The 56969-nt window shown below is 74.8% G+C and carries 54 protein-coding genes and 1 tRNA gene (1 of these 55 cut by a window edge); 19 read left to right on the forward strand and 36 right to left on the reverse strand.

Annotated elements, in window-relative coordinates:
- Nucleotides 1-198 precede the first annotated feature (198 nt).
- From QMF98_RS15045 to QMF98_RS15070, 6 genes are all read right to left on the reverse strand, one after another.
- Nucleotides 199-441 carry a hypothetical protein gene (locus tag QMF98_RS15045; protein WP_337973734.1) on the reverse strand — a complete coding sequence of 81 codons (243 nt, stop codon included), beginning with the start codon at nucleotides 439-441 and terminating at the stop codon, nucleotides 199-201.
- The gene (gene feoB / locus QMF98_RS15050; RefSeq protein ID WP_337973735.1) at nucleotides 441-2594 is read right to left on the reverse strand and encodes a ferrous iron transport protein B; all 2154 of its coding nucleotides are present in this window, start codon (nucleotides 2592-2594) and stop codon (nucleotides 441-443) included. Before feoB ends, QMF98_RS15045 begins: the two co-directional genes overlap by 1 nt.
- Entirely contained in the window at nucleotides 2591-2881 is a 291-nt protein-coding gene (locus QMF98_RS15055) for a FeoA family protein (RefSeq protein WP_337973736.1), read from the reverse strand. The genes feoB and QMF98_RS15055 overlap by 4 nt, the downstream gene beginning before the upstream one ends.
- 202 nt (nucleotides 2882-3083) lie before the next feature.
- Complete coding sequence (locus QMF98_RS15060) at nucleotides 3084-3521, reverse strand: OsmC family peroxiredoxin (RefSeq protein WP_263732388.1); 438 nt, start codon at nucleotides 3519-3521, stop codon at nucleotides 3084-3086.
- A 70-nt stretch (nucleotides 3522-3591) separates the two neighbouring features.
- Nucleotides 3592-4740 carry an ATP-binding protein gene (locus QMF98_RS15065; RefSeq protein WP_337973737.1) on the reverse strand — a complete coding sequence of 383 codons (1149 nt, stop codon included), beginning with the start codon at nucleotides 4738-4740 and terminating at the stop codon, nucleotides 3592-3594.
- Between the two features lie 23 nt (nucleotides 4741-4763).
- Complete coding sequence (locus QMF98_RS15070) at nucleotides 4764-6287, reverse strand: D-alanyl-D-alanine carboxypeptidase family protein (RefSeq protein WP_337973738.1); 1524 nt, start codon at nucleotides 6285-6287, stop codon at nucleotides 4764-4766.
- A gap of 128 nt (nucleotides 6288-6415) precedes the next feature.
- On the opposite strand from QMF98_RS15070, the gene QMF98_RS15075 reads away from it, so the two are divergent.
- The 4 genes from QMF98_RS15075 to QMF98_RS15090 all read left to right on the forward strand — a co-directional run bounded on the left by QMF98_RS15075 (nucleotide 6416) and on the right by QMF98_RS15090 (nucleotide 8743).
- Entirely contained in the window at nucleotides 6416-6814 is a 399-nt protein-coding gene (locus tag QMF98_RS15075; RefSeq protein ID WP_337973739.1) for a hypothetical protein, read from the forward strand.
- Nucleotides 6815-6830: 16 nt separating this feature from the next.
- Nucleotides 6831-7511 (forward strand): protein-L-isoaspartate O-methyltransferase family protein, encoded by a 681-nt coding sequence (locus QMF98_RS15080; protein ID WP_337973740.1) that lies wholly within the window; start codon nucleotides 6831-6833, stop codon nucleotides 7509-7511.
- A gap of 7 nt (nucleotides 7512-7518) precedes the next feature.
- Nucleotides 7519-8148 (forward strand): DUF3806 domain-containing protein, encoded by a 630-nt coding sequence (locus tag QMF98_RS15085; RefSeq protein WP_337973741.1) that lies wholly within the window; start codon nucleotides 7519-7521, stop codon nucleotides 8146-8148.
- A 64-nt stretch (nucleotides 8149-8212) separates the two neighbouring features.
- The gene (locus tag QMF98_RS15090) at nucleotides 8213-8743 is read left to right on the forward strand and encodes a hypothetical protein (protein WP_337973742.1); all 531 of its coding nucleotides are present in this window, start codon (nucleotides 8213-8215) and stop codon (nucleotides 8741-8743) included.
- A gap of 39 nt (nucleotides 8744-8782) precedes the next feature.
- Here the strand turns inward: QMF98_RS15090 and QMF98_RS15095 are convergent, their stop codons facing one another.
- The 7 genes from QMF98_RS15095 to QMF98_RS15125 all read right to left on the reverse strand — a co-directional run bounded on the left by QMF98_RS15095 (nucleotide 8783) and on the right by QMF98_RS15125 (nucleotide 15026).
- Nucleotides 8783-9736 carry a 5'-3' exonuclease gene (locus tag QMF98_RS15095; protein ID WP_337973743.1) on the reverse strand — a complete coding sequence of 318 codons (954 nt, stop codon included), beginning with the start codon at nucleotides 9734-9736 and terminating at the stop codon, nucleotides 8783-8785.
- Entirely contained in the window at nucleotides 9733-9939 is a 207-nt protein-coding gene (locus QMF98_RS15100; RefSeq protein WP_337973744.1) for a hypothetical protein, read from the reverse strand. Before QMF98_RS15100 ends, QMF98_RS15095 begins: the two co-directional genes overlap by 4 nt.
- A 49-nt stretch (nucleotides 9940-9988) precedes the next feature.
- Nucleotides 9989-11767: a hypothetical protein gene (locus QMF98_RS15105; protein ID WP_337973745.1), complete on the reverse strand. Its 1779-nt coding sequence runs from the start codon at nucleotides 11765-11767 to the stop codon at nucleotides 9989-9991.
- 142 nt (nucleotides 11768-11909) lie between these two features.
- Nucleotides 11910-12431, reverse strand: a complete 522-nt coding sequence (locus QMF98_RS15110; protein ID WP_337973746.1) for an RNA polymerase sigma factor — start codon at nucleotides 12429-12431, stop codon at nucleotides 11910-11912.
- Nucleotides 12432-12573: 142 nt separating this feature from the next.
- Nucleotides 12574-14034, reverse strand: coding sequence for a MinD/ParA family ATP-binding protein (locus tag QMF98_RS15115; protein ID WP_337973747.1), 1461 nt, complete (start codon nucleotides 14032-14034; stop codon nucleotides 12574-12576).
- Nucleotides 14035-14224: 190 nt separating this feature from the next.
- On the reverse strand, nucleotides 14225-14668 hold the full coding sequence (locus tag QMF98_RS15120) for an ATP-binding protein (protein WP_337973748.1): 444 nt from the start codon (nucleotides 14666-14668) through the stop codon (nucleotides 14225-14227).
- Nucleotides 14669-14780: 112 nt separating this feature from the next.
- Entirely contained in the window at nucleotides 14781-15026 is a 246-nt protein-coding gene (locus QMF98_RS15125) for a PspC domain-containing protein (protein ID WP_263731290.1), read from the reverse strand.
- A gap of 372 nt (nucleotides 15027-15398) precedes the next feature.
- On the opposite strand from QMF98_RS15125, the gene QMF98_RS15130 reads away from it, so the two are divergent.
- From QMF98_RS15130 to ligD, 3 genes are read left to right on the forward strand one after another with little or no spacing between them, the layout of a single operon-like run.
- Nucleotides 15399-15647, forward strand: a complete 249-nt coding sequence (locus QMF98_RS15130; protein ID WP_337973749.1) for a hypothetical protein — start codon at nucleotides 15399-15401, stop codon at nucleotides 15645-15647.
- The gene (locus QMF98_RS15135) at nucleotides 15629-18547 is read left to right on the forward strand and encodes a helix-turn-helix transcriptional regulator (RefSeq protein ID WP_337973750.1); all 2919 of its coding nucleotides are present in this window, start codon (nucleotides 15629-15631) and stop codon (nucleotides 18545-18547) included. Before QMF98_RS15130 ends, QMF98_RS15135 begins: the two co-directional genes overlap by 19 nt.
- 57 nt (nucleotides 18548-18604) lie before the next feature.
- A complete protein-coding gene (ligD, locus tag QMF98_RS15140) occupies nucleotides 18605-19675 on the forward strand; it encodes a non-homologous end-joining DNA ligase (protein ID WP_337973751.1) in 1071 nt (356 codons plus the stop codon).
- Between the two features lie 32 nt (nucleotides 19676-19707).
- Here the strand turns inward: ligD and QMF98_RS15145 are convergent, their stop codons facing one another.
- Both QMF98_RS15145 and QMF98_RS15150 read right to left on the reverse strand, forming a co-directional pair.
- Nucleotides 19708-20172, reverse strand: a complete 465-nt coding sequence (locus tag QMF98_RS15145) for a nucleotidyltransferase domain-containing protein (protein ID WP_337973752.1) — start codon at nucleotides 20170-20172, stop codon at nucleotides 19708-19710.
- A gap of 36 nt (nucleotides 20173-20208) precedes the next feature.
- Nucleotides 20209-21069, reverse strand: coding sequence for a M15 family metallopeptidase (locus QMF98_RS15150; protein WP_337973753.1), 861 nt, complete (start codon nucleotides 21067-21069; stop codon nucleotides 20209-20211).
- Nucleotides 21070-21430: 361 nt separating this feature from the next.
- Here QMF98_RS15150 and QMF98_RS15155 point away from each other — a divergent pair, with 361 nt between their 5' ends.
- Nucleotides 21431-22696, forward strand: a complete 1266-nt coding sequence (locus QMF98_RS15155; RefSeq protein WP_337973754.1) for a hypothetical protein — start codon at nucleotides 21431-21433, stop codon at nucleotides 22694-22696.
- A 171-nt stretch (nucleotides 22697-22867) separates the two neighbouring features.
- Here QMF98_RS15155 and QMF98_RS15160 read toward each other — a convergent pair whose 3' ends face one another.
- The 6 genes from QMF98_RS15160 to QMF98_RS15185 form a co-directional block, all read right to left on the reverse strand.
- Entirely contained in the window at nucleotides 22868-23020 is a 153-nt protein-coding gene (locus tag QMF98_RS15160) for a hypothetical protein (RefSeq protein WP_337973755.1), read from the reverse strand.
- A 273-nt stretch (nucleotides 23021-23293) separates the two neighbouring features.
- Nucleotides 23294-23596, reverse strand: coding sequence for a hypothetical protein (locus QMF98_RS15165; RefSeq protein ID WP_337973756.1), 303 nt, complete (start codon nucleotides 23594-23596; stop codon nucleotides 23294-23296).
- Between the two features lie 159 nt (nucleotides 23597-23755).
- Complete coding sequence (locus QMF98_RS15170; protein ID WP_337973757.1) at nucleotides 23756-24508, reverse strand: dienelactone hydrolase family protein; 753 nt, start codon at nucleotides 24506-24508, stop codon at nucleotides 23756-23758.
- A 208-nt stretch (nucleotides 24509-24716) separates the two neighbouring features.
- A complete protein-coding gene (locus QMF98_RS15175) occupies nucleotides 24717-25727 on the reverse strand; it encodes a LacI family DNA-binding transcriptional regulator (protein WP_337973758.1) in 1011 nt (336 codons plus the stop codon).
- Nucleotides 25728-25842: 115 nt separating this feature from the next.
- Nucleotides 25843-25915 (reverse strand) — tRNA-Thr (locus QMF98_RS15180).
- Nucleotides 25916-26031: 116 nt separating this feature from the next.
- Nucleotides 26032-27624, reverse strand: coding sequence for an alpha/beta hydrolase (locus tag QMF98_RS15185; RefSeq protein WP_337973759.1), 1593 nt, complete (start codon nucleotides 27622-27624; stop codon nucleotides 26032-26034).
- A gap of 131 nt (nucleotides 27625-27755) precedes the next feature.
- Here QMF98_RS15185 and QMF98_RS15190 point away from each other — a divergent pair, with 131 nt between their 5' ends.
- The 4 genes from QMF98_RS15190 (at nucleotide 27756) to QMF98_RS15205 (ending at nucleotide 30657) form a co-directional block, all read left to right on the forward strand.
- A complete protein-coding gene (locus QMF98_RS15190) occupies nucleotides 27756-28226 on the forward strand; it encodes a hypothetical protein (protein ID WP_337973760.1) in 471 nt (156 codons plus the stop codon).
- Nucleotides 28223-28573, forward strand: a complete 351-nt coding sequence (locus QMF98_RS15195) for a hypothetical protein (protein ID WP_337973761.1) — start codon at nucleotides 28223-28225, stop codon at nucleotides 28571-28573. Before QMF98_RS15190 ends, QMF98_RS15195 begins: the two co-directional genes overlap by 4 nt.
- A gap of 45 nt (nucleotides 28574-28618) precedes the next feature.
- Entirely contained in the window at nucleotides 28619-29380 is a 762-nt protein-coding gene (locus QMF98_RS15200) for a response regulator transcription factor (RefSeq protein WP_337973762.1), read from the forward strand.
- A 122-nt stretch (nucleotides 29381-29502) separates the two neighbouring features.
- Nucleotides 29503-30657, forward strand: coding sequence for a HAMP domain-containing sensor histidine kinase (locus tag QMF98_RS15205; RefSeq protein ID WP_337973763.1), 1155 nt, complete (start codon nucleotides 29503-29505; stop codon nucleotides 30655-30657).
- On the opposite strand, the gene QMF98_RS15210 is transcribed toward QMF98_RS15205, so the two are convergent.
- The 15 genes from QMF98_RS15210 to QMF98_RS15280 all read right to left on the reverse strand — a co-directional run bounded on the left by QMF98_RS15210 (nucleotide 30647) and on the right by QMF98_RS15280 (nucleotide 49949).
- The gene (locus QMF98_RS15210; RefSeq protein WP_337973764.1) at nucleotides 30647-31306 is read right to left on the reverse strand and encodes a TetR/AcrR family transcriptional regulator; all 660 of its coding nucleotides are present in this window, start codon (nucleotides 31304-31306) and stop codon (nucleotides 30647-30649) included. The two genes, QMF98_RS15205 and QMF98_RS15210, sit on opposite strands and share 11 nt — an antisense overlap.
- Nucleotides 31307-31363: 57 nt before the next feature.
- A complete protein-coding gene (locus tag QMF98_RS15215; RefSeq protein ID WP_337973765.1) occupies nucleotides 31364-32815 on the reverse strand; it encodes an HNH endonuclease signature motif containing protein in 1452 nt (483 codons plus the stop codon).
- A gap of 189 nt (nucleotides 32816-33004) precedes the next feature.
- Nucleotides 33005-34141, reverse strand: coding sequence for a DNA polymerase III subunit delta' (locus tag QMF98_RS15220; protein ID WP_337973766.1), 1137 nt, complete (start codon nucleotides 34139-34141; stop codon nucleotides 33005-33007).
- On the reverse strand, nucleotides 34138-34800 hold the full coding sequence (gene tmk, locus QMF98_RS15225; RefSeq protein WP_348773377.1) for a dTMP kinase: 663 nt from the start codon (nucleotides 34798-34800) through the stop codon (nucleotides 34138-34140). The genes QMF98_RS15220 and tmk overlap by 4 nt, the downstream gene beginning before the upstream one ends.
- Nucleotides 34801-34895: 95 nt before the next feature.
- Nucleotides 34896-35909 carry a Gfo/Idh/MocA family protein gene (locus tag QMF98_RS15230; RefSeq protein WP_337973768.1) on the reverse strand — a complete coding sequence of 338 codons (1014 nt, stop codon included), beginning with the start codon at nucleotides 35907-35909 and terminating at the stop codon, nucleotides 34896-34898.
- Nucleotides 35910-36029: 120 nt separating this feature from the next.
- The gene (gene topA / locus QMF98_RS15235; protein WP_337973769.1) at nucleotides 36030-38759 is read right to left on the reverse strand and encodes a type I DNA topoisomerase; all 2730 of its coding nucleotides are present in this window, start codon (nucleotides 38757-38759) and stop codon (nucleotides 36030-36032) included.
- Nucleotides 38760-38816: 57 nt separating this feature from the next.
- On the reverse strand, nucleotides 38817-39701 hold the full coding sequence (locus QMF98_RS15240) for a phosphatase PAP2 family protein (RefSeq protein WP_337973770.1): 885 nt from the start codon (nucleotides 39699-39701) through the stop codon (nucleotides 38817-38819).
- 58 nt (nucleotides 39702-39759) lie between these two features.
- On the reverse strand, nucleotides 39760-40116 hold the full coding sequence (locus QMF98_RS15245) for a hypothetical protein (RefSeq protein WP_337973771.1): 357 nt from the start codon (nucleotides 40114-40116) through the stop codon (nucleotides 39760-39762).
- A 111-nt stretch (nucleotides 40117-40227) separates the two neighbouring features.
- Nucleotides 40228-41262, reverse strand: coding sequence for an alkaline phosphatase family protein (locus QMF98_RS15250; RefSeq protein ID WP_337973772.1), 1035 nt, complete (start codon nucleotides 41260-41262; stop codon nucleotides 40228-40230).
- Between the two features lie 108 nt (nucleotides 41263-41370).
- Nucleotides 41371-42468 carry an ABC transporter ATP-binding protein gene (locus QMF98_RS15255; protein WP_337973773.1) on the reverse strand — a complete coding sequence of 366 codons (1098 nt, stop codon included), beginning with the start codon at nucleotides 42466-42468 and terminating at the stop codon, nucleotides 41371-41373.
- Nucleotides 42469-42470: 2 nt separating this feature from the next.
- Nucleotides 42471-43463, reverse strand: coding sequence for an ABC transporter permease (locus QMF98_RS15260; protein ID WP_337973774.1), 993 nt, complete (start codon nucleotides 43461-43463; stop codon nucleotides 42471-42473).
- A 1-nt stretch (nucleotide 43464) separates the two neighbouring features.
- Nucleotides 43465-44445, reverse strand: a complete 981-nt coding sequence (locus QMF98_RS15265) for an ABC transporter permease (RefSeq protein ID WP_337973775.1) — start codon at nucleotides 44443-44445, stop codon at nucleotides 43465-43467.
- On the reverse strand, nucleotides 44442-45572 hold the full coding sequence (locus tag QMF98_RS15270) for an ABC transporter ATP-binding protein (protein ID WP_337973776.1): 1131 nt from the start codon (nucleotides 45570-45572) through the stop codon (nucleotides 44442-44444). The genes QMF98_RS15265 and QMF98_RS15270 overlap by 4 nt, the downstream gene beginning before the upstream one ends.
- A 92-nt stretch (nucleotides 45573-45664) precedes the next feature.
- On the reverse strand, nucleotides 45665-47350 hold the full coding sequence (locus QMF98_RS15275; RefSeq protein ID WP_337973777.1) for an ABC transporter substrate-binding protein: 1686 nt from the start codon (nucleotides 47348-47350) through the stop codon (nucleotides 45665-45667).
- A gap of 55 nt (nucleotides 47351-47405) precedes the next feature.
- Nucleotides 47406-49949, reverse strand: coding sequence for a beta-d-glucosidase (locus QMF98_RS15280; RefSeq protein ID WP_337973778.1), 2544 nt, complete (start codon nucleotides 49947-49949; stop codon nucleotides 47406-47408).
- 107 nt (nucleotides 49950-50056) lie between these two features.
- Between QMF98_RS15280 and QMF98_RS15285 the strand changes: the two genes are divergently transcribed.
- The 7 genes from QMF98_RS15285 to QMF98_RS15315 all read left to right on the forward strand — a co-directional run.
- On the forward strand, nucleotides 50057-50800 hold the full coding sequence (locus tag QMF98_RS15285; RefSeq protein WP_337973779.1) for a TetR/AcrR family transcriptional regulator: 744 nt from the start codon (nucleotides 50057-50059) through the stop codon (nucleotides 50798-50800).
- 128 nt (nucleotides 50801-50928) lie between these two features.
- Nucleotides 50929-51366, forward strand: a complete 438-nt coding sequence (locus tag QMF98_RS15290; RefSeq protein ID WP_337973780.1) for a hypothetical protein — start codon at nucleotides 50929-50931, stop codon at nucleotides 51364-51366.
- 47 nt (nucleotides 51367-51413) lie between these two features.
- Nucleotides 51414-51737 carry a DUF2277 domain-containing protein gene (locus QMF98_RS15295; RefSeq protein ID WP_337973781.1) on the forward strand — a complete coding sequence of 108 codons (324 nt, stop codon included), beginning with the start codon at nucleotides 51414-51416 and terminating at the stop codon, nucleotides 51735-51737.
- Between the two features lie 68 nt (nucleotides 51738-51805).
- On the forward strand, nucleotides 51806-52543 hold the full coding sequence (locus tag QMF98_RS15300; RefSeq protein WP_337973782.1) for a response regulator transcription factor: 738 nt from the start codon (nucleotides 51806-51808) through the stop codon (nucleotides 52541-52543).
- Nucleotides 52540-54255, forward strand: a complete 1716-nt coding sequence (locus tag QMF98_RS15305) for a sensor histidine kinase (protein ID WP_337973783.1) — start codon at nucleotides 52540-52542, stop codon at nucleotides 54253-54255. The genes QMF98_RS15300 and QMF98_RS15305 overlap by 4 nt, the downstream gene beginning before the upstream one ends.
- A 22-nt stretch (nucleotides 54256-54277) precedes the next feature.
- The gene (locus QMF98_RS15310) at nucleotides 54278-55702 is read left to right on the forward strand and encodes a bifunctional glycosyltransferase family 2/GtrA family protein (protein ID WP_337973784.1); all 1425 of its coding nucleotides are present in this window, start codon (nucleotides 54278-54280) and stop codon (nucleotides 55700-55702) included.
- Nucleotides 55699-56969: the 5' portion of a glycosyltransferase family 39 protein gene (locus tag QMF98_RS15315; RefSeq protein ID WP_337973785.1), read on the forward strand. Its footprint extends 964 nt past the window's final position; only the first 1271 of its 2235 coding nucleotides appear in the window; the start codon lies at nucleotides 55699-55701; the stop codon falls past the right edge of the window. The genes QMF98_RS15310 and QMF98_RS15315 overlap by 4 nt, the downstream gene beginning before the upstream one ends.

The raw sequence follows: 56969 nt of genomic DNA on the forward strand, positions 1-56969 counted from the left end.
CGGTTCTGTGGACCACGCTCCGGCGAGACGGCGGACGCGCCACCACGAGCTGAGCACTCTGCATCCGGACGAGCAGTTCGCACTGCTCACGTGGGTGCGAAGTGCTCTTCTCGGCTCGACGGCCGGGCCGAGGACACCGCCGGCCGAGGACACGGTGGACCGAGGACCGGGGTGGCCGAGGACCCGGGTGGCCGGGCGTCAGCGGGCGAACGGGCAGCCGGCGCAGGCCAACGGGTTGACGGTGGCGGTGCGGCAGCCGGTGCCGCAAGGCGCGGCAGTCCGCCCCGACGACTCTCCCCCGGCGCGCAGCACCAGGCCGATCCGCTCCGCATGGTCGAGGGCGGCGTGCACCAGCCCCTCGTCCACACCGAGCACCGCCGCGACCCGCTGCGGCGGCAGGCCGCGGCCGGTCTCGCGCAGCACCTGCGTCAGCACGCTCATCAGGCGCCCACCAACCGGGAGCCGAGCTGGAAGGCCGCCACCGCCAGCAGCCAGGCGATCACCAGCGAGCTGCCGACGGACACGGCCGTCCAGCGCGCCCCGAACAGCCGGCGCTGCTCGGCGACCGTCGCCAGGCACGGCGTGTACGCCAGCACGAAGACCATGAAGGCGAACGCGGCGGACTGCGGTGCACCCCCCGACGTCCGGTCGAACGTGGCGCGCAGCTGGGCGCCGAGGTCACCGCCCGACGTCGCCGAGTTGCCGCCGGACGACGAGGCGCCCGACGACGACGTACCCGACGACGAGATGCCGGACGAGGCCGTCGTCGACGCGCCGCCCCCGGTCGGGTCCTGGACGGCGTACGTCTGCGCCATCGAGCCGACCACCACCTCCTTGGCGACGAAGCCGGTCATCAGCGCCGAGGAGGCGTGCCAGTCGTCGAACCCGGCCGGGGCGAACACCGGCGCGATGCCGGCCGCCACCCGCCCGTACACGCTGTCCGCCACCGGCACCTGGGCCACGGAGTACCCGGACGTCGCCGGGATCGCCATCAGCACCCACACGGCGGACAGGGTGATGACGATGATGGTCCCGGCCTTGGTGACGAAGGCCCGGACCCGGACCCAGGCGGACGTGCCGATCGCCCGCAGGCGGGGCCGCTGGTAGGCAGGCAGCGCCAGCACGAACGGCTCCCGGCGCAGGTCGCGGAACGCCGTCCGGCGCAGCAGCAAGCCGATGCCGATCACCAGCAGGGCCGAGAGCAGGTACATCGCCAGCACGGCCAGCCCGGCGTGGCCGGGGAAGAACGCCCCGGCGAGCATCAGGTACACGGTCAGCCGCGCGGTGCAGCTGGTGAACGGGATCAGCAGGCCGGACAGCAGCCGCTGGCGGGCGTGCGGCAGGGTACGGGTGGCCGAGAGGGCGGCGACGTTGCAGCCGAAGCCGACGACGAGCGGCAGCACGGCACGGCCGTCGAGCCCCAGGGCCCGCATCGCCCGGTCGGCGACGAACGCGGCACGGGCCAGGTAGCCGGAGTCCTCCAGCAGCGCGACGGCGACGAACATCAGTGCCATCAGCGGTGCGAACGACAGGACCGTGGCGACCCCGGCGAGCAGACCGTCGACGACGAACCCGCCGACCCACGGCGGTGCGCCGCCGAGCCAGCCGTGCAGCAGCCCGCCGAACCAGCCGACGACGAGGGTGTTCACGCCGTCCATCAGCGGGGCGGCCGCCGTGGTGGCGAGCTGGAACAGGCCCCACATCACCGCGAGCAGCACCGGCACGCCGACCCAGGGCCGCAGCAGCCAGGCGTCCACCCGGTCCGACCACGTGCGCACGGCACCGGCCGCCGCGCCCGACCGTGCGCCGTCGGCAGCGGCTGCCGAACCGTCCGACGGCGCGAGCCGAGCGAGCACCTGCTCGACCCACTCGAACAGCTCGGCCGCCTCGGCCAGCCGCGGGTCGAGGTCGTCGGGGTCGAGGTCGTTCGCCAGGTCCTCGTCGAGCACGAGGTCGTCCGGCGCGAGGTCGTCGGGCCCCGCCGCGCGCGACGCACCAGGGCGCACGACGAGCCGGACGGGCGGCCCGTCGAGCGCCGACCGCACCGCGCCGACCAGGGCGTCCACACCCGCACCCGTACGCGGGTCGAGCCCGACCACCGGCACACCGAGCGCCGTCGCGAGCGCCTCCGGGTCGACGTCCACGCCGCGGGCGGCCGCCACGTCCCGCATGGTCAGCCCCACCAGCACGGGCATCCCGGCACGGGCCACCTGGCCGACGAGGTACAGGGACCGAGCCAGCGCCGAGGCGTCGGCCAGCACCACCACCAGGTCGAGGGTGCCGAGCGGCCCGGAGCCGGCGACGGCGTCGGCCGTCACCTGCTCGTCCGGCGTGCGCGCCAGCAGGCTGTACGCACCCGGCAGGTCGACGAGCAGCGCACCGGCCGCCCGCCACGGCCCGGTGGCCAGCTCGACGGTGGTGCCGGGAGCGTTGACCACCTGTTGGCGGGAGCCGGTGACCGCGTTGAACAGGGTCGACTTGCCGACGTTGGGGCTGCCGACCAGGGCGACGGCCGCCTGCCGGGTGCCGGGCCCGGTGTCCCCACCGCGGCGTGCCGCCAGCGTGGCGACGTCGGACGGCTCGTGGCAGCTCATCGGGCGGCCACCGCGGTGGCGTATCCCGAGCCGGTCGGTGCGGGGGCGGGCACGGGCGCGCCGGCCGTCACCGGCTCGACGGTGATCCGTGCGCACGTCGCCGAGTCGAGCGCGAACCGGTCGGCGCCGACGGCGACCACCCGGCCCTGTGCCCCGACGTCGTGCGTGACCTGCACCAACGCCCCGGTGCGCAGGCCGAGCTCACCGAAGCGGAGGCGTGCGGCGGGGTCGACGTCCACCCGCACGATCCGCGCGACCGTCCCCGCCCGGCAGGCTCCCAGCTCCATACCCTCACGCTAACTAAGGGTTGCCTTGCCTCATAGGACAGTGGTCCCGAGCCCTGAGACGAGGCGGTGAGGTGAGCCACAGCGCGGTGCAGCGCGGTGAGCCGAGCCGCGAGGGAAGGGCACACGGAGCCGCGCACGACGACGGCGCCGGCCCGCGGGTCTGCACCTGCCGGTCGGCGCCGTCGTCCCGGCGTCCGGGTGATCAGATCAGCGCCGCGTCCAGCGACACGGTGGTGCCGGTCAGTGCCTTGCTGACCGGGCAGCTCGCCTTCGCGTCCTCGGCCACCGCCTGGAACCCGTCGGCGTCCATCCCGTCCACCTCACCGCGCACGGTGAGCGTGATCCCGCTGATCCGGAAGCCGCCGGCCGGGTCCGGGCTGAGCCGCACGTCGGCCAGCACGTCGAGGCTCCTCGGCGTGCCGCCCGCCTGCGCGATCAGGGCGGACAGCTGCATGGCGTAGCAGGACGAGTGCGCGGCGGCGATCAGCTCCTCGGGGCTCGTCGTGCCCTGCGCGTCGTCGGAGGTGCGCCGCGGGAACGAGACGTCGTACCGCCCCGCCTTGGAGCTGAGCAGCTCGACGTGGCCGCCCCCGTCCTCGAGGCCTCCGGTCCAGTCGGTGCGTGCGCTGCGCGTGGCCATCGCAGATCTCCTTCGTGATGGGAGTCCGGGCGCGGGTCGGCGCCCGGCTCCCACGCTAGGAGTCAGCGGGTCAGCGCGCGCGCTCGAGGTGGCCGGTGATCACGTGCGACGGTGCCCCGGCCGCCTCGAGGGCCCAGGCGGCGCGCGCGTGCAGGGCCCGGCGCTGCTCAGCGGGCAGGTCGTCGTACAGGGCGGTGCGCACCACGTCGTGCCGGAACGCCAGCCGGTCGCCGCGAGCCGCGACCAGCCCCGCCGCGAGCGCGTACCGCAGCGTGCGCCAGCAGGTGGTGACGTCCAGCGCCGCGAGGGCGGCCAGGTCTGGCACGACGAACGAGGTGCCGAGCACGCTCGCCTGCGTCAGCAGAGTCCGCACCGACGCGTCGACGTAGGCGACGTGCCGACGCACCCGCGCGTCCAGCTCCGACTGCCAGCCGGAGCCGGTCAGCTCTGCCGTGCCGTCCGACGTGGTCAGGGACCCGGTGGCCGCCGCGGCGGCCAGCACGTCGCCGACCAGCCGCGGGTTGCCGCCCGTGGTGGCCAGCACGCCGCGCAGCACCGGGCCAGGGGTTCCCCCGACGGTCCGCTCCACGAGGGTCTGCACCGCCGGCGTGGACAGGGGCCGCAGCTCGACGTTGCGGGCGCCGGCCCGCACCCAGGCGGCGACCAGGTCCTGCACCTCCCGCCGGTGCGGTACCGGCCGCAGGGTGAGCACCACCAGCACGCCGGGCAGCGGCGCCTCGTGGGCGAGGCGCGTCAGCACGTCCAGGGTGGCCGCGTCGGCCAGGTGCGCGTCGTCGAGCAGCAGGGCCCACGGGTGCTGCGCGCCGCGGCGCAGCGCCACGGTGGCGACCAGCTCGGCGATGCGGCGTGGCGCCGGCGGCTCGTCGGACGCCGCCAGCAGCGCCGCGAGCTCCGCATCCTCCGGTCCCGCCGGCCACACGTCCGCACGCGGCGCGACCAGCTGACGGAGCGTTCCGTACGGGGCCGTCGCGGCGTCGACCCGCACGAGCACGGGCTCGACCGCGACCAGCCGTGCGCCCGGGACCAGGGCGGCCAGGAGGGCCGACCGGCCGATGCCGGCCTCGCCCTCCAGCAGCGCGGCGGCTCCTGCACCGCCAGCCACCGAGGTCAGCAGCCCGTCGATGTCGTCCAGCTCACCGGCTCGACCGACCAGCGCACCCGGACCGGGCCCCGGCCCCGCTGGATCCCCCTGGTCCACGGGCCGATGCTAAGCGCGCCTCGTCAGCCGGTGTACTCCCAGTGCCACGGCTCCGGCTTGCTGCCGTCGGGCTGGGCCCACGCCGGGTGCTCGAACTGGAAGGCCGCGGCATTCTTCACCATCCACGCGTGCTGCGCGGAACCCGGCTGCTCGATGCCGCCGCCGAGGTCCACCGCGATGCCCAGACCGTGGTGCGACGTGCCCGGCGTGGCGCACAGCCAGCCGCGGGTGGACAGGCAGGCGACCTGCGCGGCGTAGGACCTGTAGGAGTCGTTGATCGTCAGGTGGACGCCGAACGCCTGGAAGTAGGCGGCGTCGAGGCTGTCGAGGGCCTCCGCGGCGTCGCACCGCAGCAGGGCACCGCCGTCGAACGTCGGCGCGCACAACGCCGAGGCGGGGATCTTCCCGTTCGGGTAGCCCTGCAGCGACGTCTTCCAGGCGGCCCGCTGCGCGTCGGCGGCGGCCTGGGCGGCGGCGGCCTCGGCAGCGGAGGCGGCTGCCTGGGTGGCGGCGTCGGCCGCGGCCTTGGCGGCGGTGCGGTTGGCGTCGGCGGCGGCGCTGACGGCCGCCGTGCTGCGGGCCAGGGCGATCACCGCGTCGCGCAGCTGGGCGGCGTCGGGGTCGTCCGCACCGAGCACCTGCGGGATGGCGGCAGCCACCTGGTCGGGCGTCTCGACGGCGGTGGCCGACGGCGTCGCGGAGGTGGCGGCGGAGGGCGTGGCGCTCGCGGACGGGGTGGCGCCGGCCGACGGGGCGTCCGACGGCGGCGTGGCCGCTTCCGTCGAGGCGGAGCCGGTCGAGGCGGAGCCGGTCGGGGCAGGAGCGGTCGAGGCGGAAGCGGTCGGGGCGGGGCCGGCGCCTGCGGCCGGGGCGTCGGTGGACGCGCTCGGCGACGGGGCCGCGAGGGCGGCCGCGGTGGACGTCGGGTCCGCACCGGCGGCTGTCGCACCGGGCGTCGGCGAGGTCGACGCCGTCGACGAGGGGCTCGCGGTGGGGGCCGACGGGTCGGGGGCGCCGCCGCGCTCGGCAGCCGCGCCGCCACGCGAGGTGACTCCCGCCCGGTCGGTGCGCGCCGCCGCGTTCTCCTGCTGCACCTTGGTCACCAGGGTGGCCACCTGGGCACGGAGCGAGTCGAGCTGGGCGAGCTGGTCCGCGGACACCTGGGCCTGCGCACCGTCGGCACGCACGGCGACGGCGCGCGCGGTCACGGCGTCGGCCACCTGGGCGACCTTCTCCCGCGTGGAGCGCGCAGCCTGGTCGGCCTGCGCGGCGGCGGTGTCGGCACCGGTCTCGCTCGTCGAGGAGGAGGCCGTGGCGCCCTCGCCGGTGGCGGGGTTGACCAGCACGACGCCGAGCGCGACGGCCAGCGCCACCACGACACCGCCCTGGGCGATGCGGGGGGCGAGCGGACGCGGCGTGCGCGGACGGTGGTCCTGCGGGGCGCGGTGGGCGCCGGCCTGACGGCTGCGGCGCGTGGCGGCGGCCGGCACGGTGGCGACATGCCTGCCGCCTCCGGACCGACGCCGGGGCGGCAATCTGTCACTCACGCGAAACACGTTAAGTGCATCGGACGGTCGTCCAGACCGCTTGAGCCCTTTGCGTGGCGAAGATCTTGTGATGATCTCGTCACGGTGTCGTCACAAGACTGACCCCGGCTTGCCGCTACGCTGCCGCCGTGCCAGACGCCCAGCAGCCCCCGTCGGACCACCTCGCGACGGCCCCGCGGGGACTGGACGATCTCTACGACATCGCGCGACTGGCCGACCGGCTCGGCGTCGAGCACGCCACCATCCGGGTGTGGTTGTCCCGCAAGGTCCCCTGGCTGCCCGCCCCTGACGGGCGGCTCAACGGCGGCGCCGTCTGGCGCGCCACCACTCTCGAGGGCCTCGAGGACCGCCGTCGGCCGGGCCGCCCCGGCCCCAAGCCGCGCTACCGCTCGGCACCGGCCGCTGCCGCCGTCGCCCGCACGGGCCCGCTCCCGATCGTCTCCCAGGACCTGATCCGCACCGGCCCCATCCCGGTCGTCCCGGAAGCCGGACGTCCGGACGGCCCCTGGGGTTCGTCCGGACGGTGACGGACGTGGGCCCGCGGTGAACGGGACGGGTGGCGCCGGCGGCGCCGACCGTGCGGACTCCGACCGGTCGGCGGACGTCGTCGCCGCGATGCGGGCGCTCGACCGCGCCCGCTTCCTCCCGCCCGACCAGGTGGTCCACGCCCACGAGGACCGGGCCCTCCCCCTGTTCCACGGCCAGACCGGCTCGCAGCCGTCGACCGTCGCCGCCATGCTCCGGCTGCTGCAGGTGCCGGTCGGCGGCCGCGTGCTCGACGTCGGCTCCGGCTCGGGCTGGAGCACGGCCCTGCTGGCACGGCTGGTCGGACCGACCGGTGAGGTGCTGGGCCTGGAGCTCGACGCCGAGCTGTGCGCGTTCGGTGCCGCCAACCTCGCCCCCTGGGACATGCCCTGGGCCCGCATCGAGCAGGCGGACCCGGCCCGGCTGGGCCGGCCCGTGCCCGGCGGCTGGGACCGGATCCTCGTCTCGGCGTCGCCGCGGGTGCTGCCCCAGGAGCTGGTGGACCAGCTGGCGGTCGGCGGCCGGATGGTGGTGCCGGTGCAGACGACCATGACCCTGGTGGTCCGCCGTGCCGACGGGCCGCCGGAGATCAGCCGGCACGGCCAGTACGAGTTCGTCCCGCTCCGTACCGGTTCCGCGGGTGAGGCTCCGTGGGCGACCGGCCGGCACGATCAAGGGTGGCCGCGCGGGCGCCGATGAGAACCGCATGCCGCTGTTCCGCCGCACGCCGCGCCCGTCGGGCGGGACGTTGATCCCGACCCCCTTCGGGTCCGTGGAGGACGAGGTGTCCGGCCCCACCCCGCCGGACATCACGCCGGGTGTGGTCGAGGAGCTGAACGACGCAGAGCGGGTGTGGACGGCTCAGCAGCGGGAGCTGCTGCTCGAGCTGTGCGACGCGGTGGTGGACGCCCCGACCGTCGGTCGGCTGTTCGACCGGGTGCACACCGCGTGGCGCGCGACGGTCCGACCCGCCGACCCCGACCTGCTGGTCAACGTGTTCGGGGTGGCGCTCGGCGACCTGATCGCCCAGCGGGTGCCCGGCCTGTCATGGGCCGTCTACCGCGACGACGTGGGCACCGAGCTGGTGCTCGCGCACGCGTCGCACCCGTTGGTGGTCTTCCCGGTGGCTGCCGTCGCCGAGCGGTGGGGGACCGCGGAGCCCGGGTGGTTCGCCGGTTATGTCGCGGAGGCGGCGCGGCTGTCGTCGGCTGTGCTCGATCCGGCGGGTGACGCCGTACCGTGGAACGAGCAGGGGCCGGACCAGGAAGGGCGGGATCACCACGGACAGGGTGACGAACCGCAGGACGGGACGCCGGACGACGAGCGACGCCGCTGAGCCCTCGACGGGCTCGGTGGCCGTCGTGCCTCAGGTCCAGGCGTCCGACAGCCGATGGACCGGTATGTCCGCCTTCACCGAGTCGGGGCCGACCGACGAGCTGCTCTCGGGGTTCGGCGCTCAGGAGACCGAGCCCACACCGCGGCAGCACCGCCGCGCCGGCATCACGCTGGTGGTCGCGTCCGCCCTGGTGGTGGCCGGTGGCGGGATCGGCTGGTGGCTGCTCGCGCCCGGCTCCTCGTCGGGACCCGCGGCGCACGTCGCCGCCTTCGACAGCCCGCAGCAGGGCGGCGACAAGCTCGATGCGGACGACGCGGACCAGCTGCAGGTGGACCCCGCCTCGACCCGGCTGGTGGTGCGCACCCCGGCCGCCGCGACCTACGTAGGACGGTCGGTGTCCGGCCGGCTGTGCATCATGCAGCTGCCGACCGGCGACGTCTCCACCGAGACGTGCGGCCCGGACCGCAAGGGTGTGGTGCTGACCGTGGGCACCCCCCGTGGGGGGCAGGTGCGGCTGGTGGCCGACGGGGGTCCGACGCCCGCAGCGGCGGAAGGCTGGAAGCCGGCCGGTGCCAACGTGTGGACGCACGCCTGACCCGTCGTCGGGTCTGACCCGTCCTGGGGTGCGCCGCGCTCAGACGGCCGCGAGCGCATCCACCAGGCGCCGGACGCTCGACGTCAGGCCCCAGCGCTGCGCCAGCTCGACCACCCGGTCGGCGTCGGCGACCACGCGCGGCAGCTCGTCCGGCACCTGCTCGACCGGGGCGTCGCGGGCCACGCGCACCACGGCGGGCGCCACCGCGAGGTAGTCGGCGGCGTCGGTCAGCCGTCGTCGGGCCGCCGGCGCCAGCGCGGGGTCGGACCGGTCCCGCGCCGCGAGCACCCCCGGCAGGTCACCGAACCGGGCGACCAGCTGGGCGGCCGTCTTCTCGCCGATGCCGGGGACGCCGGGCAGCCCGTCGCTCGGGTCGCCGCGCAGCACGGCGAGGTCGGCGTAGGCGGCGCCCGACGAGACGCCGTACCGCTCGGCGAGGACGCTCTGGTCCACCACCAGCAGGTCCTTGACGCCCTTCGACGGGTACAGCACCCGGACGCGTGCCTCGTCGTCCACCAGCTGGAACAGGTCCCGGTCGCCCGTCACGACGTCCACGGCCGCGCGCTCGGCCGCCGGCCGGGCCACCTCCTGGGTGACCAGGGTGCCGATCACGTCGTCGGCCTCGAAGCCCGGGGCTCCGATGCGGGCGATGCCGATCGCGGCGAGCACCTCGACGATCACCGGGATCTGCGCCGTCAGCGCCGCGGGGACCTCCTCGACCCAGCGGTCGCCGTCCTGGCCGGCCACCCGGTGCGCCTTGTAGGTGGGGATCGCGGCAACCCGGAAGGCCGGCCGCCAGTCGTCGTCCCACGCCGCGACCAGCCGGGCGGGCCGGTGGTCGGTCACCAGGCGGGCGATCATGTCCAGCAGCCCGCGCACGGCGTTCACCGGCGTGCCGTCCGGCGCCTTGACGCTGTCCGGCACCCCGAAGAACGCCCGGAAGTACAGCGACGCGGTGTCCAGGAGCATCAGCCGGTCGGCGCGGTCCGTCATGGCGTGGAGTCTGGCACCCGGGTCCCACGTCGGGCCCGGCGCCTGCGCACCAGCTCGGCGCTGAACGCGACGACAGCGAAGACCGCGGTGAAGACCACGTCCCGTGCACCGTCGAAGTCACACATCACGGCTTGGACCCCGACGAAGACCGTCGCCATGAGCGCGCCGTGCCCCAGGGCGTGCAGGACGTCGGACCGGAGCATCCGGCCATCGTGGCGTGCGGGACGGCCGGGCGGGGCCGGTTCGGCAGGCTCAGCCGGCGGCGGTGAGGTCGAGCTGGGCGTCGACGACCGCGATCACCGACCACGTGCCACCGTCGGCGTCGGTCAGCTGGTAGGTCGGCACCAGCACGGCGGCGCCGGACGGCAGCGTGGTGACGGCGAGCCCGAGGCGGGCTGACGTGATGGTCACGTGGCGGACCGGCCAGGCGATCGCGCTGCCCGCGGACGGCGTGGTCGGCGCCACGGGCGGGGCGGTGGACGACGGGGCTGCGGTCGGCTCGGCGCCGGGCGTGACGGCCGGTGCGGGGGCGATGACACCCGGACCGGCGGTCGCTGCGCCGGACGTCGCGGAGCCGGACGAGCCGGATCCCGCCGTGCGGGACGGCGCTGTGCCGGACGACGCAGTGCCGGACGATGCAGCGGCGGAGGGCGCCGTGACGGACGGCTGCACCTGCGACGGGACGGCCCCCGAGGTCGCCGACCCCGTGCTCGCACCATCCGGCGGCGGGACCGCCCCCGACGTCGCAGAGCCGACCGCCGGTTCCGCCGCACCGCTGTCCACCTGCACGCCGCCCGCGACCATCGGCATGGGTCCGCCGCCGTACGCGCCGAACCGCGGGTCGTTGAGCCGTTCCACCGCCGCGGCCGGGCTGACCACCTGGTAGCGACCCAGGTCCACCAGCGGCGCCAGCGGTCCCCACAGCGACTGGACGCCCGAGCCGACCAGGGTGGCCGACCACGTCACGCCGGTCAGCTGACCGTCCACCACCTGCGAGAACATCACCGTCTCGCGGCCGGCCGTCGGGACCGTCGCACCGGCGGCGTCCCGCACGGGCTTCTGGAGGCCACCCACCTGGACCGTCGCGCCCGTCAGGTCCACGCCGAGCGCGTGGAACAGCGCCCGCACCTTCGCCACGGCCGCATCGCCGGTCGGCGCCGCCGCCGCGTTCGGCCCGCACACCGAGGCGTTGGCCGCGGCCTTCTCGCCGGTGCACGTCCACGGGTCCCAGGCGGGGTCGGAGTACGAGAGCGTCGCCATCCCGTCCCCGGAGAGGGTGAGCACGGCACCCTTCCCGTCCAGCGTGCCGACGGTCCAGGTGCCCCACTGCGCGCGCGGCTCCCCCGCCACGCCGAGCACCTTGGCCGCTCGACGGACGGTGTCGGCGCTGACCACGGACGCGGCGTCGAACGCCCTCGCGGTCCCGGTGCCGCCGGCGGTGGACAGGCCGGACGCGGTGAAGACGGTCCGTGAGCCCCACCAGCGGCCCGGTGCGGGCACGGCGATGGACGACGACGAGGCGCTGCCCGATGCCGCACCGTTCGCCGGTGCCGCCATGTCAGCCCCCGCGCGCTGCGGACCACCGACCTGCGGACCACCGAGCGCGATCGCGGGCAGCGGTGTCGCGCCGGCCGTCGAGCTGCCGCCCGTGCGGCCGCCCAGCGCATATGCCCCGCCGCCGACCACCGCGAGCGCTGCCACCGCCGCCGCAATCTGAAGCCACCGCGGAGCAGCCGCCGGCCGCCACCGACGTCGCGCCACCTCGGCGGCCGGGCCGGAGCCCGTCGCCCCGTCCGTGCGTCCGACGTCGACACCCGTCGCGGCGCGCAGCGTCGCTGCCAGGCGATCCGCGTCCGGCGCCGCGCCGGCGGCGGGGTCGGCGGCGCGCAGCCGGTCGAACGCCGGGTCGTCATGGAGCGCCGGGTCGCCCTCGAGCGCCGGGTCGTCACCGACCGTCGGCTCGGGCGCCGACGGCGCCTCCGGGGGGACCGACCCGTCGGACGGCGTCCAGCCCGGCAGCTTCTCGCTCATGACGACCTCCGTCGACCTCCGTCGGGGCCGCCCGTGCGGCCCGTCATCCGTCCTGTGTCCGCACCGCCGCGGACCTTGCACGCCGTGCCGACGGCGATCGCCCCGGCGCTGAACCGCCCGGCAACGGACGGCCGGCCCCTCCTCAGTCCTCGTCGGCCGTCCACGCCGCCGCCAGCCGCGCCCGCGCACGGCTCAGCGCCGCATCGGCACCGCCCCGACCGATCCCCAGCACCGCGGCCAGCTCGGCACCGCCCAACCCCTCCCAGGCGGCGAGCAGCAGGATCTGCCGGTCGCGGGGCGCCAGGCCGGCGAGCACCCGGCGCACCCGGTCGTCCCCGACGGCACGGAGCGAGGGGTCGTCGTCGGCCTCCGGCGGCTCGGGCAGCTGGTCCATCACCAGGGGACGCACCTTGCGGCGGTGGTTCGCCAGCACGTACGCCGCCGTCCGGTACAGCCACGGCAGCTCGGCGCCGTCCGGCACGTCGTCGCGCCGCCGCCAGGCGACCACCAGCACGTCGGCCGTCAGGTCGTCCGCGTCCCCGGTGCCGTCACGGCGCACCAGGTACCGGTGCACGGCGGTGGCGTGCTGACGGACGAGGGTGGTGAACCACGCCTCGTCGTGCGCCGGCACGGTGGTCGGCTCGAGCGAGGTCCTCGCTGACACGGTGGCTCCTGGAGGCGCGGACGCACGGACACCCCTGTGGTGTGCCCAGCGTGCCGGATCTTGCACGGCGCACGGTGCGGAACCGCCGAACGCCGCGCCGGGCCCGCTCGCACCGTCGGCGCGGGGGCCCGACGACGGGTCCTCAGAGCCCCTCGGCCACCGCCGCCGTCGCCCGCAGCCACGCCCGCCGGGTGGCCGGCCGCAGCTTGTCGTAGTCGATCGGCCCACCGGACACCAGCGCCCGCTCGTAGGGCACCTCGACGACCGTCCTGGTCAGGGCACCGAAGTGGTTGCGCAGCCGCTTCTGCAGGGCCTTGTCCACCTTCGGGTCCGGGGCCGAGAGCACGGTCACCGCCTTGCGGACGGCCTCCTCGTGGCCCATCGCCCGCAGCGCGTCGAGCGCCCACGCGGCCGACTGCGCGGTGTCCTCGCGGACCGTGGTCACCACCACCAGCTGGTCGGCGGAGTCGACCGCCGCCCGCCAGTTCGAGGCGCGCATGTTGTTGCCCGTGTCCACCACCAGCACCCGGTAGAACTGCGACAGCAGCCGGTGCAGACGCTGGAAGCTCTCCGCGTCGACGGAGGCGACCGAGGCGGCGTTCTCGTCCGAGGCGAGCACGTCGAACTGCTCGGTCGGCTGGGTGCGCATGTACCCGTCGAGGTCGCCGATCCGCACGGCGCCGTGCGAGGTCAGCGTCGGCAGCGAGCGCAGCAGGTCGACGGCGGTGCGGGTGTGGTCCGACGGCGCCGACCGCCAGCCCAGGGTGCCGTGCGTCTCGTTGTTGTCCCAGGCGAGGGTGTAGCCGCCGCGCTGCAGCCCGAACGTCGAGGCGAGCAGCATGGTGGCCGTCGTCTTGTGGGCGCCGCCCTTGGGGTTGATCACCACGACGGTGCGGGGCCCGTCGAGGGACCGGCGCACGGCGGCGATGTCGGCACGCAGCCGGCGCTCGGCGCGGCCCGGGCCGGGCTTGACCGCGCCGAACGTCAGCGTGCGCACACCGCGCTGCCAGCCCTGGCGGGCAGGGCCGTTCCGGTCCGAGCGGCGGACGGACACCAGGTCCTCGAGCGTGGGGAGCACCTCGCCGTCGCGGCGCCGGCCGGCGGCGGCGTCCGCGGCGCTCCGGGTGTCGGTGGCGCGGGGCTCGGCGGTGCGCGCGTCCGCGGTGCGGGCGTCCGACGACGAGGCCGCAGCCGTCGCACCGGCCGGCGTCGCCCCGGCGGTCGACGCCGGGGCGCCGATCGGCGCGGAGGCTCCCGGCACCGGTGCGCCGGAGGTCAGCGGCGCGGCCGGCACCGGCGGCGCCGCGAGCTCGTCGGCCTCGTCGGGCTCCGGCGGCGCCTCGTCCACGCGTCCGTCCGGGTGGATCAGCAGCGACCACACCCCGTCCGGGTCGCGCACCTGCACCGGCAGCGGCCGGCCGAGCTCCGCGGCCAGCGCCGCGACCTGCGACGTCACCTCGGCGCCGGCCTGCGCCAGGTCCTCGCGGGCCACCGGGCGGCGGTCGCCGTCCACCACCAGCTCGCCGGTGCCGTCGTCGCGCACCTCGGCCGTGATGGTGGGGACACGCCCCGTGCTGGTCGTCAGGCTGCTGCCGTCGGTCATCCCCGAGAGCTCCTTCGTCGTCCACCGCTGTGCCCGGATCTGCGCAGCTCCGTCGCGCGGACAACCCACGCATGCGCGACGAAACTACGCCGTAGGGTCTCAGGTCGCACCGGGAGAGCGACGAACGCCCAGGCCAGCAGGGTCGGCACGACTCCCCGAACCGCCGCCGGGACGGCCGACGAGGTCGGCTCTAGTCCTCCAGCTCGACGTCGAACCACACCGTCTTGCCGCCGTCGGGATGGGTCGCGGTGCCCCAGGCGGAGGACAGCGCCTCGACGAGAGCCAGGCCGCGGCCGCTCGGCGCGGTCGGCTCGGGGTGCCGCACCCGCGGCCGGCCCTGACCGGTGTCCCGCACGCTCACCCGGACGGTGCGCCGGTCGACCCGCAGGCCCACCAGCACCTCGCCGTCGGCGGGTCCGTGCACCACCGCGTTGGAGACCAGCTCCCCGGTCAGCAGCTCGATCACCTGGTTGTTCGAGCCGACCACACCCTCGGCGGCGATGGCCCGCATCACCCAGTGGCGGGCCAGCCGAGGTGCGTGCCGCTCGGCGCGCAGCGTCAGCTCGTCGTCGACCGGGCGCCAGCCACTCCGGCGCGCACTCGGTGCGCTGGAGAGGTCTCGGACGTCGCCCACGGGACCAGCGTGCCCGATGGTCGTCGGCAGCGCCCTCCGAGGCGCGCGCACCGATGGGTGATCCGCGGCTCGGGACGGGGTCGTCCCGGCTCTCCCCGTGTGCCGGACGGGGTCAGCGGCGCACCGGCGGGGCGGGCCGCCACACCGGCGACTCGATCGGCATGAGGATCCACAGCGCGATGTAGACGATGAGGAAGCTGCCGGGGATCACCAGGTTGGCCAGCAGGAACAGCAGCCGCGTCACCCACGGGCCCAGACCGATGCGCCGGCCGATGCCGGCGCACACACCGGCGACCACCCGCCCCTCGTAGACCCGGATCAGGCCGGTCCGGCCCAGCGGCTCCTGGATGGTGCTCATCTCGTCCTCCCGTCACCGGACGTCCGGGTCGGGTGTCCGCCCCTCGGTCGTCCGGCGCTCTCCGGCGCCGTGCGCGCCGCCTCGTCGTGGTGCCGACCCCCGTGCGGGCCGGTGTGCTCCCAGCCTGGCGCCGGGGCCCGTCGCGGCCCATCGGGGACAGCCCTGATCCGTCCCGGGTTCGTCCCTGAGCCCCTCAGGCCGCTGCCTCAGCGCCACGGGCGGGCCACCTCAGGGGCCGCCGGGGCCACCTCAGACGCCGTCGGCCGCACCGCACCGGCAGGACTGGGCGATCGACCGATCCGCCGACCCGGGCCTCACGACGACCTTGGGGTCATCACACGGAGCAGGACGAAGGACGGGGAGCGCACCACCATGATCGAGATCACGAGGACGTGGCAGGCACCGGCGGTCGACGCCGAGCTGGCCTACCGTCGCGAGCACCTGCTGGACGAGCTGGGCCAGGCACGCCGGGCGGCGTACCTCAGCCGTGCGGCCCGCGCCGAGCGCGCCGCACGCCGCGACGCCGCCGGCCGGCAGCGGTCAGGCGGCCCGGGATCGATAAGCAGGTGGCTGCGTGGGTGGCCCCTGCGAGGATCGGGGGCATGGCACGCAGCCCGATGAGCACGCCGTTCGTCGCCCGTGCGGCACAGGTCGAGCGCCTCTGGGAGGCGTTCGAGGGCGCGAGCGCGGGCGAGCCGTCGCTGGTGGTCGTCGCCGGTGACGCCGGCGTCGGCAAGACGCGGCTGGTGCGCCACGTGAGGAGCCTGGCCAAGCAGGCCGGCGCCCGGACGGTCGTGTCGGCGTGCGTCGACCTCGGTGAGATCGGCCTGCCGTACCTGCCGTTCGCGGCGGCGCTCGCGACGCTGCAGGGCCTGGAGCCGGACGTGGTCGACGCGGTGGTGGCGGACCGTCCGGCGCTCGGCCGGCTGCTGCCCGGCGGGACGGACCGACCGGCCCGGGCCGACGAGGCGCAGGACCGGTTCGAGCTCTTCGAGGGCGTGGCCGACGTGCTGGCTCGCATGGGCACGGCCGAGCGGCCGCTGCTGGTGGTGCTCGAGGACCTGCACTGGGCGGACGCCTCGTCGCGGGACCTGCTGCGTTTCCTGGTCAGCCGCCTGGCCATGCAGCACCTGCTGCTGGTCGCCACGTACCGCACGGACGACCTGCACCGGCGCCACGCCCTGCGCCCGCTGATCGCCGAGCTGGTGCGGCACCCGCGCGTGCAGCGGCTGGAGCTGCTGCCGTTCGACGAGCCGGAGCTGCGGGAGTTCACCACGGCGGTGCTCGGTGCTCCCTTGGACGACGACACCTTCGGCCGGGTGGTCGCCCGCTCGGAGGGCAACGCGTACTTCGCCGAGGAGCTGCTGGCGGCCGGTCCCGAGACGGACGAGCTGCCGTGGTCCCTGGTCGACGTGCTGCGCGTGCGGCTCGAGGCGCTGCAGCCCGCGTCCCAGCGCCTGGCCGAGCTGGTCGCCGCCGCCGGACGCAGCGTCCCGGAGACGCTGCTGCGCGCCGCAGCCGCGGCCGACGACTCCGCGGTGCTGAGCGGGCCGGGCGCCGTGGACCTCGCCCTGCGGGACGCCGTCGCCCAGCACGTGCTGGCCGCCGAGGACGGCGGCCGCATCGCGTTCCGGCACGCCCTGCTGGCCGAGGCGGTGTACGGGGACCTGCTGCCCGGCGAGAAGTCGGGCCTCCACCGCGCCTACCTCCGCGCGATGCAGGCCGACCCGACCGTCGCCTCGTCGGCCCGTCTGGCCAGCCACGCGCTGCGCGCCCCGGACCTCGACGTGGCGCTCACCGCCTCCTACGCCGCGGCGAGCGAGGCGCAGGCCGTGCTGGCGCCCGAGGAGCAGCTGCAGCACCTCGAGGTGGTGCTCCGGCTGTGGGACGCGGCCCCTCGTGCAGCCGCCGGGCTGCCGGAGGACCACGTGGCGCTCCTGGGCCTCGCGGCGGGCGCGGCGTCGGAGGCCGGGCGGGCGGACCACGCGCTGCAGCTGGCTCGCGCCGCGGTCGACGAGACCGGCCACGACCCACGCCGCCAGGCGGGCTGCCGCACGGCGCTCGCCCGGTTCCTGCTCGATGCCGACCGGGTGCACGAGGCCCGGACCGAGGCGTCCCGCGCCGTGGCCGTGCTCGACGAGCCGTCCGCCGACCGCGCGTGGGCGCTCGCCACCTACGCGCGCGCCGCGATGAACATGGACCTCGACGAGGAGGCCGAGGTGGTGGCGACCCAGGCGCTCGAGGTGGCGCGGGCCGTCGGCGCCACCGACGCCGAGTCGGACGCGCTGACCACGCGGGCGCTGCTGGTCAGGGAGTCCCCGGAACGGTCCGAGGAGCTGCTCGAGGCGGCGCTGGTGCGCGCCGAGGAGTCCGGGGACCTGGCGACGGAGCTGCGGACCCGGTTCAACCTGGTGTCCGGCCGCTACTACGCGGGTGACCTCGCCGGGGCCGCCGCGCTCGCGGCGAGCAGCGTGGCGCGCGCCGAGCGGCTCGGCGCCGGCCGCGGGGCGTACACGCTGGAGCTGCGCTGGATGGCGGAGCTGATCCGGTACCAGTCGGGCGACCTCACCCCCGGGTCGGCGGCGCGCGCCCCGGTCGACCAGTGGGACGAGCACACGTCGTGGCTGGCCGTGGCGTGCACGTACGCCGCCGTCGCGCGGGGTGACGAGGACGCCGTCGAGCGCGGACGGGCCCTGGTGGCGCACCGGGACCGGGACCCGCAGATCCTGCTGATCGCGGGCGGCACCACGGTCGACGCGCTGACGTGGCGGGGCGAGCCCGACGCCGCCGTCGAGCTGGCGGCGGACGTGATGACCGGGGTGGCCGCCTCCTGGGGCGAGTACGTGCTCGGCGGCATCTGGGTGTGCGCGCTCGCGCTGGCGGCGCACGCCGATGCGACGGAGGAGGAGCGGCTCGCCGGCCGGGACGTCACGCAGCGGCTCGAGGCCGGCGAACGGCTGCTGTCGCACGCCGAGGACACCGCGGTGAAGGGTCGTCCGCGCGGCGGCCGGCTGGGGCCGGAGGGTCGCGGCTGGGCCGCACGGGCCCGCGCCGAGCACGCGCGGCTGAACGGCCGACCGGAGCCGGAGCTGTGGGCGGCGGCGGTGGCGGAGTTCGGCAACGGGTTCCGCTACGAGGTGGCCCGCACGCGGTGGCGGTGGGCCGAGGCGCTGCTGGCCGCCGGCGACCGCAGCGGTGCCCAGGGGCAGGCGTTGACCGCGCTGGCGGAGGCCGAGGCGATGGGGGCGCGGCCGCTGGCCACCGCGGTGCGGGCGCTGGCGCGCCGGGGCCGGCTCGAGCTGCCCGGCACCCGGGCCGAGACGGCGGACGTGCTGACGGCCCGCGAGGCGGAGGTGCTGCGCCTGGTGGCCCAGGGGCTGTCCAACCGGCAGATCGGCGAGCGGCTGTTCATCTCCGCCAAGACCGTGTCCGTGCACATCTCCAACCTGCTGGCCAAGCTCGGCGTGTCCGGTCGCGCGGAGGCCGTCGCGGTGGCCCACCACCGAGGGCTGCTGAGCTGAGCCGGCAGGCCGGCGGCAGGGGGTGCCGGTGTCGGTGCGCGGCTCTAGCGTGAGCCCATGCCGAGCGCCAGCACGCCCGCCGTCGAGCTCGAGGTGCGCGGCCGCACCGTGCGCGTGTCCAACCCGGACCGGGTCTACTTCGCCGAGCGGGGACTGAGCAAGCTCGACGTGGTGGAGTACTTCGTCGCGGTGGGTGACGGGATCCTCGGCGCGCTGCTGGACCGCCCGACGACGCTGGAACGCTGGCCCCGCGGCTGGTTCGCCGACGCGAAGCGGGCCACCCGCGCCGACTCGTCAGGCGACGCGTTCTACCAGAAGCGGGTGCCGCAGGGCGCCCCCGACTACGTCCAGACCAGCCGGATCGGCTTCCCGAGCGGTCGCACGGCCGACGAGGTGGCACCGACCGAGCTGGCCGTCGTCGCCTGGGCGGCCAACCTCGGCACGCTGACCTTCCACCCCTGGCCGGTGGTGCGCGACGACGTCGACCGGCCTGACCAGCTGCGCATCGACCTGGACCCGCAGCCGGGCACCGACTTCACCGATGCCGCCCGGGTCGCGCCGCACGTCCGCGAGCTGCTGACCGAGCACGGTCTGACGGGGTTCCCCAAGACGTCCGGTGGCCGCGGCATCCACGTCTTCGTGCCGATCGAGCCGCGCTGGACCTTCACGGAGGCCCGGCGCGCCACCATCGCGTTCGGCCGGGAGCTGACCCGCCGGCTGCCGGAGCAGGTGACGGTGAAGTGGTGGAAGGAGGAGCGCGGCTCGAAGATCTTCGTCGACTACAACCAGATGGCCCGCGACCGCACCATCGCCTCGGCCTACTCCGTGCGGGCCAACGCCCGTGCCACCGTGTCCGCTCCCCTGCGCTGGGACGAGATCGCCGACGTGGCACCCGACGACTTCGACGTCACGACGATGCCGGCGCGGTTCGCCGAGGTCGGCGACCTCTTCGCCCCGCTGGTCGCCCACCGTGAGCCGCGCTACTCGATCGAGTCGCTGCTGGAGCTGGCCGAGCGGCAGGAGCGCGACGAGGGCGAGGGTGACCTGCCCTATCCGCCCGAGTACCCGAAGATGCCGGGCGAGCCCAAGCGCGTGCAGCCCAGCAAGGACGCCGACCGCCCCCGCTGACCGGCGCCCGCGTCAGCCGGTCCGACCCTTCGTCAGCCGTCGCCCCCGACGCCGAGCGCGGTGAGCAGCCGGCTCAGGACGCCCACCGGGTCGTGCAGCACGCGGAACCCGTCGCGCACCACCCGGGCGGTGCCGTCGTCCACCGGCTCGGTCGCCCATTCGCGCGGCACGATCCCCAGCTCGACCTCCAGGCCGCTCGCCAGCCGCACCCGTCGCTCCGTCAGCACTCCCCAGGCCTGGGTGCGCACCGGCATCACGTCCTGGCCGACCGCAGCCGGGATCCAGTCGTCCGCCCGGATCCAGCGCTCGGGCACGTAGGTCAGCAGGACGAGGTCCACGTCGGAGTCCGCACGCGCCGCCCCACGTGCCCACGACCCCGCCAGCCCCACCGCGACGACGTCGGGACGGGCCGCCGCCCACGCCGCCACGGAGCGGCACACGGCCAGGACCTCGTCCCGCCGGCTCGGCTCGGACGGCATGCTCGGTCCCTCGGTCATCGGTGGTCCGTCAGGGCGCGCTGCGCGGGCGACCCGTCAGCCCGTGTACTCGTAGTGCCAGTACTCCGGCCCCGACCCGTTCTGCAGCGCCCATGTCGGCTGCACCCAGCCGAACGACGGACCGTGCGCCAGCAGCCACGCACGCTGCGCGCTGTTCCAGCCGTACTCGCACGGCAGCTCCGGCACGTCGATCGCCTTGCCGAAGCCGTGCGGCGACGTCCCCGGCACCGCGGCGACGGTGCCGAGCGCGGCGCGCATCGCCACCTGCGTCGCGTAGTCCCGGTACGCCAGGTCGATGTCCAGGTCGTGCCCGAACGCCGCCCGGAACGCGACGTTCAGCCGTTCGAGCGCCTGCGCCGCCGAGGTGAGCAGGTAGAAGCGGGTGCCGTGCGAGTCGGTGGTCCACGACAGCGCCGTCATGGACGAGGCCGGCAGGTTCCCGTTCGAGCCGTCGCCGGTCGCGGTGGGCACCGACGTCCAGAACGGCGGCCCGGTGTAGGTGGTGCGGCAGGGGTCGACGGACGACGTCGGCGCGGGGCTCGCTGCGGCACGGGCCCTCGCCGCTGCCTGGGCCGCTGCCTGCGCCGCCCGGGCGGCCTGCCAGGCCTGCTGCGCCTGGTCCGCCTGCGCCGCGGCGGTGGAGACGGAGGCGGTGAGCGTCGCGGCGCGGGCGGGCGCGACGGTCCCGGCGAGCGCCTGGTCGGCCTCGGCGAGCGCCGACGCCAGGGCCGTGCGCACCGCGTCGTCGGACACCTGCCCGGCGCTGCCGTCGAGCACGGCACGTGCTGCGGCGACCGCCTGCTGCAGCTCGGCACGGGACTGGTCGGTCAGGCCCTGGGCCGCCGCCTGCGCAGCCTGGGCCGTCAGGCCGGACACCTGCGACGCGTCGTCGCTCACGGCCGCGGCCGCCCGAGCCGACGTCAGCTCGTCCGCCGCAGCGGCCGGCCGCCGTCCGTCCTGCCAGGCCCAGGCCCCCGTGCCACCCGCACCCAGCACCAGGGCGGCGGCGAGCGCGACAGCGGCGGGACGACGGATGGCGTACCTCCCCGATCGGTGCGACGGGGTCCGCAGCAGCGCAGTGCGACGGACGAGCCAGGCTAACCCGGTCCCCCGCGCGGCGCCCAGCCCCGGACGCGGCCGGAGCCCGTGCCCCGAGGCGGCAGACGACTGGGACCGACGACCCCCGGGACCACCCGCGGGAGCGATCTCACTCTTCGGGTTCCTCAAGACCGGCGCGGCGCTGGTCGATCCCCAGACCATGACCGAGTTGACTGCGATGGTGCAGACGCTCACGCCCGACCCCACCCTCGTCGGCCCGCGTGACCTCACCTCGCACGAGCACGCCGACCTCGACCGGCTGCGGGCGCCGCTCGCCGGCAGCGTCGACCGCACGGACTCCCGCGCGCTGAGCTGGTTCTGGGACCGGGTGGTCCCGCAGCCCGGCACGCCGGCACCGGCGGGACTCGTGGAGTGGGTCGGGGTCGCGCTCGGCGACCTGCTGGTCACCCATGTCGCCGGTTCGCGCTGGGTGGTGTGCCCGGGACCGTCCGGACCGACGCTCGGCATCGTCGGCGATGCGCACCCCCTGGCACCGGTGGTGCCGATCCCCGACGCGCAGGACCGGTGGGACGCCGGCGCCCACGGCTGGATCGGCGGCTACCTCGGCGCCGCAGCCGCGCACCTGGCGGGCGTCACGATGCCGCAGCCGCGCGTGTCGGTCGAGAACGTGACCTCTTCGGAGCGCACCACGGGGCCGGCACCCGCGCCCGTGGACGACGAGCCCTCCGCCCCTGCCGACTCCCTCGCCGACTCGCTCGCCGCCACCGGCGGCGAGCAGGACGCCGCACCGGTCGCGCCCGAGGCGAAGGAGTGGACCCCCGTCGTCGTGCCGGCGCCGGGAACACCCCTGCCCAGCCGTCACCACGCCGCGGCGGACCCGACCGACGTCGCGACCATCGATGCCGGACCGGCTGCGGATGCGGGCGCGGCCACCGACACAGGGCCGGCCACCGCCGAGCCGGCTGCGGTCGAGCCCAGCGCCGTCGAGCCCAGCGCCGTCGCGCCGGACACGGTCGAGCCGGTCACCGCCGCGCCAGCCACCCCCCAGCGGCCGACCAACCTGCCGCACCCCCCGTCGACCGCCGCGCAGGAGCTGGCGCTGCGCGCCCTCGAGCACGCGCTGGTGGTGCTGCGCCGCGGACCGTTCGACCGCGAGGCCTTCGTCATGCTGGTCGACGACTCGGGCACCCGCACCCTCGCCTGCACCGGTGAGCCGTCGCAGGCCCTGCGACAGGCGCGGGACACCGCACGCACCTCCGGCGCCCGCGCCGTGGCGATCGGATGGATCGACCGGCACCCGGCCGGCGTCCCGGACCCGCGTCAGGGGTTCCCGGCGGTGCTGATCGAGGCGTCGGAGGCCGGAGCGCCGGGGCTGAAGGTGGCGCACCGGTTCGTCGAGGACGCGCTCGGCACCGGCCCGCTCGGCGACCCCGTGCTGGTGGGCGAGGTCCCGCCGCTGCTCTAGCTGCGGCTGGCGCTCGGCTCGGGCTGGCGCCCGGCTCCGGCTGGGCTGATGGTCCGGGTTGCGTCGACCTCCGGACACAGGAATCGCCCGGCGACGTCGTCGTCGGGCGACTCGGTTTGACCGGCCTCGCGTGAGACCTGCGGGCGCGACGCTGCGTCCGCGTGGTGCGTCTCAGGCGATGCGGCGCTTGGCGCGGAACTCGTCGGCGATCTGCTGGGCCTGCAGGCTGATCAGGGCCCGGTAGTACTCGAAGAGGATGGCCACCCGCTCGGCGGGCACCTCGTCGTCGCCGTCGCGCGCCGCCAGCCACTCGTACTTCGCCACGCGGATCTCCGCGTCCGATATGTACAGCTGCCAGTCCGCTGTCGTCGGGAGCTCGTTGTTCGGTTCCATGCCGTGAGTCTGGACCGGCCGGAGTGCGCCTGGGACGAACGTCCCGTGTTTTCGCCCCCCGTGACAACGTGTCGCGACACCGTGTCACATAACCCGCCCGGGTGAGCGACCCACCACCAGCACCGGTCCTGACCTGCGAGGACACACCCGCTCAGATTTTGGACGATTGTCATGGTCAAGCGTCCAGTTCACCCTTTACTGCCACTAGGCGAGACGGCTCCGGGGGCTCTCCGGGGCGTCGACCGAGCCGTCGGCACCGTCCTCGTCCAGCTGCCGGTGCAGCCCGTCGAGCTCCGTCCGGAGCTCCGCAGCCGTCTGCGCCCACCGGCGCGCGTCCTCGTCCCGGCCCCACACCTCCGCGTAGCCGCGGGCGCGGAACATCGCCAGGCTCAGGCGAACGGTGGTGTCGCGGACGCGTGCCCGCAGGAACGCCTCCTGCAGCCCCGCCAGCCCGGGGTCGCCGGGCTGCCCGACGAGCGGGTCGCGTCGGTCGACGGAGGCGGTCATGCCCTACCGATCGGCCGGTGAGGGCCGATCAGTGAGTCATCCGGCACGACTACGCGGGAGATCACACGGCGGCAGGGCCGAACCGGTCAGGTACCGCTCCCCGTCGGGCACCCCTCGTCAGGCACCCCCCGTCAGGCACCCCTCGTCAGGCACCCCTCGTCAGGCACCACTCCCCGTCAGGTACCACTCGAGGAACCGCTCCGACTGCTCGACCTCGACCCACGGCACCTGGCGGTGGTCGCCGACGTGGGCCCGCAGCGTCTTGTGCGGAGAGCCGAAGGCGTCGAACAGCGCCAGCCCGGAAGGGCGGTCCAGCTCGGGGTCGTCCCAGGAGAGGATCACCTCGACCGGGACGGTCACCTGCCGGGCGAGGGCGAGCACGGGCTCGGTGCCGAAGTACCCGCCCAGCACCGCCGCGCGGATGCGGGCGTCGGCCAGGATCAGCGGGATCCCGATGCCGGTGGCCAGTGTCAGGCCGGTGTACCCGATCGGCGCCTGAGCACCGACCTGCGGGAGCGCCTGCAGCGCGTCGACCGTCGCGCGCCACTCCGGCACGGCCCGCTCGGCGATCGAGGCGTTGAGCTCGACGACGATCGGCGCGAGGGGCTGACCGGCCGCGCGGGCGGCCAGCATCGCGTCGACCAGGCGCTGGTCCGCGGCGCTGCGCGGACGGTCGCCGTGCCCGGGCGCGTCGATGGCCGCGACGGCGTACCCGTACGTGCCGACCAGGTGACGGGCCCGCGCCACGAGGCCCGGCGCGCGCTTGTGCAGCCCGCCGCCGTGACCCATCAGCACCAGGGCGGGGGGTGGCTCGACGGCACCGCTGGGGGTCCACAGGACCCCGGGGACGTCGTCGACGGTGAAGTCGTGCTCGTCGACGCCGTCGGCGGACGAGGAGGTGTGCAGGTGCATGGCGGACGCCTTCCGATCAGCTGACGGAGGGCTCCCGGCGTCGAACGAGCAGGCCGGTCAGTGACGACGTGGGGAGCACCCGTGGGACACAGCGTTCATCGGTGCTCACCCCCTCCGGTCGTCGGCCTCGCGCACAGGGTCCCGTGGGTCGGCGCGGCTGTCGACGGCATTTCCGTGCTGCGGGAGGCCTGAGCGACCTCTGGCGCGCTCAGCGCCGCGGCGCGGCGGTGCTGCCCCGTACGACGAGGCTGGTCGGGATCAGCTCGCTCCCGGGTGGGGTACCGCCGGCGATCGTCTCGAGCAGCACCTGCAGGCAGCGCTCCCCCAGCCGGCCGAAGTCCTGGCGGACGGTGGTCAGCGGCGGGACGAAGTGCGCGGACCCGTCGACGTCGTCGAACCCCACCACCGACACGTCGTCCGGCACCCGCAGGCCGGCCTCCCAGAACGCCCGCAGCAGGCCGAGCGCCAGCTGGTCGTTGGCGGCGAACACCGCCGTCGGCGGCCCACCCGCCACCAGCTCCCGCCCGACGGCGTAACCGCGGTCGGCGCTCCAGTCGCCCGTGCTCGGCTCGACCGCCTCGATGCCGGCGGCCGCCAGCTCGTCGTGCCAGCCCTCGATGCGGCGGCGTGCGTCCAGCCAGTCGGTCGGGCCGGCCAGGTGCAGCACGTCCCGGTGCCCGAGGTCCAGCAGGTGCCGCACCGCCTGGCGCGCGCCGGCGTAGTGGTCCACCGCGACCGACCGCAACGGCGCAGGCAGGGCCATCGGCCCCACCATCACCACCGGCACCGGGGAGGCGAAGGAGCGCACCGCCTCGACCGCGTCGTCGTGCGCCGCGAGCACCACGACCCCGTCGACACCCTCCGTCATGAAGTGCTCGAGCACGGACGCGACGTCGTCCGAGCTCCACGCCGGCAGCGTGGCCAGGGACACGAACAGCCCGAGCTCCCGGGCCGCGTTCTCGATCGCGATCAGCGTGCTGGTCGGCCCGAACAGCGCGGAGCCGGACGAGAGGACGCCGATGGTGCCGCTGCGACGGGTCACCAACGCCCGCGCGGCGAGGTTGGGGCGATACCCCAGTGCGGCGACCGCGTCGAGCACCCGCCGTCGGGTGGCCGGACGCACGCTGGGATGGTCGTTGAGGACCCGGGAGACGGTCTGGTGGGACACCCCGGCGAGCGCGGCGACGTCGCTCATCACGGGTGGGCGTGTGCTGGACATCGGTCCGAATCCTCCACCCGTCGAGGCGCCCGAGGTGGCCGGACACTCCACCGACCCGCGAGACACGAAGGCCCCGCGCCGGCATTGGTGCTGGTCGCGGGGCCTTTCGGTGCTGAGCCGCCTGAGAGAATCGAACTCTCGACCTTCTCATTACGAGTGAGACGCTCTGCCGACTGAGCTAAGGCGGCGTCGTCGTGGGGTGACGCGGAGCGACCCCCGGCACGGCGAGCGGGCCCACTGTACCCGGAGCCCGGTCCGGCCTCCAAAGCGGGCCCGCGGTCGGTCGCGCCGGTCGGCGCGGGTGTCAGCAGCGCGTGCCGGCCTTGGGGGCCGTGCCGTCGAGGAAGTAGTCGTCCACGGCGTTCTGCACGCAGGAGTTGGACAGGCCGTACGCGCCGTGCCCCTCCCCGACGTGGGTGAGCAGGACGCCCGACGAGAGGGTCGAGGCCATCTTCTGCGCCCAGACGTAGGGCGTCGCCGGGTCGTTGGTGGTGCCGATGACGACGATCGGCGGCGCGCCCTTCGCCGAGTAGTCGGTCAGGTCCGTCGCCTGCGGCACCGGCCAGCTCGCGCAGGTGGTGCCGGAGTACGCGAAGAAGTCCCCGACGGTGGGCGCCGCCTGCTTGATGGCGGCGGCCTGCGTGCGCATGGTCGCCAGGTCCGACGAGCCGCGCGAGTCCAGGCAGTCGATGGCGGTGAACGCCTCGGTGGTGTTGGTGGTGTACCGGCCGTCGGACGCGCGGTCGTAGTACGCGTCGGCCAGCTGCAGCAGCCCGGAGCCGTCGCCCTTCACCGCGGCGGTCAGCGCCTGGGTCAGCATCGGCCAGGCCTTCTGCGAGTACAGCGGGTAGGCGATGCCGGTGAAGGCCAGCGGCGCCGTCAGCCGGCGGGAGGTGCCGGTCGGTAACGGCGTGGTGTGCGTGTGGGTCAGCAGGCCGGCGATCTCCTTCATCGCGGTGTCCACGTCGCCCGTCAGCGGACAGCCCTTCCCGCCCAGGCAGTCGGTGACGTACGCCCGCAGGGCGCTCTCGAAGCCGGCTGCCTGGCCGGCCGCGACGGCGTCGGCGTCGAGCGTCGGGTCGAGCGCCGAGTCGAGCACCATGCGGCCGACCGTCTTGGGGAACAGCGCCGCGTAGGTGGCGCCGAGCTTGGTGCCGTACGAGTAGCCGAGGTAGTCGAGCGTCACGTCGCCGACCGCGGCCCGCACCACGTCCATGTCCTTCGCGGAGCTGATGGTGTCCACGTGCCCCAGCACGGCGCCCGTGTTCTGGGCGCACGCGGCACCGAAGTCGGCCCACGCCTTCTCCTGGGCCTGCACGCCGGCGTCGGTCGACAGGTCGAAGTCGGCGGCCACCAGCTTGTCCATCTGCGGGCCGTCGTAGCACTTCACCGGCGCCGACCGCTGCACGCCGCGGGGGTCGAAGGCCACCAGGTCGTACTCGTCGCGCACCTCGGCGCTCACCACGGTGCCGGCCGTCTCGAGGAAGTCGACGGCCGAGGCGCCCGGTCCACCCGGGTTGACCAGGATCGACCCGACGGTGTCCGACCCCTTGGCCTTCAGCCGTGCCACGGCCAGGTCGATGGTCGGGCCGGCCGGCTGGGCCCAGTCGAGCGGGACCGTGACGGTGCCGCACTGGGCGGTCTCGCCCTGCGGCGCCGCGACGCCGGAGCAGCCCTTCCACTGCACGGTCTGCGAGTAGAACCGGGTCAGGTCCGCCGGGACCGGGGTCGCGGGCGCCGACACGCTCCGCGAGGCGTTTCCCGTGGGGCTGGTCCGGTGCTTGGCGGGGGCCGGCGTGCAGCCGGCGAGCACGAGTCCGACGACGAGCAGGGCCGATGCCGCACCGAGGCGGGTGGACCGGCGCAGGCCGGTGGACGGCCGGGCGGCGATGGGCATGGCGCCCACCGTAACGGTCGGTGCTGAACAGTCTTGACGGAACCCGAACACAGGGCGGACACACCCCGAACCGAGGTCGTCGACAGTCCTCCTCGTCGGCGGGAGCGGCCCGCCCTGGTGAAGGAGTCGTCATGACGCTGCCCCTCGCACGCATCGTCGGGACCGTCGCGCTGACCGGTGCGCTCGCGCTCGGTGCCGCCGTGCCCGCCCTCGCCGACGGGACGTCCACCCCCGTCGCGACCCCGACGGCGAGCTCGTCGCCCAGCCCGTCGACGCACGTGACGGTGGACGGGAGCACGGTCACCATCACCACCGACCTGGCGACCGTCCAGGCATGGTGCACCCGCGACCACAAGGCGCAGGCCCGCCTGACGGCGCTGCAGCAGCGGATCCAGGCCGGGGCCGACACCAAGGGCTCCGTCGCCTGGCTGCGCGCCAAGGCCGCCGCGGCGGCGACCGCCGGGCACCCCGAGCAGGCGAAGCGGCTCAACGAGCGCGCCGACCGGCGCCAGGACCGGCTGCCGCAGATCGCCAACGCGCTGACCCGGCTGAAGAACGCGGACACCACGGTGTGCTCCGCCCTGCCCGGCGCGGGCGCATGAGCCTGCGCCTGCGCGCGGACGCGCGCCGACGTGGCGTCGCGCTGCTGCTCACCGCGGGGCTCGTGGCCGGCCTGGCCGGCTGCGGCCTCGCGGGGCACGGCAGCGTGGGGGCCGGTGGCGGGACGACGAACGGCGCGGCCAGCGGGACGGTGGGCGGGAGCGCGGCCCGTGGCGGGTCGGCGGCCGGCAGCGCGTCCGGCGGGACGGGTGCTGCTGCCGGAGGCTCGTCCGGCGCGTCGTCGTCGCCTGCCGCGACGGACGTCGACGGGCTGCAGCAGGCTGTCGACCAGGCCGGCAGCCTCGCCGACCAGGTGGACCAGGACATGGCGGGCGACGCCTCGTCCTGACCCCGTCGCCCGGCACGACGGGCGCGGCAGCCGACAGGAGGATCGATGGCGCAGGGCAGCGGGCTGGTGGTGCTCGCCGAGGACGACCCGGCGGTGACCGAGCTGGTGCGCCTGTACCTGACCCGCGACGGGTTCACGGTGCAGGCCTACGCCGACGGCTCGCAGGCGCTGCAGGCCGTGCTGACCCATCGGCCCGTCGCCGTCGTGCTCGACATCGGCCTGCCCGGCCTGGACGGCATCGAGGTGTGCCGACGGCTGCGCGCTCGCGGGGACCGCACGCCGGTGCTGTTCGTCACCGCGCGGGACGACGAGGTGGACCGGGTGCTCGGCCTCGAGCTCGGTGCCGACGACTACGTCACCAAGCCGTTCAGCCCCCGCGAGCTCGTCGCCCGCGTGCACGCGGTGCTGCGCCGGACGCAGCCGGTGGACGCCGAGCGGCTGACGTTGGGGCCCGTGACCGTCGACGTGCCGGGCCGGCGGGTGTGGGTCTCCGACCGGCCGGTGCACCTGACCGCGACGGAGTTCGACCTGCTCACGCACCTGCTGCGCACGCCGGGGCGGGTGTGGCAGCGCGAGGAGCTGCTCGCGGCGGTCTGGGGGTACGCCGATGCCGGCAGCCGCACGGTCGACGTCCACGTCGCCCAGCTCCGCGCCAAGCTGGGCGCGGACGCGCCGCTGCGCACCGTCCGCGGGGTCGGCTACGCCGCCGACGAGGCCGCGATGGGCGCGGAGCAGGGCGGCGGCCGTGGAGGCGCTGACCCCGACGGACATGGACGCTCCGACCAGCCTGGGCGAGGCCGGCTGTGACCGGCACGCCGGCCGATCACCGGTCTCCCGCCACCTCTCCGATGCCCCTCGCGAGCCCTGCCGACGTACCTCGCCGCGACGCCCCCCGTCGGTGGTCCGGCCACCTGAGTCTCAGCGTCCAGATGACGCTGGTGTGCGTCGCGGTGGCCCTGGTCGCGGCCGCTCTCTCCGGGGTGGCCGCCGCCCGGGCCGTCGTCCAGGAGGACCGCATCGCGGCCGCCGCGGCGGCGGCGCCCGAACCGGTCGCCACCACTCCGGCGGAGCGGGCTCGGGAGCGGGCGCGTGAACGGGCACTGGCTCGCGCCGAGGCCCGGCCGCTGCAGCGCGTGGAGCGGGCGGTGGCCATCGCCCTCGCCGTGGGGCTCGGCGTCGGCCTCCTCGCCGGCGGGGGTGCCGCCCGGTTGCTGACCCGCCCGCTGCGCCGCACCGCCGTCGCGGCCACCGCCCTGCAGCACGGGCGACGCGACGTGAGGGTGCCGGCCGAGGGTCCCCCCGAGATCGCCGAGGTGGCCGACTCGCTCAACGCCCTGGCGGCGGCGCTGGCGACGTCCGAGGCTCGGCAGCGTCGGTTCCTGCTGTCCGTCTCGCACGAGCTGCGCACGCCGCTGACGGCCGTGCAGGGGTTCGGCGAGTCGATCGCCGACGGTGTGGTCGAGGGCGAGCAGGCCAGGGAGGCCGGACGCGTGGTGGTCGCGGAGTCGCAACGGCTGGCACGCCTGGTGGAGGACCTGCTGGCGCTGGCCCGGATGGGCGCCGACGACTTCCGGCTCGAACCCGCCACGGTGGACGTCGGTGCACTGGTGGACGACGCGGGCCGCACCTGGTCGGCGCGGGCGGTGGCGTCCGGTGCCGTGCTCCGGGTGGAGCTGCCCGCGGTTCCGCTGGTGATCCGCACGGATCCCGGCCGGTTGCGGCAGGTGCTCGACGGCCTGGCAGCCAACGCTGTGCGGATGACCCCCGCGGGGCACCCCGTGGTGCTCGCCGCCCGTCCGCCGGTGCTGACGGACCCGCCCGGGACTGCCGCCGTGCTGCAGGTGCGCGACGGCGGACCGGGGCTGACGGAGGCCGACCGTGCCGTCGCGTTCGAGCCGGGTGCGCTCGGGGCCCGCTACCGGGACGAGCGGCCCGTGGGCGTCGGCATCGGACTGTCCCTGGTGCACGGCCTGGTGCAGCGGCTCGGCGGCGCCATCGCCGTCGACGTCGCACCGGAGGGGGGAGCGGCGTTCACGGTCGCTCTGCCCGTGGCGGCACCGACCGGTGCGCCGTCTACGCCGTGACGGGCTGCGTCCCGCCGGTGAGCAGCGGGGCGACGACCTCGTCGACGATCGACGTCACCGCCTGGGCCGACGGCGCCCGCAGGGTCGTCGTCACCTCCTGACGCAGCAGGTCGGCGGCGAGCCGCAAGGTGCGCGGCGTCACCCGGCTCGGGTCCACCTCACCCCTGCGCTCGGCGCGGCGGACCACCTCCACGACCGCGGCACCGCCACCGCCCAGCCAGTGCTCGCGCAGCGCGTACGGGGCGATGCCCGTCTCCCGGTAGAACTCCCCCATCTGGACACCGAGCAGCACCATCACGTCCGCCCGCCGGGTCATCGCGTGCAGGATCTCGAGCAGGTCGCCGCGCAGGCTGCCCGTGTCCGGTGCCGGTGCGGGGTCTCCGGCGGTGCGGTGCCGCAGAGCCGCCAGCGCCAGGTCACGTCGGGTGGACCAGCGGCGGTAGACGACGCTGCGCGACGTGCCGGCCCGCGTGGCGACGGCATCGAAGGTCAGATCGGCATAGCCCCGCTCCACCAGCTCGGCCCACGCCGCCTCGAGCAGCGCCGCATCCAGCTGAGCGCCCCGCCGACGCCGCCGAGGCCCAGAACCGGCGTCGCGCCCGGCGTCGCGGCCGGGATCACGCCTGGAACCGGGAGCCGGACTCTCCACGTCAAGGTCCACTCGTGCATCTTATTGCCCTCCGGTCCTAAGAGTCGCTGACGTCTCTTAGCGCGGTCCGCCGCTGCTCATTGCCTGCACCCGTCCCGGCGCCGGTGCAGGCGCGCCGGAGCGACCCGGGACGGGGACGAGCGGTAGGCCGTGCCGGCTGCTGAACGACCAACCGCCGGTCCCGGAAGACCGGATACGCACGTGGTGCCGATGGACAACGTCGTGGTGGTGCCAGCACAGCAGCACGCCCGTGTTGACGTCGGTCTCCCCGCCGTCCCGCACCCACTCGGCGACATGATGGATCTCGCCCAGCGCCGGCGGCGCCGTGCACCCCGGATATCGGCACGTGCCGTCGCGGGCGACCACCGCCCTCCGGCGGGGTCCGGCGTAGGTGCGCTCGGCCCGGCCGACGTTGATCACCTGCGAGTCCGGGCCGAACACGAGTCGCGAGACGGCGGAGTCGCAGGCCAGCCGCGCGAGGACCGTCTGCGGCACGGGGCCGGCACCGACCAGCTCCGCCACCGCGAACCGCTCGACGTCGGCGACGGCCGGCAGTCGGAACGGCCGCTCAGCTCCCCTGCCCGCGCCGCTCTCCCCCACTCGACGCCCCGCCACTGGACGCTCCACCGCTCCACCGACGGCACGCAGGTGCGGGGCGCCGGCCTCCACAGCGCGCCGCAACGTCTCGAAGTCGACGACGACGTCGAGGTGCGGCCGGACCACTGCACCGGTGCCGACCAGCCCGTGGTCGAGAACGAGCCGCGCCACGTCGGCCAGCCCCTGCGCACGACGCTGCTGCGTGGTCCGTCGGTCGTCCGGCGCCGGGGCCGTCATCACGGTGTCCAGCGCGGCGTTGACCGCCGCACCGTGCTCGGTCGTCAGGAAGCCGGAGAGGTGATACCCGCCCTTCGTGGCGGCAAGCCCGACAAACTCCCGGTCGCACGCCTCGCGGTACCCGCGCTCGTCCGCGTCGGGATCGGCCGCGGCGGCCCAGCGCCGAGCCAGCCGGCGGAACCCGTCGGCTCCGTCCTGAGCGGCGTGCTCGACGAGGAACTCCTCACCGCACTCCTCCGCCGAGGCGGCCAGAGCATCGCACCGCGGTTCGCTCGTCGCGACGACCGTCACCATCGTCCGCACCTGGTCGCGGCCCACGAGCCCGGCCAGCGCCGCGGCGCTCGTGGCGGGCAGGTGGTCGCGCAGCACCCGGCCGGTGCTGACGAGCTCGCGTGCCCTGACGAACGACATCCCGGTGCGTGCGGCCAACCAGTGCGCGAACGAGCGGGAACCGTCGGCCGCCCACATCCCGTCCTCGGCCGCCGAGACCGACAACCATGCGGCCGCGGCACTCAGTCGGTCCAGCTGCTCGACGAGGCTCAGCAGCACGTCGAGCGGTTCGCCGCCGACAGCACCGCCGACCGACGGAGGCTGCTGCACACCCTGCACGACGGCGTCGACCGCGACGGTGAGCGCGTCGACAGCTCCGTCCGCCGCCGACCCGTGCACCGCCACCACCGCCCACCCCTGAGACCCGTCCGACCAGCACCAACGATATCGCCTCTGGCTCTATTCGAACGTGTGTTCGTCTCTCTGTGTGTTCGCTGTGAGCGATATGGCCACTGCGGCGGCGCCAACGCCCGTGGCGTCTCCCCGAGAACCTGCTGTCGAGATACGCGGATGACTCTTATCCCGCGCCGCACGTCAGCCCTGCGGCCGGAGCGCCACCGCCATCGCCTCGACCGCCAGCAGCGGCGCCACGTTCCCGGCCAGCCGCGTCCGTGCGACGCCCACGGCATCCATCCGCCGCAGGGTCTGCTCCGCGGTGCTGTCCGCCGCCAGCCCCCGCACCAGGGCCTCGTGCTCGCTGTTCACCAGCTCGACGCCCGCCCCGAGCTGCACCACCAGCACGTCCCGGTAGAGCGACAGCAGGTCCACCATCGCGCGGTCCAGCACGTCGCGCTGCGAGCGGGTCGCCCGGCGCTTCTGCTCCTCCTCGAGCTGGCGCACCTGCGCCCGCACCGTCGGTGGCAGCGTCGCGGCGTTCTCCGCGCCGAGCGTGTGCAGCAGCGCCGCACGCTCGGCCGCGTCCTTCTCGTCCGTCCGCGCACGGGCCTCCGCCTGCGACGTCTCGACCAGCTCCCCCGCGGCCAGCACCGCGTCGCCGACGCCACGGATGCCGCCGGCCAGCTCGAGGACCCGGTTGCGACGGGCCCGCGCGTCCGCGTCCCGCGCGAGCCGGCGGGCGATGCCGACGTGGCTCTGCGCGGCACGGGCCGCCACGAGGGCTGTGGTCGGGTCGATACCGTCCCGACGCGCCAGCAGCTGCGCGACGGCCTCGACGGGCGGGACGCGCAGCGGCACCGAACGACAGCGCGAGCGCAGCGTGATCAGCACGTCCTGGGCGCTCGGCGCGCACAGCACCCAGACGGTCCGCGCCGCCGGCTCCTCGATCGCCTTGAGCAGCACGTTGCCCGAGGAGTCGTTCAGCCGGTCCGCGTCCTCGACGACCACCACCCGCCACCGGCCCTGCGACGGCGCCCGCGCCGCCAGCTCCACCAGCGGGCGCGCGGTGTCGACGCGGATGAACACGCCCTCGGTGGCCACCAGCGTCACGTCCGGATGGGTGCCCGCGAGCGCCGTCGTGCACTCGTGGCACACCCCGCAGCCGCCGCGCGGGCACTGCAGTGCCGCGGCGAAGGCGCGCGCCGCGTTGGACCTGCCCGATCCCGGCGGTCCGGTCAGCAACCAGGCGTGGGTCATCGCCGTCGGGTCCGCCACCGCGTGCGAGAGCACGGCGACGGCCGGCTCCTGCCCGACGACGTCGTCCCAGACGGTCACGACGAGGCCCGCCCCGGATGCCCGACGGCCCCCGCGGCACCCACCGGCACGCCGCTGAGCAGCGGCTCCACACGTACCCGGATCGCGGCTGCCAGCTCGTCGGCCGGCCGCGTCCCGTCCAGCACCAGCCACCGCCCCGGGTCCGCCGCCGCCCGGTCGAGGAACGCCTGCCGCGTCCGCCGGTGGAACTCGTCCCCTGCGCGCTCGAGCCGGTCCGGCTCCCCGGTCAGCCGCGCCTTGCCCGCCACCGGGTCGATGTCGAGCAGCACCGTCAGCGCCGGGAGCAGCCCCTCGGTCGCCCACAGCGACAGCTGCTCCACGGCGTCCGCACCCAGGTCCCGGCCCACCCCCTGGTACGCCACCGACGAGTCGAGGTACCGGTCCGTCACCACCACCTCGCCGCGGTCCAGCGCGGGGCGCACGACGGTGGTGACGTGGTGCGCACGGTCGGCGGCGTAGAGCAGCGCCTCGGTGCGAGCGTCGACGTGGTCGCCGTGCATCACCGCGTTGCGGAGCACCCGGCCCAGCTCGGTGTCGCCGGGCTCGAAGGTGAGCAGCACCGTGCGGCCGGTGTCCTCGAGCCAGTCACGCAGCGCACGGGCCTGCGTCGACTTCCCGGCCCCGTCACCGCCCTCGAAGGACACGAACAGCCCGTTCACGTGCGCCAGGGTAGCCGCCGGCACCGACACCGCCCGGCACGGCGAGGGGGACCGGCCGCCTCGACCGATCCCCCTCCGCCACCATCGGGCGCGGCTCAGCCCCGCGGCTCGCCCGGGTACACCACGCCGACCTGCCGGCGCACCTCGTCCATCGTCCGGAGCACGGCCAGCGTGCCCTCCCACGTCATCCGCGGGCTCTCCGGCTCCCCGGCCGCCACGCGGCGCGCCACCTCCGCCGCCTCGTACTGCAGCCCGTTCTCGGCCGGCTGGGTGAACGTCCACACCCGCCCGTCCCGACGGGTCACCTGGAACGACGTCGGCCGGTAGAACTCGCCGGCGACCCGGATGTGGCCCTCGGTGCCCGAGATGGACGACGTGGTGGGCGTCTTGGCCCACAGCGTGGTGTTCAGCTGCGCCAGCGCGCGGTCGCCGTAGCGCAGCACCGCGGACACCTGCCCGTCCACACCGGTCTCCGTCAGCACGCCGACGGCGTGCACCTCGTCGGGAACGCCCAGGAAGTCGTGCGCCCAGGCGGCGGTGTAGACGCCGAGGTCGAGCAGGGCGCCGCCCGCCAGCTCGGGTGCGTACACGCGGCTGCGGGGGTCGAAGGCGAACCACTGACCGTGGTCGGCACGCAGGTTGACGATCTCGCCGATCTCACCGGCGTCGATCACCTGGTGCAGCGCGGCGACGTGCGGCAGGAACCGCGTCCACATCGCCTCCATGACGAAGACGCCGGCCTGCCGGGCGGCGGAGAAGATCTCCTCCGCCTCGGCGACGTTGCGCGTGAACGCCTTCTCGACGAGCACGTGCTTGCCGGCCTTGATCGCCTGCAGGGCGTTGTCCCGGTGCTCGGAGTGCGGGGTGGCGATGTAGACGGCGTCGACCTGCGGGTCCTCGACCAGCTGCCGGTAGCCGACGTGCGTCGTCGGGATGCCGTGGGCCGTGGCGAACCGCTCGGCACGGTCGCGGTTGCGGGAGCCGACGGCCACCAGCTGGGCCCGCGTGTGCTGCGCCACCGCGTGGGCGAACACGGAGGCGATGCCGCCGGCGCCGAGGATGCCCCAGCGGATCGGAGGTGCGGTACGGGGGTCCTCGGTGCGTGGCATGGCGCCAACGTAGCGCTGACGCGACCGCCTCGTCGCGCGCGCCCGAACGCGTCACGACGAGCCTCGCGGCCGGCTCACGACGAGCGTCGGGCCCCGTCCCGACGCGAGCCCCGGAACCGCTCAGGAGCGCGAGCTCGACCGGCTCTTCCCGGCCCCGGCACGGGCCCGCGGAGCCGCCTTGCGCTTGGTCGGACCGGCCTCCCGCTTGGCTGCCAGCAGGGCGATCGCCTCGTCCGGGGTGATCGACTCGGGCGTCGTGTCCTTGGGCAGCGTGCGGTTGGTGACGCCGTCCGTCACGTAGGCGCCGAACCGGCCCTCCTTCACCACGATCGGCTTGCCGCTGGTCGGGTCGGTGCCGAGCTCGCGCAGCGGAGGCGTGGTGACCGCGCCGCGACCGCGCTTGGGCTGGGCGTAGATGGCCAGCGCGTCCTCGAGCGTGACGTCGAACAGCGCCTCCTCCGACGGGAGGGTGCGGGAGTCGGTGCCCTTCTTCAGGTACGGCCCGTACCGGCCGTTCTGGGCGGTGATCTCGGCACCGGTCTCCGGGTCGGTGCCGACCACGCGCGGCAGGGACAGCAGCTTGAGCGCGTCCTCGAGCGTGATGGTGTCCAGCGACATCGACTTGAACAGGGAGCCGGTGCGGGGCTTGGGCGCGGCGGCGAGGGCCTTCTTGCGTGCGGCCGCCGACAGGTTCGGGTCCAGCTCCGGCTCCGGCAGCACCTCGGTGACGTAGGGGCCGTAGCGGCCGCTGCGCGCGACGACGGTGGTCCCGGTGGACGGGTCGGTGCCGAGCTCGCGGTCGCCGTCCGGCTGCGTGGTCAGCAGCTCGTGGGCCTTCTCGACGGTCAGCTCGTCCGGTGCCAGGTCGTCCGGCACCGACGCCCGCTGCGGATCGGTGGACCCCTCCAGCGGCGGCGCCTCGAGGTACGGCCCGTACCGGCCGACGCGCAGCGTGATGCCGTCGCCGACGTCGATCGAGTTCACGTCCCGCGCATCGATCTCGCCGAGGTTGTCCACCAGGCCGTGCAGGCCGCCGGACTCGCGAGAGTCCGACCGGTCGCCGAAGTAGAACTCGGTCAGCCAGTCGACCCGGTCCCGCTGCCCCTCGGCGATCGCGTCGAGGCCCTCCTCCATGTCGGCGGTGAAGGAGTAGTCGACCAGCCGGTCGAAGTTCTCCTCGAGCAGCCGGGTGACGGCGAACGCCAGCCACGTCGGCACCAGGGCCTGGCCGCGGCTGGTGACGTAGCCGCGGTCCTGGATGGTCGAGATGGTGGCCGCGTAGGTGGACGGGCGGCCGATGCCGCGCTCCTCGAGGGCCTTGACCAGGCTCGCCTCGGTGTACCGCGGGGGCGGTGAGGTGCGGTGGCCGTCCGCCGCCAGGTCGCTCGCGGTGAGCGGGTCGCCCTGCGCCATGCGCGGCAGGCGCGCCTCGCGGCCCTCGCCGGCGGAGCCGGCCGTGGCATCGTCGTCGTACCGGGAGACGTCCCGGCCCTCCTCGTACGCCGCGAGGAACCCGCGGAACGTGATCACGGTGCCGGAGGCGGAGAACACGGCCTCACGCCCGTCGCTCGTCGTCGCCGCGAGGCGCACCGAGGCCGTCTGGCCCCGGGCGTCCGCCATCTGCGAGGCGACGGTGCGCTTCCAGATCAGCTCGTACAGACGGAACTGGTCGCCGGACAGCTCGCGGGCCACCTGGGCCGGCGTGCGGAAGTGGTCACCGGCGGGGCGGATGGCCTCGTGCGCCTCCTGGGCGCCCTTCGCCTTGGCCGTGTAGATGCGCGCCGCGTCCGGCACGTACTCCGCGCCGTACAGCTCGGCGGCCTGCCGGCGCGCCGCGTCGATCGCCTGCGTGGAGAGCGCGGGCGAGTCGGTCCGCATGTAGGTGATGTAGCCGTTCTCGTACAGGCCCTGGGCGGTGCGCATCGCCTGGCGGGCGCTCATGCGCAGCTTGCGGCCGGCCTCCTGCTGCAGCGTGGAGGTGGTGAACGGCGCCGCCGGGCGGCGGGAGTACGGCTTCGTGTCCAGGGACTGCACGGCGAACGGCGACGCGGCCAGGGCGCCGACCAGGGCGGTCGCGGTCGCTTCGTCGAGCGCGACCACACCGGACGACGAGCGCAGCGCGCCCCGGTCGTCGAAGTCGCGGCCGCTGGCCACCCGCGCCCCGTCGAGCCCCGTCAGCCGCGCGGAGAACGTCGGCTCGTCGCCGTCGGCCACCGCGAAGGTGCCCGTCAGGTCCCAGTAGTCCGCGGCGCGGAACGCCATCCGCTCCCGCTCGCGCTCCACCACCAGGCGGGTCGCCACCGACTGCACGCGTCCGGCGGACAGGCCGGGGCGGACCTTGCGCCACAGCACCGGCGACACCTCGTACCCGTACAGCCGGTCGAGGATGCGGCGGGTCTCCTGCGCGTCCACCAGCCGGTCGTCCAGCTCGCGGGTCGACGTCAGGGCCCGCTGGATCGCCTCGCGGGTGATCTCGTGGAACACCATCCGCTTGACCGGCACCTTGGGCTTGAGCTCGGACAGCAGGTGCCAGGCGATCGCCTCGCCCTCGCGGTCCTCGTCAGTGGCGAGGTAGAGCTCGTCGGAGTCCTTGAGCAGCCGCTTGAGCTCGGCGACCTTCTTCTTCTTGTCCGCGTCGACCACGTAGTACGGCGTGAAGCCGTTGTCGACGTCGACGGCGAACTTGCCGAACGGACCCTTCTTCATGTCCGCCGGCAGCTCGGACGGCTGCGGGAGGTCGCGGATGTGGCCCACGGACGCCTCGACGTCGTACCCCTCGCCGAGGTACCCCGCGATCGTGCGCGCCTTGGCAGGCGACTCCACGATGACGAGCTTGCGTCCTGCAGCCATGCTGTCCGGCCTCTCCAGCGTTCCGGCGCATCGGTCGAGCGCCGTTCCCGCCGAACCCTACGACCTTCCGTCAAGCGAGCCGGTGGCCCGGCGCAGCACCAGCATCGCGGCGAAGGTCAGCGCGGAGGCGGCGATCACCGCGCTCACCCCGCCGGCGTAGGCCAGCACCTCGGCGGCCCGGGTGGCCGTGGCGGACCGCACCGACCACGTGCGGACCAGCAGCAGCGCCCCGACGGCTCCCGCCGCGACGCCGCCGGCCAGCAGCACGCCGAGGACCACCGAGTAGGTGCTCGGCCCCCGCTCGGTGCGGACCACCGGCACCTGGTCGGTGACGGTCGGAGCGGACCGGCGGTAGGTGGACAGGGCGCAGGCGACGGCGGTCCACGCGAGCACGACGAGGGTCGCGGCCACGGCGTCCGACGGACGGTGCCAGCGGCCGATCAACGTCGAGACGCCGGTCGCCGCCGTGTACGCGCCGCCCAGACCCGCCACCCACCTCCGGGCACGCGGCGGCACGACGAACAGCAGGGCTGCCGAGACGGAGGCGGCCGCGGTGGTGTGGCCGCTCGGCAACGTGTTGTCCCCGGTGCCGGGCTGCAGGTGCGGCCGCTCCAGCACCACCAGCTTGAGCAGTCGCGTGGTGCCGTTGGCTCCGATCACCAGCACGGCGACCTGCACGGCGAGCTCCCATCGGCGGCGGACCAACGCCACCACCACCGAGACGGCCAGCGCCGCCGCGATGAACCACGTCGACACCACGTCGAGCACGCCGTGGGCGGTGCTCCACAGGTGCGTCTGGCCGAACCGCGCACCGTCGAACGCCAGCCGCTCCACCTGCTGACCGGCCACCGTGTCCACGAACACCCGCCACAGCAGCCACACGCCGACGGCCGAGACGGCCGCCACCGACCAGGCGACCAGCGCCGCGCGTCGCCTGCTCACGGCCCCACGGTAGGCGACGGCACCGATGCCACGCCGCCGGCCCTCGGCCCACGGCCCGTCAGGCCACGGCGACCGGCACCGGCTCTCCGGCGCCGACCACCAGCGCGTGCGTGCACGCGCCCAGCCGGCCGCGCGCCTCGTCGTCCGCGTTGATGCACAGCAGGCAGCCACCACGGCCCTCGAGCCGGGCCGCCGCCTCGTCGATCGCCGCGGCCGCCCGTCCGGACCGCAACCGCGCCGCACCGAGGTCGAGCACGACGAGGGACGCGCACGCGGAGAGCGCGTCCAGCAGGGCCCGCAGCCGGCCCACGTCCTCCCGCCCGAACGACCCCGCCGGTCGCACCTGCGCGGTGAGCCAGCCCTCGTCCTCCAGCGGTCGGTGCTCGGACGTGCGCGGCGCGGTGGGAACCGTCATGGCTGGCCTCCTGGTCGATGTGACCTGGTCAGCCCATCGCCCGAGCCTGGGACGGTGCTGGGAGCCGACGTCGGGATGCCTGAGAGCGGCGGCGCCCGACGGCGCTCCGGGTCAGCCGCCGAGCCCGGGGATCGTCGTTGCCTGGGCTGCGGAGCCGAGCAGCGGCAGACCGAGCAGCTGCTCGGTGGTGCGCAGCAGGGAGTAGTGGTCCAGGCGGGTGCCGATCCGGGTCTGCGCGGGCACGGTGGGCGCGACCACCAGCAGCGGGACGCGGTTGTCGTGCGCGGAGTCGTCCTCGTCCCACGTGATCAGCACCACCGTGGTGCCGCGGCTGTACGCGCTGCTGTTCAGCACCGCGGGCAGGTGCTCGCGCAGCCAGGTGTCGCCGGTGGACACCGAGCAGTCGTGCATGTCGTGGCACAGGTCCGGCGTGACCAGGGAGAACGCGGGCAGGCGGTCGGCCGCCAGGTCGGTGGTCAGCTGGCCGAGGCCGACGTCCCAGCGGGCGCAGTCGGCGCGCACCGCCGTGTAGTAGGCGGCGGGGTTGTGCCGGACGGCATAGCTGCCCGACGAGCTCGGCGCGCACGGCGACGGCATCCCCTCCTGGTACGACCGCCACTGCTTGCCGGCGGCCGTCAGCTGGCCGAACAAGGACGGGCCGGACAGCGGGTGGACGGCGGGGTCGCCGTCGTCCGCGACGCCGTTCGTGGAGCCGGAGGTGGCCGCGAGGTAGTTGGGCAGCGACGGGTGCGTGATGCCGTGGTAGTCCATCGCCAGCGCGCACGAGGCGGCGAGGGTGGTGATGTAGGACGCGTCCGGTGAGCCGATGATGCCGGTCGAGGGCTTGTTCTCGAACCAGATCCAGATCACGTGCTCCCAGGTGGCCGGCTGCGCGGCGCCGACGCACGGCCGGTTGGACGAGACGCCGGACACGCTGGGCGACGGCGCCGAGGTGGAGCCGTCGGCCGCCGTGGCGATCGACGACCCGGCCGCCCCTCCCGCCGACGGCCGCGCGGACGACGAGGTGGCGGACCCGTCGGACGGCGAGGTGCCGACCGTGCACCCGGCCAGCAGGAGGAGCACCCCGGCGGCACCGACCAGCGCCGACCGTCCCGTCGTCAGCCGACCCTTCACCCGAACGCGCACCCGGACACTGTGCCGCCCCCACCCGCCAGGGCGCGAACCGGCGGGCCGCCGGGGACGGACCCGGCGGCCCACCGGCCGGCTCGGCAGGCCCGGCTCGGCAGGCCCGGCTCAGCGGGCGGCGAGCTCCGGCGGCACCGGGACCGGCGCGAACCCGGCGGCGGCCACCCGGTCCGGGTCGTGGCGCAGGCACGCCACCGACCGCCGCGGGTCGTCGCCGGCCACCGCCGGGCTCACCAGCTCCGGCCGCACCGCCGCGCACGCGTCGAACGCGTACGGGCAGCGGGCCCGGAACGTGCAGCCGGGAGGCAGGGCCGCCAGGTCCGGCGGCGAGCCCGGGATGCCGCCCAGCTCGCGCTTGGGACCGCGCAGCGGCGGGAACGAGTGCAGCAGGCCGCGCGCATAGGGGTGGCGCGGGCGGCGGTACACGTCCTGGGCGGCGGCGTCCTCGACGATCTCGCCGGCGTACATGATCGCGATGCGGTCGGCGATCTCGATCAGCAGGGACACGTCGTGCGTGATGAACACGACGGAGAACCCGAGGCGTTCGCGCAGATCGGCGATCTGCTCGACGATCTGCCGCTGCATCACCACGTCCAGCGCCGTGGTCGGCTCGTCCATGATCAGCACCTGCGGGTCCAGCGCCAGCGCCATCGCGATCATCACGCGCTGCCGCATGCCCCCGGACAGCTGGTGCGGGTAGCTGCGCAGCCGGTCGGTGGAGATGCCCACCAGCTCCAGCAGGTCGGCCGCCTTCTCCAGCGACTCCCCCCGGCCGACCTCCGGCCGGTGAGCCCGGATGCCGTCGGCGATCTGCCGACCCACCCGGAACACCGGGTTGAGGGAGTTCATCGCCCCCTGGAACACGATCGCGGTGTCCTGCCAGCGGGAGGCACGCAGCTCGGTGTCGGAGAGCGCCAGCAGGTCGCGGCGCGACCCGTCCCGGTCGGTGAACACCACCTCTCCCCCGGTGACCAGCCCCGGCGGCGGCAGCAGCCGGGTGGCGGCGTAGGCCAGCGTCGACTTGCCGCAGCCCGACTCACCGGCCAGCCCCAGCACCTCGCCGCGGTGCAGGGTCAGGGACACCTGGCGCAGCACGTGCACGGGATCCTCGTCGTACCCGTAGTCCACGGACAGGTTGCGGATCTCGAGCACAGGATCCCCGACCACGGCAGGCCTCGGACCCGTCTCCTCCAGCACCACGTCCACGCTCACTTCTCCTTCGCCTCGTGCACCACGGGCGTGAACCCGACGCGCGGCCGGATGCCGCGCCGGCGCAGGGAGCCGGCGTTCAGGCCGGTGCTGCGCAGGCGGGGGTTGACGAACTCGTCGATGCCGAAGTTGATCAGCGTCAGGCCGGTGCCCAGCAGGGCGATGCAGAGGCCGGCGGGCACGAACCACCACCAGGCGCCGCGCTGCAGCGCGAGGTTGCCCTGGGCCCAGAACAGGATGGTTCCCCAGTTCCAGCTGGAGACGCTGGTCACGCCGATGAACGCGAGCGTGATCTGCGACAGCACGGCGAACACCACGGTGCCGACGAACCCGCTGGCGATGATCGCCGTCAGGTTGGGCAGGATCTCGCTGGTGATGATGCGCCACGTGCTCTCGCCGTTGGCGCGTGCGGCCTCGACGAAGTCCCGACGGCGCAGCGACAGCGTCTGCGCGCGCAGCACGCGCGCCCCCCACGCCCAGCCGGTCAGCGCGATCACCATCGCGACGGTGATGCCGCCGGCCGACGGCAGCTGCCCGGCGATGATGATGATCAGCGGCAGCTGCGGGATCACCAGGAACACGTTGGACAGCGCAGACAGCGTCTCGTCGCCCGCACCGCCGATGTAGCCGGCGGTCACGCCGATCAGCACACCCATCGCGGTGGCCACCACGCCCGCGATCATTCCGACGACCATCACGCCGCGGGTGCCGACCACGATCTGCGACAGCACGTCCTGACCCAGGTGGGTGGTGCCCAGCCAGTGCTGGGCCGACGGCGGCTTGAGGATCGCCGTCGAGACGGCGCTCGGGTCGTACGGTGCGATCCACGGGCCGATCACGGCGAGCACGCCGAAGAAGGCGAGGATCGCCATGCCGGTGATCGCCTTGGCGTTGCGCAGGAACAGCAGCCGCCGCCGCTTGCCCTTGCGAGCCCCCTGCACGGGAGCGGACACGTCGGCGCCGGTGGTCAGCGCGGTGGTGTCGACGGCCATGTCAGCCCTCCTGCCGGGTACGCGGGTCGAGCAGGGCGTAGACCACGTCCGCCACGGCATTGGCCACCAGGACCGCCAGCGTGATCATCAGGAAGCAGCCCTGCATCAGCGGGTAGTCGTGGTTGGACACCGCGGTGTAGAGCGCCCAGCCGATGCCCTGGTAGCTGAACACCATCTCCATCACCAGCGTCCCGCCGACGATGAAGCCGAGGGACAGGGCGAAGCTGGACACCTGCGGCAGGATCGCGTTGCGCGCCGCGTAGCCGAACATCACGCGCCGCTCCGACAGGCCCTTGGCGTGCGCGACGGTGACGTAGTCCTCCGAGGAGACGGTGACCATCATGTTGCGCATCCCGAGGATCCAGCCCGCGATGGACGACAGCACGATGGTCAGCGCCGGCAGGGTGCCGTACCGGATCACCGAGCCGGCGAACTCCGGCGTCAGCGCCGGCACCATCGACCGGTCGTAGCTGCCCGAGGCCGGCATCCAGCCGAGCGTCACCGAGAACAGCGCGATGCACAGCAGGCCGAGCCAGAAGTACGGCACCGCCTGGAAGAACGTCGAGACCGGCAGGAGCATGTCGGCCCACGTGCCGCGCCGCCACCCGATGCCCGCCCCGATCAGAGTCCCGATGGCGAAGCTCAGGACGGTGGCGATGCCGACCAGCCCGATGGTCCACGGCAGCGACTGCTTGATCACGTCCACCACCGGCGTCGGGAAGTAGCTGAACGACAGCCCGAGGTTGCCGTGCAGCAGCAGCCGCCAGTACTGCACGTACTGCGTCCAGACCGATGCGTGGCTGTCCAGGCCGAACAGCACGCGCAGCGCCTGCTCGGCGGAGGAGTCGAGGCGGCCCTGGTTCTTGGCGATCAGCGCGGCGACCGGGTCGCCCGGCATCATCCGCGGGATGAGGAAGTTGATGGTGACCGCGGCCCACGCCGTGATGACGTAGAAGATCGCGCGGCGGACGAAGAACTTCACGACAGGTCCTCCTCGACCGGCACGGTGGACGGGCGCGCGGGGCCCGTGGCGGCGGCAAGTGCGGAGCGGTCGCCGTAGACGTCCAGCACCGAGCCCAGCACGGGTGCGTCCGGGCGGTCCGAGTAGCCCCAGCACGCGGCCTGACGCTCGGCACCGACCTCCAGCAACGGCGGCACCTCGGATCGGCACAGATCGACCGCGAACGGGCAGCGCGGGTGGAACCGGCAGCCGCTCGGCGGGTGCACCAGCGACGGCGCCTCGCCGTGGGCGCCGTGGGCACGGGCCGCGAGGTCGTCGGGGTCGGGCGCCGACCGCACCAGCAGCTGCGTGTACGGGTGCGCCGGCTCCTGGGTCACCGACTCGGCGTCCCCGGTCTCCACGACGCGGCCGGCGTACATCACCATCACGCGGTCGGCGAAGTACCGGGCCGAGGCGATGTCGTGCGTGATGTAGAGGATGGCGATCTGCAGCCGGTCCCGCAGGTCGCGCAGCAGGTTGAGGATGCCCAGGCGGATGGACACGTCGAGCATCGAGATCGGCTCGTCGGCCAGCAGCACGTCGGGGTCCGCCGCCAGCGTCCGGGCGATGGCCACGCGCTGGCGCTGGCCGCCGGACAGCTCGTGCGGGAACTTGTCCACGTACTGCGCCGCCGGCACCAGCTGGACGCGCTCCAGCAGGCCGGTCAGCGCCGCCTCGAGCTGCTCGCCGCGCAGCCGTCCCTGGTGGATCCGCACCGCGCGGGTCAGCGTGTACCGCACGGTGTGGATCGGGTTCAGCGAGGCGAACGGGTCCTGGAAGATCATCTGCACGCGCCGCGTGTAGGCCCGGAACGCCCGGGACCCGCGGACCGTGGCGTCCTGCCCGTCCACCAGCACCTGGCCGGCGGTCGCCGGCATCAGCTGGGCCAGCAGCCGTGCGATCGTCGACTTGCCGGAACCGGACTCACCGACCAGCGCGACGACGCGTCCGCGGTGCAGCTCGAGGTCGACGTCCTCGACGGCGTGGACCACGTCGCGCGACCGCACGCCGCGGACGGGGAAGTGCTTGCGCAGGCCCACGGCCTGCAGCGCCGGGACGTCGGAGGCAGGGGCCGACCGGGGCCCCGGCACGTGCGGGGGGTTGCTCAACGTTCACCTCGGAGACGGGCGGGGGTGCGGCGGTCGCGCGGAGCACGCGACCGCCGCACCCGTTCGAACAGCTGACGGACGGGGTCAGAGGCTCACTTGGTCGGGGTGAGCTTCATGACGATCTGCGCGGCCTGCGGACCCGTCGGCTGCGGGTTCGCGTAGGGGTCGTCGTCCGTCGGGAAGCCCGTGTAGTTGGCCGTCGAGTACTGCGCGACGGCCGGACGTGCCCAGATCACCAGCGCCGGGGCGTCGTCGACGAAGTGCTTCTGCACCACGGCGAGCGACGACTTGCGGGTGGCGTCGTCGGACGCGCCGCGGAAGTCCGCGAGCGCCTTGGTCACCTCGTCGTTCTTGTACCGGCCGAAGTCCCAGGTGGCCGTCTTGCCGAGCGGCACGTAGGAGGCGCCGTCCATCACGTCCGCGTACATGTTCCACGGGGTGGCGCCACCGTCGGTCCAGTGCAGGGTCGCCTGGAAGTTGCCGTTGGGGATGATGTCGTTGAACCAGGCGTCCTGGTTCGCGGCGTTGACGGTGGCGTCGACGCCCAGCTGGGCGGCCGCCGTCTTGATCAGGTCGAGCGCCGTCAGGTAGTCGTTCCAGCCGGCCGGGTTGACCAGCTCGAAGGTGACCTTCGCGCCCTTGGGGTCGACCAGCTTGCCGGAGCCGTCCCACGTGTAGCCGGCGTCCTTGAGCAGCGCCTTCGCGGCGTTGACGTCCACCGACTGCTTCTTGCCCTTGTAGTCCGGCGCGATCCAGTCGTCACCGGACGGGCTGGGCATGCCGGTGACGGACCCGATGGCGGGCCAGACGCCCGAACCGGCGAGCTGCGAGATCTGCTCGCGGTCCACCACCATCGACAGCGCCTTGCGGAACGCGACGTTGTCGAACGGCGCCTTCTCGTTGTTCAGGTAGAGCACGTCCACCCCGAAACCACCGCCGGCGACCTGGTGGAACGCCTTGGGGTTCTTGGCGATGTACGTGTTCTTGTAGTCCGCGATGAACGTCCAGCCCCACTGCGCCTCACCGGTGGTCAGGGCCGTGGTCAGGGCGTTGTTGTCGTTGTACGACGAGTACTGCAGCTTGGCGACCTTCGGCGTGCCACCCCAGTACGTGGGGTTCGGGACCAGGGTCGCGGCCTGCGGCGTCCAGGACTGCAGCGTGTACGGGCCCGTGCCCACCGGCTTGGTGTCGGTGTAGGTGGTCGGGTCGACGTCCTTCCACAGGTGCTCGGGGACGATCACCTGCTTGAGCAGCTTGATCTGGTTGACGTACTCGGGCTGCGTGAAGTCGACGGTGACCGTGTTCCCGGACGCCGTCGCGGACTTGATCTGGTCCGGGAAGTCGGCGTTGATCGCCTTGTACTTGATCAGCAGGTTCAGGGTGAAGGCGATGTCGTTCGCGGTGAACGCCTGGCCGTCGGACCACTTCACACCGTCACGGGCGACGATCTTCGCCTCCGTGTAGTCGGCGTTCCATGTCACCGACGTGGCCAGCCACGGCGTCGGGTTCTCCAGCGGCTTGATGTCGTTGACCTGCATGAGCGACTCGTAGATCACCCACGCGTAGCCCAGCGACTTCGCCGCGGAGCCGGTGGGGATGATCGGGCTCTGGTTCTCCGTCAGCGTGCCGTTGGGCATGCCGACGGTCAGCACCGCGCCCGATCCCTTGCCGGTTGTGCCGGACGACGAGCTGCTGGCGCTGCCCGACGAGCAGGCGGTGACGGCCAGCGCGACGGCTGTCAGTCCGACCACGAGCGGTGCGAGCTTCCGCGTTCTCACAAGTGCCTCCTTGCACTGGTTGCTGCCGTGGAGCGGGGGCGGACGCCCCCACCGATCACTGAGGTGCTGCTGCGCGCGTCGGCTGGACCACGTCCAGCGCCAGGCGCAGGTCCCGCGAGGACCGGCCGATGCGCAGCCGGTACGTGCCGGCCGGGACGGTCCAGCCGCCGCGACCCGCGTCCCCTACCTGCCAGGTGCGGAAGGCCTGCACGGCCACCGGCACCCGGACCGTGGTGGTGACGCCCGGCTCGGCGTCCACCACGGCGAACCCGCCGAGCACGCGCACCGGACGCTCGCCGCGAGGCGTGCCCTCCGGGGGCTCGACGTACACCTGAACCACCTCGCGGCCGGGCCGCGGGCCCGTGTTCCGCACGGTGACGACCAGCTCGACGGACCCGTCGGGCGCCTGGGCCCCCAGCGTCACGGACTCGTGCTCCCACGTCGTCCAGCCCAGACCGTGCCCGAACGGTGCCGCCGGCGTGCGGTCGAGCAGGTCCCACGACCTGTGCCCGACGTGCACGCCCTCGCGGTACTCGACGACCCCGTCCACGGGGATCGCGTCCGGCACCGGCACGTCCTGCGCCCGGGCGGGCAGCGTCCACGGCAGCCGTCCGGACGGTTCCGCGCGGCCGGCGAGCACGTCGGCCACCGCGTCGGGCCACTCCTGGCCGCCGAGCCAGCCCCACACCACGCACGGCGCCCGCTCCAGCCACGGCAGCAGCACCGGGGCACCGGCGTTGACCACCACGACGGTGCGCGGGTTGGCCGCCAGCACGGCGTCGACCAGGGCGTCCTGCTCGCCCGGCAGGGCCAGCGAGGTGCGGTCCCAGCCCTCGGACTCGACCTCCTCGGTGGTGCCGACGACGACGATCGCGACGTCGGCGGCGGCCGCCGCGGCGACCGCCTCCTCCCGCAGCCGGGCGGCGGACGGTCCGGGCACGCGGTGCACCAGGAGGGCGCGGGCGAACGAGTCGTAGCCGACGGGGTGCACCGCCTGCACGGTCGCGTCGAGGTGGACCGTCGCCGGGCCGGCGACGGTCAGGACCGCCGGGACGGGGTGGTTGACGGTCGAGTCGAGGATCACCTCGGCGCCGACCACGTGGTCGGACGAGGACACGGCGACGCCGTCGACCACCAGGCGGTGCGCGCCGACCGTGCCGACGCCGATCTCGTGCAGACCCGGCTCGGTGAGCCGGATCGCGGTGCGCAGCCGCACCGAGGCGGCGGCGGCGGGCGGCTCGGTCAGCCAGCCGTTCCAGGTGGTGACGTCGCTGCTGTCCAGCACCGCCCCCTGGGCGTCGAGCAGCTCGACGCGCAGGCCGCGGGTGCCGTCCGGCGTGGTGCACGCCGCGAGGTCCAGGTCCGGCGGCACGAGCCGCGACGGCGCCCCGACGTGCACGTCCACCGGCACGCCGAGGGCGTCCGCCAGCCGGTCGGCCAGCACGGCGCGGCGGTCCGGGGCGACCATCGACGAGCCGCCGCCCTGCAGGAACGGCTCGACGGCGTTGGCACCGATCAGCGCCACCCGGGTGGGCGCCGGGCCGGCCGCCGGGACGCCGGGCGTGCCGGTCAACGGCAGCAGGCCGTCGTCCCGCAGCACCACCATCGAGGCCGTGACCAGGGCGCGCAGCTGAGCGGCGACCTGCGCCGGGTCTGGCAGCGGGATCGCTGCCGCCACCGCGCCGGTCTCGTCGTCGTCCGACGCCAACGCGCCCACCCGCTGGGCGAGCCTCAGCAGCCGCAGCACCTTGTCGTCCAGCTCGCTCTCCGCGACGACGCCGGCGCGCACCGCGTCGAGCAGCCCGTCGCCCCACGGCCCGTCCGGCCCGGGCATCTGCAGGTCGAGCCCGCCGCGCACCGCGCCGGCCACCGACCGGGTGGCCACCCAGTCGCTGAGCACCACGCCGTCGAAGCCCCACTCGTCCTTGAGCACCTCGGTCAGCAGGTGCCGGTGCTCGAGCGCCGGAGCCGCCTCGACCCCGTCGTCCACACCGCTGTACGCGCCCATCACCGACCATGCGTCGGCCCGGACCGCGGCCTCGAACGGGGCCAGGTACACCTCCCGCAACGTCCGCTCGTCGACGTGCGACACGTACCGGGTGCGGTCCGTCTCGGAGTCGTTGGCGACGTAGTGCTTGACGCACATCGCCACCCCGGCGCGCTGCGCGGCGTCGACCAGCGGCACGGTGAGCAGGGACGTCAGCAGCGGGTCCTCGGAGAAGCACTCGAAGTGCCGGCCCCCGACAGGGGTGCGCTGGAGGTTGACCTGCGGGGCGAGGACCACGTCGACGCCGTGCCGGTGGGCCTCCGCGGCGAAGAGGGTGCCGACGCGGTCCGCGAGCTCGACGTCCCAGGTGGCCGCCAGCGCGGTCGGCGCGGGGAACGACGCCGACGTCCCGGCGTCCGGACCGACACCGCGCACCCCGGCGGGCCCGTCCGACAGCACCATCGCCCGCAGGCCGATCCGGGGGATCGCGGTGGTGGTCCACAGACCGGCGCCGACGGCGAGCGCGACCTTCTCCTCGAGGGTGAGGGTGCCGGCGAGCGCGACGAGCGCGTCGGTGCCGGTGCTCGGCTGCTGAGCCGTGTCGAGTGCCACTGCGGTGGGGCCTTCCGATCGGGGGACGTCGTCGTCCGACCGGAGAACAGAACCACATTGCTTACTTACCTGTCAGTAAGTGATTGATAACAGTATGGTGTCGGTCCATGGCGGACCCCGCTCCTCCGACGTCGGCGTCGACGGACGCAGCACCGGGCAGCGTCGCGCCCGCGGGCCGCTCGCCGAAGCCCGGCGCCAAGGCAGCACGCGGGCCGCGCCGGCGCCCCGCCACAGCCGAACGCCGCGAGGAGATCCTGCGCGCGGCGGCCCACACCTTCGGTGCCAAGGGCTACAAGACCGGCTCGCTGGCCGACGTGGCCGAGCAGGTCGGCATGACGCACGCGGGCGTGCTGCACCACTTCGGCTCCAAGGAGCAGCTGCTGATCGAGGTGCTCGAGTACCGCGACAAGGAGGACGTGCGCGACCTCGAGGGTCAGAAGATCCCCAGCGGTCTCGAGCTGTTCGTCCACCTGCTGCGCACCGTCCGGGCCAACGAGCAGCGCCGCGGCGTGGTGCAGGGCTACACGGTGCTGACCGGCGAGTCGGTCACCGAGGGGCACCCGGCTGCGGCGTGGGCCGGCAACCGGTTCTCGATCCTGCGCGGGGAGATCGTCGACGCGCTCCGCGAGCTGGCCGGGCCCGACGTGCCCGAGCTGACGTTGAGCCGGGCCGCGAGCGCGATCATCGGCGTTATGGACGGCCTGCAGGTGCAGTGGCTGCTCGACCCCGATGCCGTGCACCTGGCCGAGGCGACGACGTTCGCCATCGAGGCGATCGTCGCGGCGGCGGTCGCCGGGGCTGCCGCCCCGCTGCCCGTGCCGCCGCCGGGCGTGGACCGGCACGTCGGCTGAGGCCGAAGGAAGCCCGCCACGGCAGGCAGCCAGCCGGTGCGGAGCGTCCGACACAGGCCGGCTTCGACCCCCGGTCACTAGGGTCTCGGCTTGTGCGGACGTACAGGATTCGCTGGCGCTGGGCTCTGGTGTCGACCGTTCCGCTTCCCGTCGCCGTCGGCGTCGGGGCAGCAGTCTTCGTACGGCCCTTCTGGCTGGGCATCGTCCTTGGCGTCGCACTCGCCGCGGGTCTCACCTCCAACTCGCTGCGTCGGGTTCGCAGGCGGTTCCTGACGGTCGCTCCAGCCGGTCTCGAGGTGCAACGCGACGGCTATGCACTCCGGGTCCGCTGGGACCAGGTCGTGGGGGTCCAGCGTCGTCGGCACCAGGGGCTGATTCCCGTCGAGGAGCTCGTGCTCGCCTCCGCAGAGGTCGTCCCTCGGACCAGCACCGGCAAGGTCAAGGCTCCGCCTGCCTCGCTCCAGAGACATCCGGCCTCGACCCGGATCATGGTCAGCCTGTACGACGCGGCATGGCGTGAGGGGCCGATCGGGGACCACCTCCAGGGTCTCGCCGGCGTCCGCTGACCAGGGAGTGGTGGGCCGATGTCGGCCCGCGCGCCTACCGTCGAGGGATGTGCCGCAACATCACCACCCTGCGCGGCCTCGAGCCGCCCGCCACTGCTGACGAGATCCAGGCCGCCGCGGTCCAGTACGTCCGCAAGGTCACCGGCATCACCAAGGTCACCGACGTGACCCGTGAGGCGTTCGACGCCGCCGTCGCGGCGGTCGCGGCCGCGACCGCGCAGGTGCTCGGCGACCTGCCGGACCGTCGGAACCCGCCGGCGAAGCTGCCACCGCTGCGCCGCGAGGAGGTGGCCGCCCGGGTGGCTGCGCGCCAGCGCGCCCGCGAGGAGCACGAGCGCCTGCACGAGCTGGGCGTACCCCACACGCACTGAGCGGTCGACACAGGAAACTCTCAGGCTCGATCCAGGGCCGCCACAGCGTCCGCTCCCACGCTGGTCGCATGACGACGACCGCCGCCCGACGCCCCGACGTGCTGACCCGTGCCGACGGCTCCCCCGTCCGCGCGCTCGTCGTGGACGACGAGCCCAACCTGGCCGAGCTGCTGTCCACGGCGCTGCGGTACGAGGGCTGGCAGGTGGAGCACGCGCTGACCGGCCACGCGGCCGTCCGTCGGGCCAAGGACCTGGACCCGGACGTCATCGTGCTGGACATCATGCTGCCGGACCTCACCGGCCTGGAGGTGCTGGCCCGCGTCCGCGCGACGCACCCCAACGTGCCGGTGCTGTTCCTCACCGCCAAGGACGCCGTCGAGGACCGCATCGCCGGCCTGACCGCCGGTGGCGACGACTACGTGACCAAGCCGTTCAGCCTCGAGGAGGTCGTCGCCCGGCTGCGTGCGCTGCTGCGCCGCGCCGGTGCCGCGTCCGGCCGCGAGGAGGCCCAGCTGGTGGTGGGCGACCTGCGGATGGACGAGGACAGCCACGAGGTGTGGCGGGGGGCCGACGAGGTGCACCTGACCGCCACCGAGTTCGAGCTGCTGCGGTACTTCATGCGCAACCCCCGCCGGGTGCTGTCCAAGGCCCAGATCCTGGACCGGGTGTGGCAGTACGACTTCGGCGGGCAGGCGAACATCGTCGAGCTGTACGTCAGCTACCTGCGCCGCAAGATCGACAAGGGCCGGACGCCGATGCTGCACACCCTGCGCGGCGTGGGGTACGTGCTGCGCCCGGCGGCGTGAGCACGCGCTGGACTCTTCGGCGGCGGCTGCTGGCCACCGTCCTGGGACTGCTCGCCGTCGTCGCGACGGTGATGGGGGTCGCCTCGACCCTCGCGCTGCGGGCGTCGCTCGTCGCGCAGATGGACGATCGGCTGCGGTCGGCGAGCCAGCGTGCGGTGCACGCGCCCGAGCGGAGCACCAGCGGCACCAGCGGCACCAGCGGCACGCCCGCGGCGGCACCGGGCACCTCCCCCACCCCGTCGGCAACGACCCCGCCCACACCCTCCGCCGACACCCGCCCGCCGTGGTTCGAGGGTCCTGGTCAGGAGGTCGGGACGGCCAACATCGTCGTCGCCGCCGGCGTGACGCGCGCCGGGTACATCGGCACCGACGGCACCTACCACCACCTGGACACCACGCAGCAGGCGACGCTGCTGGCCCTGCCGCGGGACGGCACCGTGCACCCCGTGGACCTCGGGGCGCTCGGTGGCTACCGGGCGGTGGCCGTGCGCACCGAGACCGGCGCCACCGTGGTGACCGCCCTCCCGACCGGCGAGCTGGAGGCGACGGTCGAGCGGTACGTCGTCGTCGAGGTGCTGGTCGCCGTCGTCGGGCTCACCCTCGCCGCCGTGGGCGCCAACGTGCTGCTGCGCCGCGAGCTGCGACCGCTGATCCGGGTGGCGGCGACCGCGACGCGGGTGTCCGAGCTGCCGCTGGACAAGGGCGCGGTGCGGATCCGTGACCGGGTGCCGGCGCGCGACACCGACCCGACCACCGAGGTCGGCCAGGTGGGTGCGGCGCTGAACCGGATGCTGGGCCACGTCGAGCAGGCGCTGGCCGCGCGCCACGAGTCCGAGTCGCAGGTGCGCCGGTTCGTCGCCGATGCCAGCCACGAGCTGCGCACCCCGCTCGCGTCGATCCGTGGGTACGCGGAGCTCGTGCGCCGGTCCGAGGAGGAGCTCCCGGGCGACGCGCGGCAGGCGATGACCCGGGTCGAGGCGGAGACCGTCCGCATGACCGCCCTGGTCGAGGACATGCTGCTGCTGGCCCGGCTGGACGCCGCGCAGCCGCTCGAGCACGAGCCGGTGGACCTGTCGGCGCTGGCCGTGGATGCAGTCGCCGACGCGCACGCGTCCGGGCCCGATCACGCGTGGAGCCTCGCGCTGCCCGGCGTCGACGACGTCCCGGACGACGTGCCGGACTGCTTCGTGGACCGTTTCGACGACGACGACCTCACCGACGACGACGCCGTCGACGAGCTGGAGCCCGACCCCGACGACGAGCCGTCCACCGAGGTGCTCGGCGACGACCACCGCCTGCGCCAGGTGCTCGCCAACCTGCTGACCAACGCCCGCGTGCACACCCCGGCGGGCACGCACGTGCACGTGGCCGTGACCCGGGAGGGTGCCGACGTCGTCGTGCGGGTGACCGACGACGGCCCTGGCATCCCGCCGGACCTGCGCGAGCGGCTGTTCCAGCGGTTCACCCGTGGGGACGCCTCGCGCAACCGCGCCGCGGGCTCGTCGACCGGGCTCGGCCTGGCGATCGCGCACGCCGTGGTCGCCGCGCATGGCGGCGAGCTGTCCGTCGAGAGCGAGCCGGGTCGCACCCAGTTCGTCGTCCGGCTGCCGGCCGCCGCGCCCGCTCCGACGCCGGCTCCGACCCCGGCCCCGGCCCCGGCTCAGTCACGGGCCCCACAGCAGCGCCACAGGGAGCACCTGCCGACCGCGTAGGTCCGCTCGACAACCTCGAGGCATGGACACCACCAGCCTCGACCAGCCGGCCGTCGCGCCGGCGCCGGACCAGGTCCCCCGGACGCCGCTCGCGCCGGTGCTCGACCTGGTCATCCCGGTGCACGACGAGGAGAAGGACCTGGAGCGCGCCGTGCGCGCCACCCGCCGGTACCTCGACGAGCACTTCCCCTACCCGGCACGGCTGACCATCGCGGACAACGCGTCCACGGACGGCACGTGGGCGATCGCCCTGCGGCTCGCCCAGGAGCTGCCCGGCGTGCGGCTGCTGCACCTCGAGGCCAAGGGCCGCGGGCGGGCGCTGCGCACCGCGTGGACCGCCTCGGACGCCGCCGTGCTCGCCTACATGGACGTCGACCTGTCCACCGACCTGTCGGCCCTGCTGCCGCTGGTCGCCCCGCTGATCTCCGGCCACTCGCACCTGGCGATCGGCACCCGCCTGTCGCCCTCGTCGCGGGTGCTGCGCGGCCCCCGCCGCGAGGTGATCTCCCGCTGCTACAACGTGCTGCTGCACGGCACGCTGGCCGCCCGGTTCTCGGACGCGCAGTGCGGGTTCAAGGCGATCCGTGCGGACGCCGCCCGGCAGCTGCTGCCCCTGGTCAGCGACACCGGGTGGTTCTTCGACACCGAGCTGCTGGTGGTGGCGGAGAAGGCCGGCCTGCGCATCCACGAGGTGCCGGTGGACTGGGTGGACGACCCGGACAGCCGGGTCGACGTGGTCGCGACGGCTCGTGGCGACCTGGCCGGCATCGCCCGGCTGGCGCGCGAGCTGGTGTCCGGGCAGCTGCCGCTGCAGGAGATCCGCCAGCACCTGACGCTGGCGTCCGACGCCGCGTTCGCGGTGGACGAGACGGCGTACGACGAGGCCGTGGCCGACGAGGTCTCCGCCGCGTCCGCCGGCGCCCGACGCGCCGGCAGCACCGCCCGCCGTGACCGCCGGCTGCTCGGTCAGCTGGTCCGGTTCGCCGCCGTCGGGGTCGCCTCGACGCTCGCCTACGCGCTGCTGTACCTGGTGCTGGCCCCGGTCTTCGGCGCCCAGGCCGCCAACGTCCTGGCACTGCTGATCACGGCCGTTGCCAACACGGCCGCGAACCGCGCGTTCACGTTCGGGGTCCGCGGCCGGACCCGCGCCGTGCAGCACCAGGGACAGGGGCTGCTGGTGTTCGCCCTGGCCTGGGCCTTGACGTCCGGCTCGCTGACGGGCCTGCACCTGCTGGCGCCCGGTGCCGGGCGGACGGCCGAGCTCGTCGTGCTGACCGTCGCGAACCTCGTCGCCACCGTCCTGCGCTTCGTCCTGCTGCGCGGCTGGGTGTTCCGCGCCGCGGCCGCACCGGCCGCCGCGCTCGTGCCCGGCTCACCGACCACCGCGGCCGTGCCCCCGGCACCGGCCGCCACGACCGTGCCCGTCACGGAAGGGATGCTCCGATGACCACCACCGCCCCGATCCAGCCCCCCGGCGCCGCCGGCGGCCCCGCACCGATCCCGGCGCCCGCGCCGCTCGGCACCCCGCCGTCCTCCGACCCGACCACAGCCCCGCTCCCGACGGGCGTCACCCCGTCCGACGGCGCCCCGGCCCCTCGCGACCCACAACCGACCCTCACCGACCTGCCCGCCCGTCGGCGCTGGGACACCCCGGCGTTCCTCGGTCTGCTCGTCGTCACCGCGGCCCTGTTCCTGTGGAACCTCGCGGCCTCCGGCTACGCCAACTCCTTCTACTCGGCGGCTGCCCAGGCCGGCAGCAGGTCCTGGTCGGCGTTCCTGTGGGGGGCGTCCGACGCGGGCGGCTCCATCACGGTGGACAAGCCGCCGGCCGCCCTGTGGGTGATGGGGCTGTCGGTCCGGATCTTCGGCCTGTCGTCCTGGTCGATCCTGGCGCCGCAGGCGCTGATGGGCGTCGCGTCCGTCGCACTCCTCTACCGCACGGTCCGCCGACACTTCGGTGCCACGGCCGGTCTGCTGGCGGGCGCCGTGCTGGCGCTGACGCCCGTCGCCGCCCTGATGTTCCGGTTCAACAACCCGGACGCCCTGCTCGTGCTGCTGCTGATCGCCTCCGTGTGGGCCACCATGCGGGCGGTCGACGGCCCACGCACCACCCGGTGGATGGTGCTCGCGGGGGTGTTCGTCGGCTTCGCCTTCCTCACCAAGCAGCTGCAGGCCTTCCTCGTCCTGCCCGGCCTGGCGGCCGTGTTCCTCTGGGCCGGTCCGGTGCCGCTGCTCAAGCGGATCCGCGACGGCCTGCTCGCCGTCGGCGCGATGGTCGTCTCCGCCGGCTGGTGGGTGGCGCTCGTCGAGCTGTGGCCCGCGTCCTCCCGGCCCTACGTCGGCGGTTCGCAGACCAACTCGTTCCTCGAGCTGACGTTCGGCTACAACGGCCTGGGCCGGATCACCGGGAGCGAGGTCGGCTCGGTCGGTGGCGGCGGTGGTGGCGGCAACGCGGGCGGCAACTGGGGCGCCACCGGCATCACGCGGATGTTCGGCTCCGAGGTCGGTGGTCAGATCGCGTGGCTGGTCCCCGCCGCGCTGATCCTGGCGGTCGCCGCGCTCTGGCTGCTGCGTCGCGCGCCCCGCACCAGCGGCGCCCGCGCCCAGGTCGGCGCCTGGCTCGCGTGGCTCCTGGTCACCGGCCTGACGTTCTCCTTCATGGCCGGCATCTTCCACGCCTACTACACGGTCGCCCTGGCGCCCGCGGTGGCAGC

It is taken from the genome of Cellulomonas sp. NTE-D12, from assembly GCF_027923705.1.
Classification (GTDB): Bacteria; Actinomycetota; Actinomycetes; order Actinomycetales; family Cellulomonadaceae; genus Cellulomonas.

Coding starts and splice junctions, on each gene's coding strand:
- QMF98_RS15045 (WP_337973734.1), bottom strand. CDS start 441: ATGAGCGTGCTGACGCAGGTGCTGCGCGAGACCGGCCGCGGCCTGCCG.
- feoB (WP_337973735.1), bottom strand. CDS start 2,594: ATGAGCTGCCACGAGCCGTCCGACGTCGCCACGCTGGCGGCACGCCGC.
- QMF98_RS15055 (WP_337973736.1), bottom strand. CDS start 2,881: ATGGAGCTGGGAGCCTGCCGGGCGGGGACGGTCGCGCGGATCGTGCGG.
- QMF98_RS15060 (WP_263732388.1), bottom strand. CDS start 3,521: ATGGCCACGCGCAGCGCACGCACCGACTGGACCGGAGGCCTCGAGGAC.
- QMF98_RS15085 (WP_337973741.1), top strand. CDS start 7,519: ATGCCGCTGTTCCGCCGCACGCCGCGCCCGTCGGGCGGGACGTTGATC.
- QMF98_RS15090 (WP_337973742.1), top strand. CDS start 8,213: ATGTCCGCCTTCACCGAGTCGGGGCCGACCGACGAGCTGCTCTCGGGG.
- QMF98_RS15095 (WP_337973743.1), bottom strand. CDS start 9,736: ATGACGGACCGCGCCGACCGGCTGATGCTCCTGGACACCGCGTCGCTG.
- QMF98_RS15100 (WP_337973744.1), bottom strand. CDS start 9,939: ATGCTCCGGTCCGACGTCCTGCACGCCCTGGGGCACGGCGCGCTCATG.
- QMF98_RS15105 (WP_337973745.1), bottom strand. CDS start 11,767: ATGAGCGAGAAGCTGCCGGGCTGGACGCCGTCCGACGGGTCGGTCCCC.
- QMF98_RS15115 (WP_337973747.1), bottom strand. CDS start 14,034: ATGACCGACGGCAGCAGCCTGACGACCAGCACGGGGCGTGTCCCCACC.
- QMF98_RS15125 (WP_263731290.1), bottom strand. CDS start 15,026: ATGAGCACCATCCAGGAGCCGCTGGGCCGGACCGGCCTGATCCGGGTC.
- QMF98_RS15130 (WP_337973749.1), top strand. CDS start 15,399: ATGATCGAGATCACGAGGACGTGGCAGGCACCGGCGGTCGACGCCGAG.
- QMF98_RS15135 (WP_337973750.1), top strand. CDS start 15,629: ATGGCACGCAGCCCGATGAGCACGCCGTTCGTCGCCCGTGCGGCACAG.
- ligD (WP_337973751.1), top strand. CDS start 18,605: ATGCCGAGCGCCAGCACGCCCGCCGTCGAGCTCGAGGTGCGCGGCCGC.
- QMF98_RS15145 (WP_337973752.1), bottom strand. CDS start 20,172: ATGACCGAGGGACCGAGCATGCCGTCCGAGCCGAGCCGGCGGGACGAG.
- QMF98_RS15155 (WP_337973754.1), top strand. CDS start 21,431: ATGACCGAGTTGACTGCGATGGTGCAGACGCTCACGCCCGACCCCACC.
- QMF98_RS15165 (WP_337973756.1), bottom strand. CDS start 23,596: ATGACCGCCTCCGTCGACCGACGCGACCCGCTCGTCGGGCAGCCCGGC.
- QMF98_RS15170 (WP_337973757.1), bottom strand. CDS start 24,508: ATGCACCTGCACACCTCCTCGTCCGCCGACGGCGTCGACGAGCACGAC.
- QMF98_RS15175 (WP_337973758.1), bottom strand. CDS start 25,727: ATGTCCAGCACACGCCCACCCGTGATGAGCGACGTCGCCGCGCTCGCC.
- QMF98_RS15185 (WP_337973759.1), bottom strand. CDS start 27,624: ATGCCCATCGCCGCCCGGCCGTCCACCGGCCTGCGCCGGTCCACCCGC.
- QMF98_RS15190 (WP_337973760.1), top strand. CDS start 27,756: ATGACGCTGCCCCTCGCACGCATCGTCGGGACCGTCGCGCTGACCGGT.
- QMF98_RS15195 (WP_337973761.1), top strand. CDS start 28,223: ATGAGCCTGCGCCTGCGCGCGGACGCGCGCCGACGTGGCGTCGCGCTG.
- QMF98_RS15200 (WP_337973762.1), top strand. CDS start 28,619: ATGGCGCAGGGCAGCGGGCTGGTGGTGCTCGCCGAGGACGACCCGGCG.
- QMF98_RS15205 (WP_337973763.1), top strand. CDS start 29,503: ATGACGCTGGTGTGCGTCGCGGTGGCCCTGGTCGCGGCCGCTCTCTCC.
- QMF98_RS15230 (WP_337973768.1), bottom strand. CDS start 35,909: ATGCCACGCACCGAGGACCCCCGTACCGCACCTCCGATCCGCTGGGGC.
- topA (WP_337973769.1), bottom strand. CDS start 38,759: ATGGCTGCAGGACGCAAGCTCGTCATCGTGGAGTCGCCTGCCAAGGCG.
- QMF98_RS15245 (WP_337973771.1), bottom strand. CDS start 40,116: ATGACGGTTCCCACCGCGCCGCGCACGTCCGAGCACCGACCGCTGGAG.
- QMF98_RS15260 (WP_337973774.1), bottom strand. CDS start 43,463: ATGGCCGTCGACACCACCGCGCTGACCACCGGCGCCGACGTGTCCGCT.
- QMF98_RS15285 (WP_337973779.1), top strand. CDS start 50,057: ATGGCGGACCCCGCTCCTCCGACGTCGGCGTCGACGGACGCAGCACCG.
- QMF98_RS15295 (WP_337973781.1), top strand. CDS start 51,414: ATGTGCCGCAACATCACCACCCTGCGCGGCCTCGAGCCGCCCGCCACT.
- QMF98_RS15300 (WP_337973782.1), top strand. CDS start 51,806: ATGACGACGACCGCCGCCCGACGCCCCGACGTGCTGACCCGTGCCGAC.
- QMF98_RS15310 (WP_337973784.1), top strand. CDS start 54,278: ATGGACACCACCAGCCTCGACCAGCCGGCCGTCGCGCCGGCGCCGGAC.